The 56,677-nt window shown below is 70.4% G+C and carries 59 protein-coding genes and 1 pseudogene (1 of these 60 cut by a window edge); 42 read left to right on the top strand and 18 right to left on the bottom strand.

What is annotated here, in order from left to right; all coding sequences use genetic code 11:
- Positions 1–680 carry the 5' portion of a cytochrome P450 gene (locus QWI33_RS02290; RefSeq protein ID WP_289954452.1) on the bottom strand. The gene continues 445 nt to the left of window position 1, outside the view, so 680 of the gene's 1,125 nt are visible here — the first part of the coding sequence; its start codon is at positions 678–680; its stop codon lies beyond the left edge, outside the window.
- Positions 681–834: 154 nt separating this feature from the next.
- Between QWI33_RS02290 and QWI33_RS02285 the strand changes: the two genes are divergently transcribed.
- Together QWI33_RS02285 and QWI33_RS02280 are read left to right on the top strand one after the other, a co-directional pair.
- Entirely contained in the window at positions 835–2,184 is a 1,350-nt protein-coding gene (locus tag QWI33_RS02285; protein ID WP_289954449.1) for a flavin-containing monooxygenase, read from the top strand.
- A complete protein-coding gene (locus QWI33_RS02280; RefSeq protein ID WP_289954447.1) occupies positions 2,181–2,810 on the top strand; it encodes an alpha/beta fold hydrolase in 630 nt (209 codons plus the stop codon). The genes QWI33_RS02285 and QWI33_RS02280 overlap by 4 nt, the downstream gene beginning before the upstream one ends.
- A 298-nt stretch (positions 2,811–3,108) precedes the next feature.
- On the opposite strand, the gene QWI33_RS02275 is transcribed toward QWI33_RS02280, so the two are convergent.
- Positions 3,109–3,633, bottom strand: a complete 525-nt coding sequence (locus QWI33_RS02275; protein WP_289954445.1) for a hypothetical protein — start codon at positions 3,631–3,633, stop codon at positions 3,109–3,111.
- Complete coding sequence (locus QWI33_RS02270; protein ID WP_289954444.1) at positions 3,626–4,396, bottom strand: alpha/beta hydrolase; 771 nt, start codon at positions 4,394–4,396, stop codon at positions 3,626–3,628. Before QWI33_RS02270 ends, QWI33_RS02275 begins: the two co-directional genes overlap by 8 nt.
- Before the next feature lie 219 nt (positions 4,397–4,615).
- On the opposite strand from QWI33_RS02270, the gene QWI33_RS02265 reads away from it, so the two are divergent.
- Positions 4,616–5,287 (top strand): lysophospholipid acyltransferase family protein, encoded by a 672-nt coding sequence (locus QWI33_RS02265; RefSeq protein ID WP_289954442.1) that lies wholly within the window; start codon positions 4,616–4,618, stop codon positions 5,285–5,287.
- A 220-nt stretch (positions 5,288–5,507) separates the two neighbouring features.
- On the opposite strand, the gene QWI33_RS02260 is transcribed toward QWI33_RS02265, so the two are convergent.
- The gene (locus tag QWI33_RS02260; protein WP_030158415.1) at positions 5,508–6,197 is read right to left on the bottom strand and encodes a Crp/Fnr family transcriptional regulator; all 690 of its coding nucleotides are present in this window, start codon (positions 6,195–6,197) and stop codon (positions 5,508–5,510) included.
- A 329-nt stretch (positions 6,198–6,526) separates the two neighbouring features.
- Here QWI33_RS02260 and QWI33_RS02255 point away from each other — a divergent pair, with 329 nt between their 5' ends.
- Positions 6,527–7,081, top strand: a complete 555-nt coding sequence (locus QWI33_RS02255) for a polyadenylate-specific 3'-exoribonuclease AS (RefSeq protein WP_289954435.1) — start codon at positions 6,527–6,529, stop codon at positions 7,079–7,081.
- A 109-nt stretch (positions 7,082–7,190) separates the two neighbouring features.
- Positions 7,191–8,216 carry a 6-phosphofructokinase gene (locus QWI33_RS02250; RefSeq protein WP_270114282.1) on the top strand — a complete coding sequence of 342 codons (1,026 nt, stop codon included), beginning with the start codon at positions 7,191–7,193 and terminating at the stop codon, positions 8,214–8,216.
- Between the two features lie 167 nt (positions 8,217–8,383).
- Here the strand turns inward: QWI33_RS02250 and QWI33_RS02245 are convergent, their stop codons facing one another.
- Entirely contained in the window at positions 8,384–8,590 is a 207-nt protein-coding gene (locus tag QWI33_RS02245; protein ID WP_289954432.1) for a hypothetical protein, read from the bottom strand.
- Positions 8,591–8,707: 117 nt separating this feature from the next.
- Positions 8,708–9,103 carry a hypothetical protein gene (locus QWI33_RS02240; RefSeq protein WP_289954430.1) on the bottom strand — a complete coding sequence of 132 codons (396 nt, stop codon included), beginning with the start codon at positions 9,101–9,103 and terminating at the stop codon, positions 8,708–8,710.
- Between the two features lie 223 nt (positions 9,104–9,326).
- Between QWI33_RS02240 and QWI33_RS02235 the strand changes: the two genes are divergently transcribed.
- Positions 9,327–10,079 carry a hypothetical protein gene (locus QWI33_RS02235; protein ID WP_289954426.1) on the top strand — a complete coding sequence of 251 codons (753 nt, stop codon included), beginning with the start codon at positions 9,327–9,329 and terminating at the stop codon, positions 10,077–10,079.
- A 196-nt stretch (positions 10,080–10,275) separates the two neighbouring features.
- Here QWI33_RS02235 and QWI33_RS02230 read toward each other — a convergent pair whose 3' ends face one another.
- Both QWI33_RS02230 and QWI33_RS02225 read right to left on the bottom strand, forming a co-directional pair.
- Positions 10,276–11,124: a bifunctional 5,10-methylenetetrahydrofolate dehydrogenase/5,10-methenyltetrahydrofolate cyclohydrolase gene (locus tag QWI33_RS02230; RefSeq protein WP_289954424.1), complete on the bottom strand. Its 849-nt coding sequence runs from the start codon at positions 11,122–11,124 to the stop codon at positions 10,276–10,278.
- Positions 11,121–11,744, bottom strand: coding sequence for a cyclodeaminase/cyclohydrolase family protein (locus QWI33_RS02225; RefSeq protein WP_289954422.1), 624 nt, complete (start codon positions 11,742–11,744; stop codon positions 11,121–11,123). Before QWI33_RS02225 ends, QWI33_RS02230 begins: the two co-directional genes overlap by 4 nt.
- A 168-nt stretch (positions 11,745–11,912) precedes the next feature.
- Here QWI33_RS02225 and QWI33_RS02220 point away from each other — a divergent pair, with 168 nt between their 5' ends.
- Positions 11,913–13,274, top strand: coding sequence for a class II 3-deoxy-7-phosphoheptulonate synthase (locus tag QWI33_RS02220; RefSeq protein ID WP_353895378.1), 1,362 nt, complete (start codon positions 11,913–11,915; stop codon positions 13,272–13,274).
- Between the two features lie 38 nt (positions 13,275–13,312).
- Positions 13,313–14,344: an LLM class flavin-dependent oxidoreductase gene (locus QWI33_RS02215; protein ID WP_289954419.1), complete on the top strand. Its 1,032-nt coding sequence runs from the start codon at positions 13,313–13,315 to the stop codon at positions 14,342–14,344.
- Here QWI33_RS02215 and QWI33_RS02210 read toward each other — a convergent pair.
- The 4 genes from QWI33_RS02210 to QWI33_RS02195 all read right to left on the bottom strand — a co-directional run bounded on the left by QWI33_RS02210 (position 14,292) and on the right by QWI33_RS02195 (position 17,221).
- The gene (locus tag QWI33_RS02210; RefSeq protein ID WP_289954417.1) at positions 14,292–14,867 is read right to left on the bottom strand and encodes a hypothetical protein; all 576 of its coding nucleotides are present in this window, start codon (positions 14,865–14,867) and stop codon (positions 14,292–14,294) included. The genes QWI33_RS02215 and QWI33_RS02210 overlap by 53 nt on opposite strands.
- A 266-nt stretch (positions 14,868–15,133) precedes the next feature.
- Positions 15,134–15,688, bottom strand: coding sequence for a hypothetical protein (locus QWI33_RS02205; protein ID WP_289954416.1), 555 nt, complete (start codon positions 15,686–15,688; stop codon positions 15,134–15,136).
- 141 nt (positions 15,689–15,829) lie between these two features.
- Positions 15,830–16,723 (bottom strand): TIGR01777 family oxidoreductase, encoded by an 894-nt coding sequence (locus tag QWI33_RS02200; protein ID WP_289954414.1) that lies wholly within the window; start codon positions 16,721–16,723, stop codon positions 15,830–15,832.
- A 9-nt stretch (positions 16,724–16,732) separates the two neighbouring features.
- Positions 16,733–17,221: an RrF2 family transcriptional regulator gene (locus QWI33_RS02195; RefSeq protein ID WP_289954413.1), complete on the bottom strand. Its 489-nt coding sequence runs from the start codon at positions 17,219–17,221 to the stop codon at positions 16,733–16,735.
- A 165-nt stretch (positions 17,222–17,386) separates the two neighbouring features.
- Between QWI33_RS02195 and QWI33_RS02190 the strand changes: the two genes are divergently transcribed.
- Positions 17,387–17,881 (top strand): cupin domain-containing protein, encoded by a 495-nt coding sequence (locus QWI33_RS02190; RefSeq protein WP_289954411.1) that lies wholly within the window; start codon positions 17,387–17,389, stop codon positions 17,879–17,881.
- A gap of 51 nt (positions 17,882–17,932) precedes the next feature.
- Here the strand turns inward: QWI33_RS02190 and QWI33_RS02185 are convergent, their stop codons facing one another.
- Positions 17,933–18,841 (bottom strand): acyltransferase domain-containing protein, encoded by a 909-nt coding sequence (locus QWI33_RS02185; protein ID WP_289954409.1) that lies wholly within the window; start codon positions 18,839–18,841, stop codon positions 17,933–17,935.
- Positions 18,842–18,906: 65 nt separating this feature from the next.
- Here QWI33_RS02185 and QWI33_RS02180 point away from each other — a divergent pair, with 65 nt between their 5' ends.
- Both QWI33_RS02180 and QWI33_RS02175 read left to right on the top strand, forming a co-directional pair.
- Positions 18,907–19,272 carry a hypothetical protein gene (locus tag QWI33_RS02180; protein ID WP_289954408.1) on the top strand — a complete coding sequence of 122 codons (366 nt, stop codon included), beginning with the start codon at positions 18,907–18,909 and terminating at the stop codon, positions 19,270–19,272.
- Entirely contained in the window at positions 19,269–19,613 is a 345-nt protein-coding gene (locus QWI33_RS02175; RefSeq protein WP_289954407.1) for a DUF3817 domain-containing protein, read from the top strand. The genes QWI33_RS02180 and QWI33_RS02175 overlap by 4 nt, the downstream gene beginning before the upstream one ends.
- Positions 19,614–19,667: 54 nt before the next feature.
- Here the strand turns inward: QWI33_RS02175 and QWI33_RS02170 are convergent, their stop codons facing one another.
- Complete coding sequence (locus QWI33_RS02170) at positions 19,668–20,882, bottom strand: L,D-transpeptidase (protein WP_289954405.1); 1,215 nt, start codon at positions 20,880–20,882, stop codon at positions 19,668–19,670.
- A gap of 88 nt (positions 20,883–20,970) precedes the next feature.
- Positions 20,971–22,002, bottom strand: coding sequence for a VldE C-terminal domain-containing protein (locus QWI33_RS02165; protein WP_289954403.1), 1,032 nt, complete (start codon positions 22,000–22,002; stop codon positions 20,971–20,973).
- 251 nt (positions 22,003–22,253) lie between these two features.
- Between QWI33_RS02165 and QWI33_RS02160 the strand changes: the two genes are divergently transcribed.
- The 8 genes from QWI33_RS02160 to murC all read left to right on the top strand — a co-directional run bounded on the left by QWI33_RS02160 (position 22,254) and on the right by murC (position 32,101).
- On the top strand, positions 22,254–22,772 hold the full coding sequence (locus QWI33_RS02160) for a MarR family winged helix-turn-helix transcriptional regulator (RefSeq protein ID WP_289954402.1): 519 nt from the start codon (positions 22,254–22,256) through the stop codon (positions 22,770–22,772).
- Between the two features lie 65 nt (positions 22,773–22,837).
- Positions 22,838–24,340 carry a UDP-N-acetylmuramoyl-L-alanyl-D-glutamate--2,6-diaminopimelate ligase gene (locus tag QWI33_RS02155; RefSeq protein ID WP_289954400.1) on the top strand — a complete coding sequence of 501 codons (1,503 nt, stop codon included), beginning with the start codon at positions 22,838–22,840 and terminating at the stop codon, positions 24,338–24,340.
- Positions 24,341–24,385: 45 nt separating this feature from the next.
- A complete protein-coding gene (locus QWI33_RS02150; protein ID WP_353895341.1) occupies positions 24,386–25,756 on the top strand; it encodes a UDP-N-acetylmuramoyl-tripeptide--D-alanyl-D-alanine ligase in 1,371 nt (456 codons plus the stop codon).
- A complete protein-coding gene (gene mraY, locus QWI33_RS02145; protein ID WP_289954398.1) occupies positions 25,753–26,886 on the top strand; it encodes a phospho-N-acetylmuramoyl-pentapeptide-transferase in 1,134 nt (377 codons plus the stop codon). The genes QWI33_RS02150 and mraY overlap by 4 nt, the downstream gene beginning before the upstream one ends.
- Positions 26,887–26,890: 4 nt before the next feature.
- Positions 26,891–28,288, top strand: coding sequence for a UDP-N-acetylmuramoyl-L-alanine--D-glutamate ligase (murD, locus tag QWI33_RS02140; RefSeq protein ID WP_289954396.1), 1,398 nt, complete (start codon positions 26,891–26,893; stop codon positions 28,286–28,288).
- A complete protein-coding gene (gene ftsW, locus QWI33_RS02135) occupies positions 28,285–29,577 on the top strand; it encodes a putative lipid II flippase FtsW (RefSeq protein ID WP_289954394.1) in 1,293 nt (430 codons plus the stop codon). Before murD ends, ftsW begins: the two co-directional genes overlap by 4 nt.
- Before the next feature lie 2 nt (positions 29,578–29,579).
- A complete protein-coding gene (locus tag QWI33_RS02130; protein WP_353895340.1) occupies positions 29,580–30,692 on the top strand; it encodes a UDP-N-acetylglucosamine--N-acetylmuramyl-(pentapeptide) pyrophosphoryl-undecaprenol N-acetylglucosamine transferase in 1,113 nt (370 codons plus the stop codon).
- Positions 30,689–32,101 (top strand): UDP-N-acetylmuramate--L-alanine ligase, encoded by a 1,413-nt coding sequence (gene murC, locus QWI33_RS02125; RefSeq protein ID WP_289954391.1) that lies wholly within the window; start codon positions 30,689–30,691, stop codon positions 32,099–32,101. Before QWI33_RS02130 ends, murC begins: the two co-directional genes overlap by 4 nt.
- A 53-nt stretch (positions 32,102–32,154) precedes the next feature.
- On the opposite strand, the gene QWI33_RS02120 is transcribed toward murC, so the two are convergent.
- A complete protein-coding gene (locus QWI33_RS02120; protein WP_289954389.1) occupies positions 32,155–32,340 on the bottom strand; it encodes a hypothetical protein in 186 nt (61 codons plus the stop codon).
- 262 nt (positions 32,341–32,602) lie between these two features.
- Between QWI33_RS02120 and QWI33_RS02115 the strand changes: the two genes are divergently transcribed.
- Both QWI33_RS02115 and QWI33_RS02110 read left to right on the top strand, forming a co-directional pair.
- Complete coding sequence (locus QWI33_RS02115; protein WP_493351707.1) at positions 32,603–33,616, top strand: hypothetical protein; 1,014 nt, start codon at positions 32,603–32,605, stop codon at positions 33,614–33,616.
- A complete protein-coding gene (locus tag QWI33_RS02110; protein WP_289954384.1) occupies positions 33,613–36,066 on the top strand; it encodes a hypothetical protein in 2,454 nt (817 codons plus the stop codon). Before QWI33_RS02115 ends, QWI33_RS02110 begins: the two co-directional genes overlap by 4 nt.
- A 54-nt stretch (positions 36,067–36,120) precedes the next feature.
- Here QWI33_RS02110 and QWI33_RS02105 read toward each other — a convergent pair whose 3' ends face one another.
- Positions 36,121–37,071, bottom strand: coding sequence for a siderophore-interacting protein (locus QWI33_RS02105; RefSeq protein WP_289954383.1), 951 nt, complete (start codon positions 37,069–37,071; stop codon positions 36,121–36,123).
- 97 nt (positions 37,072–37,168) lie between these two features.
- Between QWI33_RS02105 and QWI33_RS02100 the strand changes: the two genes are divergently transcribed.
- The 21 genes and pseudogenes from QWI33_RS02100 to QWI33_RS02000 all read left to right on the top strand — a co-directional run bounded on the left by QWI33_RS02100 (position 37,169) and on the right by QWI33_RS02000 (position 55,727).
- Complete coding sequence (locus QWI33_RS02100; protein ID WP_289954380.1) at positions 37,169–37,903, top strand: cell division protein FtsQ/DivIB; 735 nt, start codon at positions 37,169–37,171, stop codon at positions 37,901–37,903.
- A 76-nt stretch (positions 37,904–37,979) separates the two neighbouring features.
- Positions 37,980–38,922: pseudogene (ftsZ, locus tag QWI33_RS02095) on the top strand (cell division protein FtsZ); the annotation flags it as partial.
- Positions 38,923–39,222: 300 nt separating this feature from the next.
- Positions 39,223–39,930: a YggS family pyridoxal phosphate-dependent enzyme gene (locus QWI33_RS02090; RefSeq protein WP_289954376.1), complete on the top strand. Its 708-nt coding sequence runs from the start codon at positions 39,223–39,225 to the stop codon at positions 39,928–39,930.
- Positions 39,931–40,070: 140 nt separating this feature from the next.
- Positions 40,071–40,706: a cell division protein SepF gene (locus QWI33_RS02085; protein ID WP_289954375.1), complete on the top strand. Its 636-nt coding sequence runs from the start codon at positions 40,071–40,073 to the stop codon at positions 40,704–40,706.
- 19 nt (positions 40,707–40,725) lie between these two features.
- Positions 40,726–41,022 (top strand): YggT family protein, encoded by a 297-nt coding sequence (locus QWI33_RS02080; RefSeq protein WP_353895376.1) that lies wholly within the window; start codon positions 40,726–40,728, stop codon positions 41,020–41,022.
- A gap of 82 nt (positions 41,023–41,104) precedes the next feature.
- Positions 41,105–42,088, top strand: a complete 984-nt coding sequence (locus QWI33_RS02075) for a DivIVA domain-containing protein (protein ID WP_289954372.1) — start codon at positions 41,105–41,107, stop codon at positions 42,086–42,088.
- A gap of 241 nt (positions 42,089–42,329) precedes the next feature.
- Positions 42,330–42,992: a hypothetical protein gene (locus QWI33_RS02070; RefSeq protein WP_289954371.1), complete on the top strand. Its 663-nt coding sequence runs from the start codon at positions 42,330–42,332 to the stop codon at positions 42,990–42,992.
- A 524-nt stretch (positions 42,993–43,516) separates the two neighbouring features.
- Positions 43,517–43,882, top strand: a complete 366-nt coding sequence (locus tag QWI33_RS29300) for a TraR/DksA family transcriptional regulator (RefSeq protein WP_353895375.1) — start codon at positions 43,517–43,519, stop codon at positions 43,880–43,882.
- The gene (lspA, locus tag QWI33_RS02060; RefSeq protein ID WP_289954365.1) at positions 43,855–44,496 is read left to right on the top strand and encodes a signal peptidase II; all 642 of its coding nucleotides are present in this window, start codon (positions 43,855–43,857) and stop codon (positions 44,494–44,496) included. The genes QWI33_RS29300 and lspA overlap by 28 nt, the downstream gene beginning before the upstream one ends.
- Positions 44,493–45,443: an RluA family pseudouridine synthase gene (locus tag QWI33_RS02055; RefSeq protein ID WP_289954363.1), complete on the top strand. Its 951-nt coding sequence runs from the start codon at positions 44,493–44,495 to the stop codon at positions 45,441–45,443. The genes lspA and QWI33_RS02055 overlap by 4 nt, the downstream gene beginning before the upstream one ends.
- Positions 45,444–45,679: 236 nt before the next feature.
- A complete protein-coding gene (locus QWI33_RS02050; protein WP_289954360.1) occupies positions 45,680–46,780 on the top strand; it encodes a MinD/ParA family ATP-binding protein in 1,101 nt (366 codons plus the stop codon).
- Between the two features lie 73 nt (positions 46,781–46,853).
- A complete protein-coding gene (locus tag QWI33_RS02045) occupies positions 46,854–47,591 on the top strand; it encodes a DUF2567 domain-containing protein (protein WP_289954359.1) in 738 nt (245 codons plus the stop codon).
- Positions 47,592–47,636: 45 nt separating this feature from the next.
- Entirely contained in the window at positions 47,637–48,947 is a 1,311-nt protein-coding gene (gene hisD, locus QWI33_RS02040) for a histidinol dehydrogenase (protein WP_289954358.1), read from the top strand.
- Positions 48,944–50,098 carry a histidinol-phosphate transaminase gene (locus QWI33_RS02035; protein WP_289954356.1) on the top strand — a complete coding sequence of 385 codons (1,155 nt, stop codon included), beginning with the start codon at positions 48,944–48,946 and terminating at the stop codon, positions 50,096–50,098. The genes hisD and QWI33_RS02035 overlap by 4 nt, the downstream gene beginning before the upstream one ends.
- Positions 50,095–50,703: an imidazoleglycerol-phosphate dehydratase HisB gene (gene hisB, locus QWI33_RS02030; RefSeq protein ID WP_289954354.1), complete on the top strand. Its 609-nt coding sequence runs from the start codon at positions 50,095–50,097 to the stop codon at positions 50,701–50,703. Before QWI33_RS02035 ends, hisB begins: the two co-directional genes overlap by 4 nt.
- Positions 50,700–50,858 carry a hypothetical protein gene (locus QWI33_RS02025; protein ID WP_289954351.1) on the top strand — a complete coding sequence of 53 codons (159 nt, stop codon included), beginning with the start codon at positions 50,700–50,702 and terminating at the stop codon, positions 50,856–50,858. The genes hisB and QWI33_RS02025 overlap by 4 nt, the downstream gene beginning before the upstream one ends.
- 9 nt (positions 50,859–50,867) lie before the next feature.
- Entirely contained in the window at positions 50,868–51,482 is a 615-nt protein-coding gene (gene hisH, locus QWI33_RS02020; protein WP_289954349.1) for an imidazole glycerol phosphate synthase subunit HisH, read from the top strand.
- The gene (priA, locus tag QWI33_RS02015) at positions 51,482–52,210 is read left to right on the top strand and encodes a bifunctional 1-(5-phosphoribosyl)-5-((5-phosphoribosylamino)methylideneamino)imidazole-4-carboxamide isomerase/phosphoribosylanthranilate isomerase PriA (RefSeq protein ID WP_289954348.1); all 729 of its coding nucleotides are present in this window, start codon (positions 51,482–51,484) and stop codon (positions 52,208–52,210) included. Before hisH ends, priA begins: the two co-directional genes overlap by 1 nt.
- Positions 52,211–52,227: 17 nt before the next feature.
- Positions 52,228–52,629 carry a Rid family hydrolase gene (locus QWI33_RS02010; protein WP_289954345.1) on the top strand — a complete coding sequence of 134 codons (402 nt, stop codon included), beginning with the start codon at positions 52,228–52,230 and terminating at the stop codon, positions 52,627–52,629.
- Positions 52,630–52,900: 271 nt separating this feature from the next.
- Complete coding sequence (gene icmA, locus QWI33_RS02005; RefSeq protein ID WP_289954343.1) at positions 52,901–54,655, top strand: coenzyme B12-dependent isobutyryl-CoA mutase large subunit; 1,755 nt, start codon at positions 52,901–52,903, stop codon at positions 54,653–54,655.
- A gap of 274 nt (positions 54,656–54,929) precedes the next feature.
- Positions 54,930–55,727, top strand: coding sequence for a SigB/SigF/SigG family RNA polymerase sigma factor (locus QWI33_RS02000; protein ID WP_289954341.1), 798 nt, complete (start codon positions 54,930–54,932; stop codon positions 55,725–55,727).
- A gap of 229 nt (positions 55,728–55,956) precedes the next feature.
- Here the strand turns inward: QWI33_RS02000 and QWI33_RS01995 are convergent, their stop codons facing one another.
- A complete protein-coding gene (locus QWI33_RS01995) occupies positions 55,957–56,523 on the bottom strand; it encodes a hemerythrin domain-containing protein (RefSeq protein WP_289954339.1) in 567 nt (188 codons plus the stop codon).
- Positions 56,524–56,677 lie beyond the last annotated feature (154 nt).

Below are 56,677 nucleotides of genomic sequence, written 5' to 3'. Positions count from 1 at the left end.
AACTGCGAAGTCGTCTCCTGGCCCGCCACCAGCAGAAAGAACAGCGCCGCGGTCGCCGCGTCCTCGCCGTACTCCTCCAGCAGCCGCCGCGTCGCACCCGACGACTCCCTCGTCCACCCCCGCAGCAGCGCATGGAACGGCCCCACCACCGCGGCCAGCTCCCGCTGCCGCTCCGGAGAGGGCTCGCCCCAGAACAGCTCGAGCGAGGCCCGGCTGAAACGCTTGACCTCCACGGCCGCTTCGACGTCCAGACCCAGGAGCCGCGCCAGCGCCGCGAGCGGGATCTCCGAGGACACCGCCGCGTCCACGTCCACCGCCTCGCCCTCCCGCAGCCGCCAAGCGACCCCGGCAGCCGTGCGGCGCGCCAGACCGTGGAGCCAGGGGCGCAGCGCCTCCACGTTCGCGGGCGCGAAGACCTCCCCGAACGCCGCCCGGATCTGCTCGTGCGACTCGGTGTCGTTGTTCGCCAGGGTCGCGGGGAGCCGGAACCGGTGGCGGGTCAGCTCCCGCAGCGCGCCCGCGGGGATCGGGGTGACCGCGTCGAGCGCGTTCGCGGCCGAGAACCGCTCGCGGTCGGCCAGCACCTGCTTGGCGAGACGGTGCGAGGACACCACCACCTGCCCGTCGCGGCGCAGCACCGGGGCATCGGGTCGGGGATGTTTCCACAGCTCGAAGAGCACGCGCGCAGCCTACCTCCCCCGAAAGTACGAGTCCCGTTCACGGTAATCTGCTCTCAGTCTTTCGGCGCCCCGCACCGTGATCCGCCCCCCGGCGGCCGACCTGCGGGAACGCCGTCCGGCACCTGACTGAATGCCCATCGAAGGAGACCGTCCCTTGCAGGAGTACTCCTCCCAGGCCGCCTACGACCGCGGCGAGGCCGTCTGCGTGATCGGCGCCGGAGCATCCGGCCTCATCGCGGTCAAGAACCTCCGCGAGAACGGCTTCGAAGTGGACTGCTACGAGCGCGACACCGTGCTCGGCGGCCTGTGGAACCCCCAGAACCAGCACAGCGCCCTCTACCCCAACACCCACCTCGTCACCTCCCGGTCCCAGACCGAGATCCCCGACTTCCCCATGCCCGACGACTGGCCGGACTACCCGTCCGCGACCCAGATGCTCGAGTACCTGACCTCGTACGCCAAGCACTTCGGGCTCTCCGAGCACATCTGGTACGGCTCCGAGATCTCCCACCTCGAACCGGTCGACGGCGCCCGCTTCGAAGTCGTCGTCAAACCCGCCGCGGGCAGCGCCGCCCGGCGCCTGCGCTACGGCGCCGTCATCATCGCGACCGGTCACCACTGGGCCCCGAACCTCCCGTCCTACCCCGGCCTCGACGAGTTCCGCGGCACCGTCCTCCACTCCTCGCAGCTCAAGGACCCGTCCCGTCTGCGCGGCAAGCACGTCCTCGTCATCGGCGGCGGCAACTCCGGCGTCGACATCGCCTGCGAAGCCGCCGTGAACGCCGCCGGCTGCGTCCACTCCGTACGCCGCGGCACCTGGCACCTGCCCAAGTACCTCGGCGGCGAACCCTCCGACTACGCGCTCGCCCGCCTCGCCTCCCGCCCGAAGTTCCTGCGCCGCTTCCTCGCCGACCGCACCCTCAAGGGCCCCAAGCGACTCGCCGAACGCATGGGCATCGAGACCCCCGCCCACGGCCCGGAGGACGAAGAGCCCGTGCGCAACGGCCGCTACCTCGAGCACGTGGGCGACGGCTCCATCAAGCGCCGCGGCGAGGTCGCCCGCTTCGACGGGTTCGACGTCGCGTTCGCCGACGGCACCGAGATCCGCCCCGACCTCGTCGTCCTCGCCACCGGCTACCAGCCCAAGATCGCCTGCGTCGCACCGGAACTCCTCGGCGGCACCCGCGAAGACCCCGCCCCGAAGCTGTTCGCCCGCATGTTCTCGCCCAAAGCCCAGACCCTGGCCGTCGCCGGCCTCGTCGAACCCGGCGTCGGCGTGCTGCCGATCGTCCACTGGCAGACCCACGCGATCGCGCGCTGGCTCCAGATCCGCAAGAGCGACCCCGAACGCGCCGAGAGCTTCAAGCAGCAGGTCAACGCCGAATCGAGCCAGCACGCGGTGGAGCACGTCGACCCGCGCCGCCGCCTCGTGGTCGATGCCGAGGAGTACCTGGCCAGCCTGGGCCGCATCATCGACACCCTCGAACAGGAGCCCGCCAAATGAGCCTCACCGCCTGGGTCCGGCGCGCCCGCACCCCCGAGCCGGTCCCGGTACGGCGCGAGATCGCCGTCTTCGAGCCCGCCGACCTCTTCGACATCGAGATCAAGGACAACCCCGAGACGAACCCGGTGCTCTGCTGCACCGGCGACCCGGCCGGAGCGGCGGCCTTCAACGCCTTGTGGCTCAAGCGGATCGCCGCAACGGGCCGGTACGCGGCAGCCGTGAGCGTGCGCGGCCAGGGCGGCACGCCCGCCGCCGACGGCGGCCTGGAGGCCCGCGCCCACGACGTCGTGCAGGCCGCGGTCACCGTGCCCCGCCAGACCGTCCTCATGGGACACGGCGAGGGGGCGGCGTGGGCCGCGCTGGCGGCCGGGCGCTACCCGGCGGCGGGCCTGGTGCTCGTGTCGCCGCGAGGCTTCCCGAAGCAGCTCCCGAAACCGGTGGGCGAGCCGCCGGTGCTGCTGGTGGTGGGCGAGTCCGAGACGCAGTCGAAGGAGGTCCAGACGGTCGCCGACGAGTACGGCATCACGCCGCTGACCTTCGCGGGCGCCCCCGACGACGTGTTCAAGGGCGGCGCCGCCGAAGGACTCCTCGACACGGTCCTGTCCTGGCTCGACGCACAGAAGTAGCGATCCCGGCGCACGCCGAAAGCACTGCGGCGGGCTGGGTTTGGTTCCCCGGTTTTCCACGGTACCGAGGCGAACCTGAAGCCGAGCTGAAGCGACCTGAAGCGAAGCTGAAGCCGGTCGTCGGGAGGAGGGCGCCCGCCGTTTCGGTGCACGCCGAGTGTCCGTGCAGGCGCAGGGAAAGGCCCCCGGTTTCGACGCTAACCAGGCGAACCTGAAGCCGAGCTGAAGCCGGATCGGGCCAGGCCCGCCGCTTCCGAAGATTCACCCGTTCGGGGCAGCGCCCGGAAGGCCGGGCGCCTTATACGACCGCGCCGTCGTCGGTGTCGTCCGGCTCCTTGTCCGGGCGCAGGCGGCTGATGAGCAGCCACACGCCGATCAGGAACCCCACGAACCCGACCAGGCGCCCCGGATTCGTCCCCAGCGGCGCGATGCCAGGATTCACCAGCAGCGTGATGCCGCCGATGATGAGCAGCAGGCCGCCGACCGCCGGCAGGCTCGGCCACGGCACCGGAGGCGGCTCCGGCGGTTCGTAGTCGTCCTCGTCGTCGTCGTCCGGCAGCTCCGCGTCCCACAGGTCCAGCAGCGTCGGCTCGTCGTCCGACGAAGACGACGCCACCGGAGGCGTCATCGGCACGACCTCGGTCGGATGCTCCTCGGCGTCGAGCCCCTTCACGAGCCCGCTCCCGGTGTCCCCCAAGCCCTTGATGAGCTCGTTGAAGCGCCGGTCGACGTCTTCGGGACGCAACTCCTCACGGCCGCTCCCGCCGCCCTGCTCACTGCTCTCGGGCTCGCCGTTGCCCTCCTGCTCACTGCGGTCAGTCATGGACACCTCGGGTCTTGACCACCTGCCGGCTCATGAACTCGACACTCCCGGAGAAGATCGTCTCAGCGTCGTAGTCGAGCGTCGCCACATGGAAGCTCCGCGGCAGCACCGTCGACTCGACATCCTTGGAACGCACGCCCGCCCGGATCACCGCACTGTTGCGCGGACTCACCACGTGGTCCTCCGCGCTCGTGAAGATCCGCAGCGGCACCGTCACCCGCGCCAGCTCCGGCCGCGTGACCTGCCACAACCGCCGCAGCGACGCATACGCCGCCACCGGCGTCCGCGACGTCGTCTTCTCCCGCACGTCCGGCTTGTTCACGTCGGACCCGATCGAAGCCACGCTCGGCATCACGTACCGCAGCACCGGCGCCAGGAACCCCTGCGGCTTGTCGTCGAAGATCGCCGGATTCACCAGCACCAGCCCCGACAGGTCGCCGCCGCGCTGCTCGGCCAGCCTCAGGCACAGCGAGCCGCCCATCGACAGGCCGCCCGCGAACACCGGCCGGCCCAGCGCCAGCGCCTCGTCCAGCGCCTGCTCGAGCCGGGCGTACCACTGCTGCCACGTCGCCTTCGCCAGCACCTGCCACGTGTCGCCGTGGCCCGGCAGCAGCGGAGAGATCACATTGAAGCCCTGGTCGCGCAGGTACTCGCCCCACGGGCGCATGCTCGCCGGATCGGAGGTGAACCCGTGGCACAGCACCATCGTGGCCTTGGCGTCGGCACCGAGGTCGAACGTGAACTCCTCGGAATCGTTCGTCACGTCGCCTCCCGGGTAGCTGAATGACGGGGCGCGGAAACCGCAAGGGCTCGTGCACGGCCCGCAGGCCGCACGGCCGGGCGGTCCCGTTTCGCGCCGCTTGCCCATTCTCGCACGCGTCCGCCGCCCATCGCCACCGCGCGGGACACCCCGCCGCACCGAACGGGCACCGGGGAGCGTTCGACGTCAGACGGATTGACCGGTACCGATACGCTTGAACGCGTGATCTACTGGGTGCTGAAGGCGACGCTGGGCTCGCTGCTGTGGGTCGTGTACCGGCCGCAGGTCGAAGGGCTCGAACACGTGCCCGAGGACGGCCCGGTGATCCTGGCCTCCAACCACCTCGCCGTCACCGACTCCTTCTTCATGCCCCTGGTCGTCAAACGCCGGGTCACGTTCATCGCGAAAGAGGAGTACTTCACCGGCACCGGCTTCAAAGGCTGGTTCGTGCGCACCTTCATGAAGGCCGTCGGCGCCATCCCCGTCGACCGGGCCGGCGGCGACGCCGCCAGCGCCTCGCTCGACACCGGCAAGCGCGTCCTCTCCGAAGGCCGCCTCTTCGGCATCTACCCCGAAGGCACCCGCTCGCCCGACGGCCGCCTCTACCGCGGCAAGACCGGCGTCGCGCGCCTCGCCCTCCAGACCGGCTCGCCGGTCGTCCCCGTCGCGATGCTCAACACCGGCGAACTGCAGCCCATCGGAAAGCGCATCCCCCGCATCGGCCGCGTCAAGATCAGGTTCGGGCCCTCGCTCGACTTCAACCGCTACCGCGAGCTCGTGGGCGACCGCTTCATCGAGCGCGCCGTCACCGACGAGGTCATGGACGCCCTCAGGGCGCTCTCAGGCCAGGACTACGTCGACGAGTACGCCGCGAAGTTCAAGGACAAGCAGTAGCCGTCGGGGTCGGGGTCGTCCGGCGCCTTATTCGGATCTGCCGCGGTGGTTTGCTCCGCCACCGTAATTCTTCTTCGAACCCACCGCTGTGCTTGCTGTTCGGCTCCGTCGCTGTGCCTTCTTCGGCTCCGCCACGGTGCTGCTTAATTCGGCTCCGCGACTGCGCCTTCTATTCGGCTCCGCCACCATGCTTCTTATTCGGCTCCGCCACCATACTTTTTTATTCGGCTCCGCCGAAGCCTGCCCGCCGCCGCAGCGCCGGGAGGTCCACCACGACGATCTTGCGGCCCTCCGTGCGCAGCCAGCCGCGGTTCGCGAAGATCCCGATCGCCTGGTTCACGCTCTGGCGCGAACCGCCGGCCATCTCCGCCAGCTGCGTCTGGTTCAACTCGATCGTCGTCATCGGCGACGAATGCTGCTCCGCCAGCCGCACCAGCGTCTTCGCCACCCGCCCCGGTAGATCCAGGAACACGTGGTCGGAGGACTGCTCGGTCAGCCGCCGCACGATCATGCCCATCGACCGCAGCACCGCGTCCAGCATCTTCGGGTTCCCGTGCACCAGTTCGAGGAACGACGACCGCGCCAGCGCCAGGGCCGACGTGTCCTCGAGCGCCTCCGCGCTGGCCGACCGGGGCGATCCGTCCAGCAGGGAGACCTCCCCGAGCACCTCGGGGGCGCGGGCGACGTGGAGCATCGCGCGCTCGCCGGTCGCGGCGGTGCGAAACACGCTCACCGCACCCGACCGGATCATGATGAGTGATTCGCCCGGCTCGCCTTCGAAGAACAGGAGGTGCCCACGCCGGTAGTGGCGCTGTACCGCCACCCCCGCGATCTGCCGCCGTGCCTGCGGGTCGAGGCCGGCGAACATGGCGACGCCTGCAAGCGGGTCTTCAGATGGGCTGACACCCATAGTTCTCCCCCTTCGGTGGGTCCCGGGTCCGCGGGTTCCCTCCGATGATCGCTGTCTTTTCCGTCGTTGTACAGAGCCCGGTGTCGGAAACTTCACGCTCCGTTGGGCCATGTGTCCAGACGGCGCACTTGTCGCTCGACCGAGTGTACGATCAAGTCTACGTGCTTTTGCGTCGATTGTCCGGTATCGCATCGCCCGCGTGCGGATCGCGAGGTCAGATTCCGGCTGCATGATCGTATGGCGTAGCGTCGACTCCAGTCCGGCGACATACGGGTGGGGTCCAAGAACGGCCGAAAAAGACCGCTCGAGATCATACGAAAGGCCGATGCGTGGCGTACCGATACTTCTACGACTGCGAGTTCATCGAGGACGGTCGCACGATCGAACTGGTCTCGATCGCCGTCGTCGACGAGCAGGGTCGCGAGTACTACGCCGTGTCGACCGAGTTCGACCCCTCCCGCGCCATCGACTGGGTGCGCCGCAACGTCCTCGACAAGCTCCCGCCCCCCGCGAGCTCGCTGTGGAAGAACCGCGCCACGATCCGCGACGAGCTCTACGAGTTCCTCGTCTCGCCCGTGCGCCGGAAGACCGGCTCCCACCCCGGCGAGCGGGTCGAGCTGTGGGCCTGGATCGGCGCCTACGACCACGTCGTGCTCGCGCAGCTGTGGGGCACGATGCCCGAGCTGCCGCGGGCGCTGCCGCGCATGACCAAGGACCTGCGCCAGCGCTGGGAGGACCTCGGCCGTCCCGAGCTGCCGACGACGCCCGACGCCGACATGCACGACGCGCTCACCGACGCCAGGCTCAACCTCGCCCGCTGGAAGGCCCTCGAGGGGTTCCGCGCCGAGCGCGCCGCGTACGGCCCGGTCGATACGCGCCGCTAGACGGACCTGCCGAACCCCTGGTCGCCGCCCCCGGTCGCCGATATAGGCTGGGCGTGTTTCGGCAATGGGGCCGCCCAGTTACCAGTCCTCACTCCAGGGAGTAAGACACATGCGCATTGGCGTGCTCACCGGCGGCGGTGACTGCCCCGGTCTCAACGCGGTCATCCGTGCCGCGGTCCGCAAGGGCAGCAAGGAATTCGGCCACGAGTTCGTGGGCTTCCGCTACGGCTGGAGGGGCCCCATCGAGGGCATCACCCAGCCCCTGGACTGGGACTCGGTCGAGAACATCCTCGACCAGGGCGGCACGATCCTCCACTCCTCGCGCACCAACCCTTACAAGATCGAGGGCGGCGTCGAGGCCATCAAGAAGAACATGGCCGCGCTGGGCGTCGACGCGCTCATCGCGATCGGCGGCGAGGACACCCTGGGTGTGGCCACGAAGCTGACCGCCGACGGCGTCAACTGCGTGGGCGTGCCGAAGACGATCGACAACGACCTCTCGGGCACCGACTACACCTTCGGCTTCGACACCGCGGTGAACATCGCGACCGAGGCCATCGACCGCCTGTGGACGACCGCCGACTCGCACGACCGCTGCATCGTCGTCGAGATCATGGGCCGCCACGCGGGCTGGATGACGCTGCACGCGGGCATCGCCGGCGGCGCGAACGTCACCCTCATCCCCGAGGTCGCGTTCGACATCGAGAAGGTCGCGAACTTCGTCAAGGAGCGCAAGGAGGCCGGCAAGGCCACCATCGTCGCCGTCTCCGAGGGCGCGCACGCCCAGGAGGGCATGGTCCTCAAGGACGGCGAGGTCGACGCGTTCGGCCACGTCAAGCTCGGCGGCGTCGGCGACTGGGTCGCCAAGGAGATCAAGGAGCGCGCGGAGATCGAGACCCGCGCGATCATCCTCGGCCACCTGCAGCGCGGCGGCACCCCGACCGCGTTCGACCGCGTGCTCGCGACCCGCCTGGGCCTCGAGGCCGCCGCGGCCGTGAACGAGGGCGACTTCGGCAAGATGATGGCGCTCCAGGGCACCAACGTCGTGCGCATCCCGATCAACGAAGGCACCGACGTGCTCAAGACCGTCCCGGTCGAGCGCTACGCCGACGCCGAGGTGTTCTTCGGCGTGTAGCCGACGGGCACACCGAAAGCATTGCCGGGCCCTGGGGAAGGCCCCCCGGTTTTCCACAGTAGTGGGGGGAACCTGAAGGGGAGCTGAAGCCGGACCGGCCATAAAGCACTGTCAGAGCGCAACCACGGGCACGCCCGGTCGTTAGACCAGGTGTGCCCGTGGCTTCTCTAGAGGAAATCGGCGAGATCCCGCATCTCGCCGATTTCACGTATCACAAGACCCTGCCGGACATCGACTTCGAGACGACTCCCGTGCCGGGTCTGGACGCCGACTTCTACCGGCGCCCGGTCGGCGACCGGACCCTCAGTGTCGGCGTCTACCGCTTCGGCGGGGCCGAGACGCACCGGGCCTGGGGCTGGGTCGGCGAGGCGCACTGCTCGTGGCACGCCTACCGCAACCCCGCGACCGGCGGTTTCGACGGTCCCTTCCAAGGCTGCCCGGTGTTCCGGCTGCTGCGCGACGGCGACCGGCTCACCGGTTTCGCCCTCGGCTCAGGCGGCCTCGCCCGGCAGTTCCTCCTGGGCGAGCCGAGCGGCCCGCTCCTGGCGGGTCACCCTGCGGGTGTACCAGATCGCGGCGGTCGTGAGCGCGAGGCCGAGGAACAGCCCGCTGCCGGCGAACAGTGCCGAGGCGCTCGGTGAGAAGCCGAGGACCGCGACCGGCAGCTGCACGAAGGCGATCAGGCCTGCCAGGAGCCACTTGCTGCGTCCCTTGCCCCAAAGCAGGGCCGTCCATATCGGAGCGACCACGATGGCGAGGATCGCGATGTCGAGTGCCCAGTGCACCACCGGGTTCTGGACCCTGTCGTGCTGGAACGCCATCGCCGGACTCGAGACCGAGACGATCATGGCGGCGACGGTCGCCACGAATGCGAGACGACGTGTCATACGCAACCTCCTCTGCGTGGGAAGCCTTAACGCTACGTCCGGCAATCGTGTGTGTCTGTCGGGTATCCGCCACTTGGAGTTATTTTCCGAGGCCACGGCACTCGTTCCGGAGGCCGGAGCGGCGGCGTGCCGGTGCCGGGCGCATGTCGGCGCGAATTGGGGGAGGACGGCCTTGCCCCGCCGCCATACAGTGCTCGTGAATCGACAGTGGGAGGAACCTGTGGTGGGTCAGGTCGGCCAGAGCGGCGCCGAACGGGCGGGAGCCGTGCTCGCGACCGAGACCGGGCTCGACCCGGCGGCCGAACGCGAGGCCCGCGCCGCGCTCGCGGGCTGGCAGCAGTTCGCCCGCAAGTACCGGCTCGCGTTCCGCGCCGAACTCCAGTCCGAGGATCTGGGCGGCGAGACCGCGGTGGTGCTGGATGACCTTGGGCGCCTTGGATTCCCGGTCGCGCATGTGCGCGGGTGGATGCACGGCGTGTGGGGCGGCCGCCCCGCCTTCGGGTTCAGCGCGCTCGACGCGACGGCCGCGGGCTCGATCTACCAGCTGCGGTGCAATGCCGTCCGGCTGCGGCGCGCCGGACCCGACATGGTGCAGCACCGGCTCCTCGACGGCGACGCCGCGATGGCCGGGAACTGGCATCCGCGCAGGGCGCGCTACCAGGCGATCGCGCTGCCGGACCTGCCCCGCCCGCAGCCGCGCCAGCGCGGCCGCATCGGGCGGTTCACCGCCGACGCCCTGGACCGGTTCTTCCGGCCGGTGCCCCGGCAGCTCCACACCGACGACCCGGTCCGCGCGATGAAGGTCGCCGCCGCGGCGGAGGCCGCGGGCCTGGACCTGTTCCGCTGGTCGTGGGCGGCGAAGGAGGGCTGGCTCGTGACCTGGAAGAGCGACGGCACCGGCGCCGACACCCACCAGCAGCGCGCCCGCTTCATGGACTTCCTCCCGGCCCTGGCCGACTGCCTCGACCGAGCATGAGACGGCAGGGGCCGTCAGATGCTTCAGCGCCCCTTCAGGTATGCCTCGCTAGCGTCGATACCGGGGGCCGGCCGCGGCGAACGCTTGCGGCGCCGTGCAGGTGCAGGGCCCTACGGCACCGACCGCGTTCGGCGTGCACGACAGAGGCCGACCTCCCTGTCCGGGTGGTCGGCCTCGATGCCTCTTGTGGTGCCGCCTAGCCGTGGGTCTTCGTCAGCTCCGCCGCCATCACCGTGTGGCGCAGCAGGAGCGCGGTGGTCACCGGGCCGACGCCGCGTGGGACCGGGGTGAGCCTGCCGGCGACCGGGGCGACCGAGTCGTAGTCGACGTCGCCGACCAGTCCGCCGTCCTCGGTCGGGTTGGTGCCCACGTCGATCACGGTGGCGCCCGGCTTCACGAAGTCCGCGCCGATCATCCCGGCGCGGCCCACGGCCGCTACGAGCACGTCCGCCTCACGGCAGACCGCGGCGAGGTCCTTCGTGCGCGAGTGGCACACGGTCACCGTCGCCGACTCGTTCAGCAGCAGCAGCGCCGCAGGCTTGCCGACCACGGTGGACCGACCGACCACGACCGCCTTGGCGCCCTCGAGGACCAGGTCCTCGCGCTTGAGCAGCTCCAGCACCGCCGCGGCCGTCGCCGGGGCGAACGTCCGCAGCCCGGCGGCCAGGCGGCCCAGGCTCTCCGAGTTCGCGCCGTCCACGTCCTTATAAGGGCTGATGTACCCGCCGACCTGCGACAGGGTCACGCCCTCCGGCAGCGGCGTCTGGCAGATGACGGCGTGCACGGACGGGTCCGCGGAGAGCTCCTGGAGCTTCGCGGTGATCTCGTCCTTGCCGGGGTCCTTGAGGTGCTCGACCCTGCAGTCGATGCCCTCCTTCTCCGCGGCCTTGCGGATCGAGCGCACGTACCAGGCCGTGCCCTCGTCGTCCGTCGGCACCACGACCGCCAGGGTCGGCACGATGCCCTCTTCGCGCAGCCGCGCCGCGTCGGCGGCGACCGCCGCGCGGATGTCCGACGCGACCGCGCGCCCGTCGATGTCACTCATGCCCGAATCCTCTTCGCCACGATCTGCATGATCGCCTCAGCCTGCACCTTCGCCTGAAGCGCCTCGTTGAGCGTGCTCGCGAGCCGCTCCCGCTCCGCCGGGTCCTTGATCGCGACCACGTTGATGTCCACGTTCAGCGCCGCCGACTCCAGCGCCGACTTCGCCGCCGAAGCCGCCACGGCCACATCCGACAGGACGTTCGGGTTGGACCCCTCCAGGACCCGCCCCGACAGCCTGATCACCTCGGCCGACACCTTCGCGACCGCGAGCGGCACCGCCGCGGCCTCGACCAGGCCCGCCTGGATCGCCGCGGTCCGCGCCGCCTTCTCCGCATCGGAGGACTTCGGCAGCTTGTAGGCGGCCACGACGCCCGAGAACGCCTCCGCGTCGTCCTCCGCGAGCTGCAGCGCCTCCCCGCGCAGCCGCTCGGCCTCGGCCAGGGCCTCCCGCATCACCGCCTCGTGTTCGGCGAACTTCGGTTTCCCGATCGTCAGGTTGCACACCATGGACACCAGGGCGGCGGCCATGGCCGCGCTCATCCCCGCCGCCGCGCCGCCGCCGGGAGCCGGAAGCTCCGAAGCGAGGTCGGTCAGCCAGTCATCAATAGTCGTCTCGCGCACCCGGCCAGCCTAGACGCGCCCCCAAAGGTGGGATGTCCTCACCGGTCCCGGTGTGTCGCGCCGCCCGCCCGCGCCTGTGAGGGTTCACCCATTGAGACACGCAAATCATCGTGGTGCCCCCGCGCCGCCGCCACGTACGATTACCGCGTGAACCGCCAATGGCATGATCTGCGAAACCCTGGCCTCGTTCCCGTCGTCGCCGACGCGGAGGAAGCCGAGCGCTATCAGCTCGACGCCTGGCGGAACCTGCCCCGCGAGCAGGTTCCCCCCTGGGACGACTACGCCGAGGTCGAAGACGTCGCCGGGGTCCTCGCCGGCGTCCCGCCGATCGTCGCCCCCTACGAGGTCGACCACCTCCGCGAGCTCCTCGCCGAGGTCTGCGAAGGCCGCGCCTTCCTCATGCAGGGCGGCGACTGCGCCGAGACCTTCATCGACAACACCGAGCACCACGTGCTCGCGAACATGCGCACGCTCCTGCAGATGGCGGTCGTGCTCACCTACGGCGCCTCGCTGCCCGTGGTCAAGGTCGGCCGCGTCGCCGGCCAGTACTCCAAGCCGCGCTCGGCCGCGCTCGACTCGCTCGGCCTGCCCGTCTACCGCGGCGACATGTTCAACTCGCTCGAAGCGACCGAAGAGGCCCGCGTCTGCGACCCGCAGCGCATGATCCGCGCCTACGCCAACTCCGCCGCCACCATGAACATGCTCCGCGCCTACCTCCGCGGCGGCCTCGCCGACCTCATGGCCGTGCACGACTGGAACAAGGACTTCGTGCGCACCTCCCCGGCCGGCGAGCGCTACGAGGCCATCGGCCGCGAGATCGACCGCGCCGTGCGCTTCATGGCCGCCTGCGGCGTCGAGGACGAGAACCTCCACACCGCCGAGGTCTTCGCCTCCCACGAGATGCTCGCCATCGAGTACGACCGGGCGCTCACCCGCATCTTCAACGGCAAGGCCTACGCCCTGTCCGGCCACATGCTGTGGAACGGCGAGCGGACCCGCCAGATCGGCGGCGCCCACATCGACTTCCTCTCCCGCGTCGCCAACCCGGTCGGCTGCAAGATCGGCCCGGGCGCCACGCCCGAAGGCGTCGTCGAGATGTGCCAGAAGCTCAACCCGGACAACATCCCCGGGAAGCTCGTCATCATCACCCGCATGGGCCACAAGAACGTCCGCACCGTCCTGCCCCCCATCGTGGAGAAGGTCCAGGCCGCCGGGTGCAAGGTCGTCTGGCAGTGCGACCCCATGCACGGCAACACCTACGAATCCGCCTCCGGCTACAAGACCCGCGCGTTCGACCAGGTCGTCGACGAGGTCCTCGGCTTCTTCGAAGTGCACCGCCAGACCGGCACCCACCCCGGCGGCATCCACATCGAACTCACCGGCGAGGACGTCACCGAATGCGTCGGCGGCGCCCAGGAGATCCGCGACGACCAGCTCTCCGACCGCTACGAGACCGCCTGCGACCCGCGGCTCAACACGCAGCAGTCGCTCGAGCTCGCGTTCCTCGTCGCGGAGATGCTGCGCCATTAAGGCTGTTCATCAAAAAGGACGGCCCATAGAGTGAGCGGATGACCGCACACGATCTCTTCCTCCTCGGCGGAGTGTTCCCCGGCATCGCACCGGCGGCGGCACTCCGCCGAGTCGTCTCCTATGCGCGGCAAGCGGAAACAGCCGGCCTCGACGGCGTGTGGACCGCCGAGCACCACTTCATCGAGTACGGTGCGAGCCCTTCCGCGACGCTCATGGCCGCCCACCTCCTCGCCGCCACCGAGCGCCTCCAGATCGGCACCGCCGTCGCGGTCCTCTCCAACCGCCACCCGGTCGCCCTCGGGGAGGAGGCCGCCACCCTCGACGCCCTCGCCCCCGGCCGTTTCCGCCTCGGCGTCGGACGCGGCGGCCCCTGGATCGACCTCGACGTCTTCGACTCCAGCCTCGACCGGTACGAACGCGGCTTCGAAGAGAGCCTGGGACTCCTGACACGCTGGCTCTCCGGCGACGCCGAAGTCGCCCACGCCGGCGAGTTCTTCGACGTCCTGCCCGTGCGCGTCATGCCCCCCGGCACCGGACGCCCCGTCTGGGTCGCCGCCACCGGCGAAGGCACCGCCCGTCTCGCCGGACGCCACGGCCTCCCGCTCCTGCTCGGGATGCACGCCCCCGACGACGACCACGTCGCCCTCCTCAACGCCTGGCGGCACGAAGCCGAAGCCGCCGGATTCGACCCCGACGCCGCCGAGCACGTCTCCACGCACCTCGCGCAGATCGCCGACACACCCGACACGGTGGGCCGCCTGCGGTCGTCCCTCACGGAACTCCTGACCAGGGGCGTCGGCCAGTACGTGAGCCTCAAACCGGGGCGCGGCGAACGCGACCACGCCGCCTACGTCGACTGGATGATCCAACGTCACGCCGTCGGACCGGCCGACCACGTGGCCGAACGGCTCGCCGCCTCCGCCGAGAAGACCGGCGTCCGCCGCCAGCTCCTCATGGTCGAGGGCATCGGCGACCCGGAAGCGATCGGCGACAACATCGCCGCCCTCGGCGAGGCGCTCAGTACGAGCGGTACGGACCTGCCGGAGGGCTCTGCGGCGGCAGCCCCCTGAGCGGTTCGCGCCCGCGCTGGCGGAACCACTGGTTCGCCGAGCCCGTGAACAGGCAGATCAGGGTCACGAGCGGCATCGCGAGGCTGAGGAGCGTCCAGATCAGGCGCGTGCCGTCGGCGGGCGCGCCCACGTCGCTGCTCGTCTCGAAACCGGTGTAGATCCCGATGAACCCGGACACGAAGGCCAGCAGCATGACCGCGATGGTCACGATCTGCGCCCAGCGGCGGCCCGCGCCGATCTTGACCGCGAGGATGCCGAAGAGGATCACCAGCGCGATGGTCGCCGCGATGACGAGGGTGACGAGCGCTGCGAGGTTCTCGAAGCCCTGCGAAAGGTCGTCCTCGAACCCGAAGTCGCTGAAGTTCAGCGCCTCGGACCAGAACATGGCGGTCAGCCCGCTGCCCGCCCCGCAGCAGATCAGGAACGAGAACTGCAGCCAGAGCATGACCTGGGCGGCGGTGACCGTCCCGGGCTTGCGGTGCAGGAGCTCCGGGGGCAGGGGTGTGGCGGGCGGCGTGTACATGGGCGGGTCCTTCGAAGGCGGGTCACCAAGTGTAAGACCGCGTCGCTACCAGCCCGGTCCGCGTACACAGCCGTGCGACCCACGCCGTACCGGAACCAGAGGTTCGCGCTGGGCGTGAACAGCCGCACGATGGTTGCGACCTGGTGCGTGAACCACGGGAATGCCAAGAACGTCATCGCGGGTCCCCCCGAATTGGAGGCGACCGTGGCGAGCACGACCAAGGCGACGACGGCTGCGGCCCTGGTCCGCCGCAGGCCCCTTGGGGTTCAGCCGTCCGTCCGCACCGCTTCGTCGTCGCCGAACCAGTCGCGGCCTTCCCCGCCGTAGACGCATCGCAGGACGACCGCCTGGAGGATGAGGGAGGGTGCGGCGGCAATGAGGACGAACTTGATCAATTGCGGATCCAACATGGTCACGAACCCGATGGTCAAGGCGGTGAATCCGACCAGCACCGCCGTTCCGATGATGATCGTGGTCCGCGCCCGGCGGTCCGCCCGGCCGGCCCAGCGATTGGTGAAGTAGGCGTAGGTGACGATCGCCGCGAAGCCGACGACCCAGGTCCAGAGAATCACGTAATCGTCGGCGTTCCCATGTTGGCTGAGTCGCTCGGTGACCCAGGCGATCGCGCCGAGGAGCGGAAGCCCGAAGGAGCAGTTTCCGCAGATCATGACCAGCGCGACCTGTATGCCGGTAAGCGACCGTGCGGTGCTGATGGCTTTGGGCCAGGGGTGAGGGGGCACGGGCCGGACCAGGATCGGTTCTTCGACATCGGGGGTGTCCGACTGCTGGCGGTCGGGTTCAGCCGGTTCTGGTGCGGGCATCGTCGATCCTTTACGAGGGGATTAGTTGAACATGTTCAGTTGAACATGTTCAACTTATCGGATCGCGCGGCGTTCGCAAAGGGCTCGAGACCGGCCCCACATCCGGGGACCGGTCTCGAGTGCGGCGCTGATGAGGACTTGTCAGTCGTTGAGGGCGTACCTCAGGGCTTCGAAGAGCGTCTGGTCCTGGTACTCGAATCCGTTGGCCTGCAAGACGCCCGGCTTGATCCGGGCACCGCGCAGGAGTTCGATCGCGGCCTCGCCCGCGACGACCTTGACCGCCCAGCCGGGGATGATCCACGGGGTCGGGCGATGGACCGCCGCGCCCAGGGCCTTGGCGAACTCGCGGTTCGTGATCGGGGTCGGGCCGACCATGTTGACCGGGCCACGGATTGATTCGTCCTCGATGGCGGTGACCGCCGCGCCGACCCAGTCGCGCAATGAGATCCAGGGCATGTACTGGCGTCCGCTGCCGAACCGCCCGCCCAGGAAGCACTTCCATGCCGGTACGAACCGGTCGAGCAGGACGCTCCCCGGGCCGAGCACGTGGCCGGTCCGCAGTCTGACCACCCGCGCGCCCGACTCCTCCGCCGCGGCCGCCGCCGACTCCCACTTCAGGCAGAGCCGCCCGAGGAAGTCGGCCGCCGCCGGGGTCGATTCGTCCACTTCGACGTCGGCGCGGTCGCCGTACCAGCCGGCCGCGGAGGCGTTCACCATCACCGGAACCTTCGCGGCGGCCACCGCATCGGCGAGGACCGTGGTCGGGACGACCCGGCTGGTCTCGATGCGCTTCTTGTACGCGGCGTTCCAGCGCCTGCCGCCCACGCTGGTCCCGCACAGGTTGACGACCGCGTCGACCCCGTCGAGGATCTGCGGGTCCAGCGGCCCTTGGTACGGGTCCCAGACGATCTCGTTCTCCTCGTCGGGGCGGTGGCGCACCAGCCGCACGAGGTCGTGGCCTTCGCCCAGGCCTTCAAGGGCATCCATCAGGGGCTTGCCGAGATAGCCGCTCGACCCGGCGATGACGATCCGCATACCGACAGCCTATGGCCTCGGCTCGCGGTACCACTCTTGAACCTGGGTGCGGAGGTTCGGGGCCTGCAGTTCGGCGTTCTGCTGGATCGCCGCGAGGGACTGCGCGGCGAGTGCGCGCCGCCATTCGAGTTCGGCACCGCGCATGGCGGTGTCGATCGCGCAGGGGGCGCGGAACGCCGAGGCGGGCTCGTCGCCCCAGACGCCGTGCTGCCGGATCTCGGCGCACTGGAACGCCTCGGCGGGCCCTTCGATGGCGGTCAGGACGTCCATGAGCGTGATGTCCTTGAGGCCCTTGGCAAGGCGGAAGCCGCCCTTCTTGCCCGCGGTGGAGGTGAGGATGCCGGCCTTGACGAGCGGTTGGAGCTGCTTGTTGAGGTAGGCGGGGGGCAGGCCGTACCCGGCGGCGAGCCGGGCGGTCGAGACGGGCGCGTCGACGCCCATCCAGTCCAGGAGCAGGCAGCAGTGCGCGGCCCATTCGACGCCTTCGCTGATCTTCATAACCTCGATCTTAGCTGTCCTGGTTTGCGAGCGACCCAGCCGACTTGTTCCGTCTCTGGGCATGAGGTTCGGCACGCACCCCTCCCTTGCGCAGCCTTATCTAGACATGTAATATCTAGATATGAGTTCCGGCGAGGGCCGGAACGACCACCAGAGGAGAACCCCATGAGCACCACCGTTCCCGCCCCCGTCATCGCCCGCGCCGCCACCGCCGAGCGCCTCGCCCACGCCCAGCAGTCGGTCATGACCCTGCTGGCCGACTCCTCGCAGACCGGCGGGGCCCTCTCGGTCCACCGCTCGACCTTCCCCAACGGCGGCGACGGCGCGCCCTCGCACTTCCACACCGGCACGAGCGAATCGCTGTTCGTCATCTCGGGCAGACTGCAGGTCCTCACCGGCGACGAGGTCATCGTCCTGGAGGCCGGGGACTTCATCACGATCCCCGCGGGCCTGCCCCACGCCTTCGGCGCCGCCGCCGGGCACGACGCCGACGTCCTCGCCGTGTTCACGCCGGCCGCCGACCGGTTCGACTACTACCGGCTGCTCGAACGCGTCGTCGCCGGCGAGGCCGACCCGAAGGAGATCCCGGCGTCCGGGGAGCGCTTCGACAACCACTACGTGGCGAGCGAGGCCTGGCAGCAGGCCCGCTCGGGGGAGTAGGACGCAAGAACGGCCGCAACATACTGGTGTTGCGGCCGTTGCCGTTCGGGTCTAGAGGCCGAGCTTGGCGAGGTTGAGGCGGCCGAGGCGCCCGCGCCACGGCACGCCGGCCTCGATCCCGGCCATGATCGAGCGCTGCAGGGTGTTGTCCTGCGGCAGCTCCTCGACCGGCGTGTTCTCGGTGCGCGCGAAGACGAAGCGCCACAGGTCGGTCCGGTTGCCCGCCACCCCGACGGCCGCTTCGATGTCGAAGAGCGCGGCGAAGCCGGTGATGTTCGAGCGCTCGGGCAGCCAGTCGCGCAGCTGCGGGTCGAGCAGCCAGGACTCGCACTTGAACACGAGGTCCTCGGGCCCGTCGAAGCGCTCGGGGAAGACGACCGGGAAGAACTCCAGCGCCCATTCGACCGAGTCGCTCACGGCGTCGAGCGTGAGCGGGCCGCCTTCGCCGCGGATGTGCATGCCCACGAACGGGTTCGCGTCGTCGCCCTCGACGCAGAACTGGAGCCGCCCGAGCTGGTAGAGCGCCCCGCGCAGGTGGCCGGTGAACCAGTGCGCGACGTCGAGTCCGGCCCTGCCGTAGATCCGGCGGTTGAGCCGCAGCTTCTCGCCCACGTCGAGCAGGAGCCGGCGCGAGAGCTCCTCGTCGACGCGGTGCTCGCGGTGGTAGGCGAGCATGTCGGGGATGGCCGCGAGCAGCGGGTACACGCCGAGCAGCGGGTGCGCCTCCGAGGGCTTCGGCCAGGTCAGCCATTTGCGACCGCCCATGTCGGCGACGATCGACTGGTAGAGCCGGTCGGCGGTCTCGCGCGCGCCGGGGTCGAGCGCGCCGAGGGCCTTCGCGGCGTCGTCGGCGTCCTCGGCCTCGGCTCCGCACCAGTCCAGGAGGAGGTCGCGGACGTCGGCGGCGTCGGGTTCGGGGTACGCCTTCACGGCGCCGGGCAGCGGCAGGTCCTGAGTCACCGGCCTATGTCACCACGCCCGGCCCCCCGGCGGCAACATCGGGTCGGTCACCCTAGTCTGGCCTTGTGCGACGGTTGCTGACGCCTCCCTGGATCGTCCTCCACTTCTTCGCGGTGGTGTTGACGGTCGCCTTCGGGCTGCTCGGCTGGTGGCAGCTCTCCCGCGCGCAGGGCGGCAACGCCATCAGCTGGGGCTACGCCTTCGAATGGCCGCTGTTCGCGCTCTTCACGCTCGCGCTGTGGATCCGGCAGATGCGCCTGGAACTGCGCAAGGACCGCCCCGTGGCGACGCGGCGCGGGAAGCCCGAGCCGCCGCCGATGACCTCGCCGTTCGAAGCCGCCATCGTCGCGGCCCGCCGCGACGAGCACGAGCCGCGCGCGGCCGCCGTCGAACCGTCACTTGACCAGAGAGCTCAGGGGAGCCACGCATGAACGCCGCTCTGAAACGCTTCCGGATCGTCGCCTGGATCGTGGGCACGTTCCTGATCCTGCTCATGTTCGTGGCGATGCCGCTCAAGTACCTCGCGCACGACGACACGATGGTCTCGGTCATCAGCCCGATCCACGGCCTCTGCTACATGGTCTACCTGGTGCTGGCCTTCCACCTCGCCCAGCAGGCGGGTTGGAAGTTCTGGCCGCAGACGGTGGGCCTCATGCTCGGCGGCACCGTGCCGATCGCCTCGTTCTTCGTGGAGCGCTGGGCGCACCGCCGCATCCTCGAGGAGCACCCGCAGGCCGCCGACCCGAAGGTCCGCACCGAAGAAGCCGTCTGAACCGAGCTGCGGAAAAGCCCGGCGAGCCGAAGCTCGCCGGGCTTTTCCCTTGCCTCACGACTGCAGTGCCGAGCCCGACTTGAACGTGTCCCAGTCGAGGGTCCAGGCGGTGAAGCCGTCGCCCTGCGGCACTTCGAGTCCGGTGTTCTTCACGATCACCGGGTCGCCCCAGCGCACGAAGTTGTAGACCCACTCGCCCATCTCGTCGGAGACGTTGAGGCAGCCGTGGGAGCCGTTGGCGACGCCGAGCCGGTCGGCGGCCCAAGGGGCGCCGTGGATGAACTGGCCGGAGAAGGTCAGGCGCATCGCCCACTTGACCGGGGTCTCGTAGTCGTACACCTCGGAGACGAAGGTCGACTCCTCCTCGCGGCTCATGATGGTCATGGTGCCGGAGAAGGAGCGCGCGTCGTGGCCGTCGATGGGCGTGTCCGAGCCGAGTGAGATCGGGATGGTCTGCACGATCGAGCCGTCGCGGTAGGCCTTCATCTGCTTGGTGTCGTTGTCCGCTTCCAGGTACCGCGACTCGGCGTCGATGTTGAAGGCGGTCTCGGCGTCGAACTCGCCGTAGCGGCCCTCGCCGATGTCGAGGCCGCCGATGGCGAGCCGCACGGAGACGGCGGTGTTCGGCTGCCAGTACTCCTTCGGCCGGTACTCCAGGGCCCGCCCGGTGATCCAGTGCCAGGAGCCTTCCTGCGCCGGCTCGGAGGTGACGAAGAGGCGCCGCTCGACCGAGGCCCGCAGGTCTTCGGGGACCTCGTGGTCGGTGAAGCGGAACGCGAGGATCGCGCCCATGCCGACCGTGGAGTCCTCGCCGGGCAGGTAGTTCTCGATGCCGACCCGGTCGCCGGGGGAGGCGATCGTGGTGAACGTCGAGGTCGCGGTGGCGGTGAGGCCCGCCGCGTCGTCGGCGGTGACCGTGGCGGTGTAGCTCGTCTCCCATGAGAGCGGGCTGGCGGGGACCCAGGTGGTCCCGTCGGGGTGCATGGCCCCTTCGACCGCGGTGCCTTCGGCGTCGGTGAGCGTGAACTCCTTGAACTCGCCGGCTTCGACGGTCCAGGAGACCTCGGTCGCGGCGGTGGCGTCGGCGGCGCCGTCAGCGGGTGTGATCTGCACTTTCGCGGCACTCTGCGGCGGTTCGGAGGACGCGTCGTCGCCCTCGCCGATCGTGCCCGAATCCTTCTTCGTGCAGGCCGCCGCGAGGCCGACGACGGCGAGGCCTCCGGCCGCGAGTGCGCCGCGGCGGGAGAGGGAGGACGGTCCGAAACTCATGGAACCACGGTACACAGCGGCGGCGACACGTCGTCTACTTCGCACCTGTGACCTATTCGGCCCCAGGTCATGGCAACCGGCGCGCCGATCAGCGAATGCTCAGGTGCACGTGGTTCGTGTGGTCGGTGTTCGGGTCGCCGTACGCGCCGGAGTAGGACTTCCAGCCGCTCGAGGGCATCCAGATCTGGCGGTACCAGATCACGTACTGCACGCCGAGCGCGTCGGCGTTCTCGACGAACCAGGCCGCGAGGTTCTGCCCGTACTCGAAGTCCTCGCCCTGGGCGTCGCCGCGGAAGCCGTCGGGCTCGGAGGAGAAGTCGCAGGCGCGGCCTTTGCCGTGCTCGCCGAAGGAGGACGGCCGGTAGCACGCCACGTACCGGGTGAACCCGACGATCTGGGCCTGCGACAGGGCGTGGAGCGTGCGCGGGCTCAGGCAGCCGTCCGTGGTCGGGTCGTCCTCGGAGCAGCCCTCGCCGGGCAGCGTCCCGTCGGAGTTGCGCGGGGCGGGTTCGGCGGGGGGCGCGTCCGAGGCGCTCGGCCCGACGGCGTCGTCGCCGCCGGAGGCCGCGAGTTCCAGTGCGGCCTCGTCGCGGGCCGCCTCCATCTCCTCGGCGGTGTCCTCCTGCTCCTCGATGTTGGCGGCGAGCGTCTCGCGGGTGGCCTCGATCTCTTGGAGGCGGGTCACCAGTTCGTTGAACCGGTCGGCGCGGGACTCGCCGAGGAACTGCAGCAGTTCCATTGCGGCGACGGCGTTCTGCGGATCGCCCGAGGCCATGAGCGCGGCGGTGGACTGGATCTCGGAGGTCATCGACGCCGTGTACGCGTACTCGTCCAGCTCGGCCTGGAGCGCCACCGACTCGGCCTCGGAGTCCTCGAGCTCCTGCTCGAGGTCCTCCTGCTGCTGCTTGAGCGCGTTGAGCTCGTCTTGCGCGTCGAGGTAGGCGGCGATGGCCGCGCTGAGCGCGTCCGAGGCGCCCTCCTCTTCCTGCGCGGAGGACTGCGAGGCGGGCGCGACCAGGAAGACCACGCCGGCGAGCGCCACGATGGGGAGCGAGAGCACGCGCTTGGCGTCGCTGAGGAGGGATCGCGGGCCGCGGGCGCGCGCGGGGGAGGCGTTCAAGGCTTGAGGGTCCTTCGGTTGCTCGGAGCCGATTGGACTGGATGGTCGGCGTACAGCCTAGAACGGGAGCATTCCTCTCATGCACCGGGTCTTTGCGCATAACCACTGGTAGTCGCAGAACTACCGGGTTTCGGCCCCGGCTATGGCGTGGCTAACTCACGAGCCGTTCATCTTCGTTCCGGCTGATAGGATTGTTCGAATTCGAACCAGCCGCGAGGGCCGGTGCCGAAGCCGAGGAAGGAGGGCCGCCGATGAGCGCGGGAGACTTCGAGAGCCGCTGGCTCGCCCCTGACGTGAACGCCGTGTGGACCCGCTTCCTCCACGTCACCCACCGCCTCGAGCACCACATCGACCGGCGGCTCCAGGAGCAGCACGGCATCACCCACACCCAGTACGAGATCCTGGTGCGCCTGGCCGACAGCGACGGGCGCGCGATGCGCATGAGCGAGCTCGCCGACCGCATCGTGACCGCCAAGAGCGCCGTCACCTACCAGGTCAACAAGCTCTCCGAGATGGGCCTGGTCGAGCGCCGCAAGTGCGGGCGCGACAACCGCGGCATCTGGGTGCAGCTGACCGACGCGGGCGCCGAGCGGCTGGAGCACGCCGCCCCCTGCATCCTCACGCTGGTGCGGGAGCTGTTCCTCGACTCGCTCAACTGCGACCAGGCCGCCGAGCTCGACAAGCTCCTCGGCACGTGGTCGGACAACCTCGACGACCACGACCGCAACCCCGTCGGCCACCCCGACCACCGGGGCCCGGAGCACGCGTAACCGCTTTCGGTGCGCCCCGCCGGTGTAAGGCTCGCAGACGGTGCGTGCCGGTGTAGGGTCAGGCCGTGCCGAGCTTTCCGCGTCCTGAGACGACCGTTCCCTACCGAATCGACGGCCTGGCCGACCTCCTCCCCGAAGCCGGGCGACTGGGCTTCGACATCACCGGTGTGAGTCTCGCCGCCGGTGCCGTGGAGCCCGGCGACCTCTTCGCGGCCCTGCCCGGCGCCAACCGCCACGGCGCCGAATTCTGCGCCCAGGCCGCCGAGCGCGGCGCGGTGGCCGTCCTCACCGACGAACGCGGCGCGACCCTCGCCGCCGGCGTGCTCCCGGTCCTCGTCGCCGCCGACCCCCGCATCCTCACCGGCGAGATCGCCGCCCGCGTCTGGGGCCGCCCCTCCGAGCGCCTCAACCTCCTCGGCATCACCGGCACCAACGGCAAGACCTCCACCGCCTACCTCGTGGAGGCCGGACTCGCCCACGCCGGGCGCACCACCGGCATCATCGGCACGGTCGAGACCCGCATCGCGGGCGAGCGCATCGAATCCGCCCGCACCACCCCCGAAGCCCCCGAACTCCAGGCCCTCCTCGCCGTCGCCCTCGAGAAGGGCGTCACCGACGTGGTCATGGAGGTCTCCAGCCACGCCCTCGTGCTCGGCCGCGTCGAAGGCTGCCGCTTCCGCGCCGCCGGGTTCACCATGTTCGGCACCGACCACCTCGACTTCCACGCCGACCTCGACGACTACTTCGAGGCCAAGGCCCGCCTCTTCGACGGCCGCGCCGCGATCGAGATCCTCAACGACGACGACAAGCGCGTCGCGACCCTCGCCAACGACGAGAACCTCGTCTTCTCCCTCACCGACTCCAGTGCCGACTACTACGCCTCCGACATCACCACCGACGGCTTCACGCAGCGATTCCACCTCGAGAGCCCGCACGGCGAAGGCGACGGCCTGGTCAACATGCCCGGCCGCCACAACGTCGCCAACGCCGCGCTCGCCGTCGCCCTCCTCGAAGCCGCCGGCGTCGACACCGCGACGGCCCTCGCCGGGGTCGCCTCCTGCACCGGCGTGCCCGGCCGCATGGAACTGGTCTCCGGCGACGCCCCGGTCCGCGGCGTCGTCGACTACGCCCACAAGCCCGAGGCCATCACCGCCGTCCTCGAAGCGCTCCGCGACTCCACCCCCGGCAAGGTCATCGCCGTCCTCGGCGCCGGCGGCGACCGCGACCGCTCCAAGCGCCCCCTCATGGGCGCGGCCGCCGCTCGCGCCGCCGACCTGGTCATCGTCACCGACGACAACCCCCGTACCGAGGACCCGGCGCGCATCCGCGACGAGGTGGCAGCCGCCGTGCAGGGCACGCCCTGCCGTAATATTCCGGGGCGGGAAACCGCCGTCCACGCGGCCGTCGCGCTCGCCGCGCCCGGTGACACCATCGCCCTCCTCGGCAAAGGCCACGAGACCGTCACCGAGACCGCCGACGGCCTCGTCGCCGGCGACGACCGGGAACTCCTGGCGCGTGCGATACGCGATGCCGCCAGGGTGAAACCGGCGCACGACGTTGAAGCGTGATAGTCCCGAACACCGCACGCACTCACAACAGGAGGAGACCGCCGCGTGATCCCCATGAGCCTGGCCCAGGTCGCCGCCGTCATGGACGGCAAGCTCAGCGAGACCGCCGATCCTGACGCGGTCGTCACCGGCGGCGTCGAGTTCGACTCCCGCAAGGCCGGGCCCGGCGGACTGTTCCTGGCGATCCCCGGCGACAAGGTCGACGGCCACGACTTCGCCGCGAAAGCCGCCGCCCAGGGCGCGCTGGCGACCATCGCGACCCGCCCGATCGAGACGCCCGCGATCTACGTGGACAACGGGATCGACGCCCTCACGAAGCTCGCCAAACACGTCGCCGCCGCCTCCAAGGCGCGGATCATCGGCGTCACCGGCTCCAACGGCAAGACCTCCACGAAGGACCTGATCGGCCAGCTCTGCGCCGACCTCGGCCCCACCGTGGCCACCGAAGGCAACTTCAACAACGAACTCGGGCACCCGTACACGGTCTGCCGCGTCGAACCCGAGACCGAGTACCTCGTGCTCGAACTCGCCGCCCGCGGCCTCGGCCACATCACCCAGCTGTGCGAGATCGCCCCGCCCACGATCGGCGTCGTGCTCAACGTCGGCATCTCCCACCTCGACGGCTTCGGCGACATCGAGACCACCGCGAAGGCCAAGAGCGAACTGCCGCAGTTCCTCGGCCTCGACGACACCCTCTTCGTGAACGCCGACGACCCCCGCGTCGCCCGCATGGCAGACCTGTCCCGCGCCACCGCCTGGCGCTTCGGCCTCCACAACGGCCCGGACATCCGCGCCCTCGACATCGACCCCGGCGACGGCCGCCACGCCTTCACCCTCGTCACGCCCGACGGCGAGGCCCGCGTCCAACTGGGCCTGTGGGGCGACCACCACGTCTACAACGCGCTGGCAGCCGCCGGCGTCCTCTGGAAGCTCGGCCAGACCACCGAGAAGATCGCCGAGGGCCTGTCCCGCGCCGGTCGGCTCTCCGAGCGCCGCATGGACGTCTTCACCCGACCCGACGGCACCACCGTCATCGACGACTCCTACAACGCCAACCCCGCCTCGATGGGCGCGGCCGTCCGCACCCTCGGGCAGCTCCCCACCGAGGGCCGCCGCATCGCGGTCCTCGGACTCATGGCCGACCTCGAAGAGCAGAGCGAGACCTGCCACCACCGCCTCGGCGAGCAGGCCCGCGATGCAGGGCTCGACGAGGTCATCGCCATCGGTGCAGGCACCGAACCCATCGTCGACGGTGCCGACGGCGTCACCGCGACCCACGTACCCGATCAAGCCGCAGCCATCGCGCTGCTGCGCAGCCGGCTGCGCCCCGGCGACGCCGTCCTGGTGAAAGGCTCCCGATACCGGACCTGGGACGTCGCCGACCACTTGCGCGCCAAGGAGGACACAGACCAGTGAGAGCCGTAATCGTCGCCGCGTTCGTGGCGTTCGCGCTCACCATGGCGCTCACGCCGCTCGCGGCGAAGCTCTTCCGCCGCTTGAAGGCGGGGCAGCCCATCCGCACCGACGGCCCCCAGACCCACCTCGCCAAGGCCGGCACCCCCACCATGGGCGGCGTCGTCTTCATCTTCACCACGGTGCTCGCGTACGTCGCCGGCCACCTCGTCCTCATGGCCCTCCCGGAAGAGGTCGACGGACTCGTCCTCACCCGCCCCACCGGCTTCACCGCCACCGGCATCGTCCTCATCGGACTCTTCGTCACCTGCGGCTTCGTCGGCTTCATCGACGACTGGCTCAAGATCCGCCGCAAGCACTCCGGCGGCATCTCCGGCCGCGCGAAGGTCCTCGGCCTCACCATCGCCGCCACGGTCTTCGGCATCCTCGCCGTCTACTACACCGGTTCCATCGACTCCGGGAAGATCTCCGAGACCGTCGCCACCCCGTACCTCTCCTTCACCCAGGACCTCCAGGAGATCCCCCTGACGAAGATCGGCATGGTCATCCTGATCGTGCTCCTCGTCAACGCCACCGCCAACGGCGTCAACCTCACCGACGGCCTCGACGGCCTCGCCACCGGCGCCTCCATGATGACGTTCGTCGCCTTCGTGATCATCGGCTTCTGGGAGTACCGCCACTGGTGCGGCGGCCCCCAGCCCGCCGACAACCTCTGCTACGACGTGCGCGACCCCCTCGAGATCGCCCTCATCGCCGGCGCCGCCGCCGGCGCCATGTTCGGCTTCCTGTGGTGGAACACCTCGCCCGCCCAGATCTTCATGGGCGACTCCGGCTCCCTCAGCCTCGGCGCTCTCATCGCCGGACTCGCCTTCGCCTCCAAGACGATCCTGCTCCTGCCGATCCTCGGCGCCCTCTTCGTCATCACCACCGCCAGCGTCATGATCCAGGTGACCAGCTTCAAACTCACCGGCAGACGCGTCTTCAGGATGTCGCCGATCCAGCACCACTTCGAACTCGGCGAGAACCGCTGGTCCGAAGTGACCATCGTGGTCCGCTTCTGGATCATCGCCGGCATCTGCACCGCCCTCGCCCTCGGCTTCTTCTTCGCCGACTTCCTGCGGATCGCGGGGTAGCACTGTGCCGACTGACGACTCGCAAGCTTCGCCGAAGGCGAGGATCGCCGGCAACGTGCTCGTCGCCGGGGCCCGCGTCGCCGGAGCCGCGTGCGCCGACATCCTCCTGGGCCGCGGCGCCGCCGTCACCGTGTACGACCGCGAGGACTCCGAGCGGATGCGGGCGCTCGCCGCCCGCGGCGCCACCTGCGTCGTCACCGACGACTTCGACCCCGCGCTCCTCGACGGCGTCGAGCAGGTCGTGCTCTCGCCCGGCTTCCCGCCCCACCACCCGATCGCCCGGGCCGCGGGCGAAGCCGGGATCGAGGCGTTCTCCGAGCCCGAACTCGCCTGGCGCCTGCGCGAACCCGGCGCCGCGCGCTGGCTCGCCGTCACCGGCACCAACGGCAAGACCACCACCACGACGATGCTCGCCGCGATGCTCGACCACGCCGGTCTCCGCACCGCCGCGGTCGGCAACATCGGCGTCCCCCTCGTCCACACCGCCAACGGCCCCTTCGACGTCCTCGCGGTCGAGCTCTCCAGCCACCAGCTCCACTGGTCCTCCGAGCTCGCCCCGACCGCCGGGGCCGTGCTCAACCTCGCCCCCGACCACCTCGACTGGCACGGCAGCTTCGACGCCTACGCCGAGGCCAAGGCCGCCGTCTGGCGCGGCGGCCGGGCCGTCGTCAACCTCGACGACCCGTCCGTGGTCGCCCTCGCCAAGCACGCCGACGCCGCGGTCACCGGGTTCACCCTCAACCACCCCGAGCGCGGCCAGTTCGGTGTGGCCCTGGGCTTCCTGGTCGACTACACCGGTCCCGAACCGGTCCAGATCTGCTCGGTCGACGACGTCCACCCCGCGGGCTGGCACAACGTCGCCAACGCCCTCGCCGCGGCCGCCCTCGCCCGCCAGGTCGGCGTCACCCACGCCGACATCGGCGAGGCCCTGCGCAAGTACGTGCCCGAACCGCACCGCAACGTCACCCTCCTCGAGCACGCCGGCGTCACCTGGGTCGACGACTCCAAGGCCACCAACCCGCACGCCGCCGCCGCGGCGCTCGCCTCCTACGACTCCATCGTGTGGGTCGCGGGCGGCCAGCTCAAAGGCGTCGACGTCGAGGGCCTCATCGCCCAGTACGCCCCGAAGATGCGCGGCGCCGTCCTCATCGGACAAGACCGCGCGCTCGTGGCCGACGCGCTGGCTCGACACGCCCCGGGCCTCCCCGTGGTCGTGCTCGACGGCCAGGACGATGCGGTGATGACCGAAGTCGCCTCGCACGCCGCGGCACTGGCCGAACCGGGGGACACCGTGCTCCTCTCCCCGGCAGGGGCCTCCTACGACATGTTCACCTCCTATGCGCACCGCGGCGACGCGTTCGCCGCCGCCGCGCGCGCCCTGATCGAGGGTGAGGCCGAGTGAGGAGCGGGTTCACCGAGTTGCTGCGCGGCCTGCTCGACCGGCCGCTCGCCTCGTACTACCTGCTGCTCTCCTCTTCGGCGCTCCTGCTCACCATCGGGCTCGTGATGGTCTTCTCGGCCACCATGGTCGAGTCCTACGAGGCCACCGGCGACCCGTTCGCGGTGATCCTCCAGCAGGTCGTGTGGGCCGTGGTCGGCCTCGTCTGCTTCTGGATCGCCCAGCGCCTGCCCTCGCGCACCTACCGGGCGGTGTCCCGGCCGCTCCTGGTGGTCGCGATCCTGCTCGGCCTCGTCCTGGTCGTCATGTCGATCCGGCAGAAGCAGCAGGAGGCCGCGGGCGGCGAGGGCACCGGCGGTCTCGCCACCGACCAGCTGTGGATCGACCTGGGGCCCTTCCAGTTCCAGCCCGCCGAGATCGCCAAGTTCGCGCTGCTCCTGTGGGCCGCGGACTCGCTGGTGCGCCTCGGCCCGCGCATCGCGTCCTGGCGCGAGCTCGCGATCCCGATGTTCCCGATCGCCGGCCTGCTGCTCATCATCATCGGCTACGCCGACCTCGGCACGATGCTCATCATCCTGGCGATGTTCCTCGGCCTCCTGTGGGCCTCGGGGGTGCCGCTGCGCATCCTCGGCGTGCTCGTGGCCATCGGCCTGCTCGGCTCGGCGGTCCTCATCGCGTTCGAGGGCTACCGGATGCAGCGCATCATCTCGTTCTCGCGGCCCGAGGACTTCGCGGACACCTGGGGCTACCAGGCCATCCAGGGCTACTACGCGATCGCGGACGGCGGCTGGTTCGGCCTCGGCCTCGGCGAGAGCCGCCAGAAGTGGGACTGGCTCCCCAACGGCCACAACGACTTCATCTTCGCGCTCATCGCCGAGGAGCTGGGCGTCGTCGGCTGCCTGGTGATCCTGGCGCTGTTCGCCGTGCTCGTCTACACGGGCTTTCGCATCGCGCGCCGCTCGGACGACCCGTTCCGGGCGCTCGTCGCCGCGGGCGTCACGATCTGGATCGCGGGCCAGGCCTTCATCAACATCGGCGGCGTGCTCGGGCTCATCCCCATGACCGGGGTGCCGCTGCCGTTCATCTCCGACGGCGGCACGGCGCTGGTCGTCATCCTCGCGGCCGTCGGCATGCTGGCCGGGTTCGCACGTGCCGAACCCGACGCCGCCACGGCGCTGCGGGCCCGCAACCCCTCTCGTCTCGTACGCTTGCTGTGGGCCCCCCTGCCGCCCGCACCCCGCTCCGAGTCCGACTCGGAGTCCACCCAGAAACCTACGACCAGAAAGACATGACGTTGCCTCAGCTTCGATCGGTCGTCCTCGCCGGCGGCGGCACCGGCGGCCACATCTACCCGCTCCTGGCCTACGCCGACTGCCTGCGCCGGCACGACCCGCACGTCCGCGTCACCTGCCTCGGCACCGAGAAGGGCCTGGAGAACGACCTCATCCCCAAGGCCGGCTACGACCTGCGCAACGTCCCGGCCCACCAGCTGCCGCGGAAGATCAACCTCGACCTGCTCCTCACCGCGCCGCGGATGCTCAAGGCCATGAAGGCCACCCGCGACGTCATGGACGACGTCCAGGCCGACGTGGTGGTCGGCTTCGGCGGCTATGTGGCCGTGCCCGCCTACCTGGCCGCGTGGCGGCGCAAGACCCCCATGGTCATCTTCGAGTTCAACGACCCGCCCGGGGTCGCCAACAAGATGGCGCTCAAGTTCAGCGACAACCTCGCACTGGGATTCCCGCACCTGCCGCAGGCCTCGCCGATCCTCGCCGAGGGCACCGTCACGGGCGTGCCGCTGCGCCCCGAGATCGCCCACCTCGACCGGCACGCGATGCGCGCCCAGGCCTGCCAGTACTTCGGGCTCGACCCGCGGCGCCCCGTCCTGTTCGTGTACGGCGGCTCGCAGGGCGCGGCCTCGATCAACAACGCGGTCTCCGGTGCGGCCCGGGCGCTCACGCACCGCGGCGTCCAGGTCCTGCACATCACCGGCGCGCGCCGCGACGAGCCGATCCACATCCCCGAGGGCCTGCCCGTCCCGTACCGGACGCTGCCGTACCTCGACCGCATGGACCTCGGCTACGCCGCCGCCGACATGGTGCTCGCCCGCGGCGGCTCCATGACCGTCGCCGAGGTGTCCGCCCTCGGCGTGCCCACCGTCTTCGTCCCGATGCCCTGGGGCAACAAGGAGCAGTACCGCAACGCCGGTCCCGTGGTGGACGCCGGCGGCGCGATGTTCTGCGACGACGAAGCGCTCAACCCCTCCTGGATCGAGGCGAACCTCATCCCGGTCATCACCGACCCGCACCGGGTCGCGGCGATGTCCCGGGCCTCGGCCGCGTTCGGCAGCCGCACCGGCGACGAGGCGCTGCGCAACTACACACTGAAAGTGCTGGAGCAGGCATGAGCGACGATCCCAACGACCTGACGAGCCCCATCGACGAGGGCGTCACGGCCGAGGACCTGGGCCGCACGCTGTTCATCGGCGTCGGCGGCGTGGGCATGAACGGCCTCACCCGGCTGTACGCGACCCGCGGGCTGCCCGTGTCCGGCTCCGAGCTGAAGGACTGGCCGAGCCTGCCCGAGCTCGAGCGGCTCGGCGTCACGCTCCACCGCGAGCACGTGGCGTCGAACCTCGACGGCATCGACACCGTGGTCCGCTCGACCGCGCACAACGACGAGCACCTCGAAGTGGCCGAGGCCCGCAGGCGCGGCATCCGGGTCTACCACCGCTCCGAGGCCCTGGCCGCGGCCATGACCGGCCGCCGCTCGATCGTCATCACCGGCACGCACGGCAAGACCACGACGACCGCGATCATCTCGCAGATGCTCGCGCACGCCGGCCTCGACCCGTCCTATGTGAACGGCGGCGAGAACATCGGCGCCCACACCGGCGCCCACGGCACCGGCGAGTACTTCGTGGCCGAGGCCGACGAGTCGGACCGCTCGTTCCTGCGGTTCCGCCCCGAGATCGGCATCATCACCAACATCGACGTCGACCACCTGAACACCTACGGCGACATGGACTCCCTCACCGAGGCCTTCGAGCGCTTCGGCAGGAACACGGACAAGGACGGCCTGCTCGTCCTGTGCGCGGACAACCCGGGGACGCTCGCGCTCGCCAGGAAGTTCCGCGCCGAGGGCCGCACCGTCGCCACGTACGGGTACTCGGACGGCGCCGACATCCAGCTCGGCGAGGTCGAGTCGGGCAAGGACGGCGTGGACTACACCGTGCTCGCCCACAACCAGCTGCTGGGCCGCTTCCACCTGCCGATGCCCGGCAAGCACATCGCGCTCAACTCGGCCGCCGCGATCGCCGTGGGCCTGTACATCGGCCTCGAGCCCGAGGCGGTCGCCGAGGGCATCGCCGCGTTCGGCGGCGTCAAGCGCCGCTTCGAGAAACGCGGCGAGATCGACGGGTACGCGGTCTTCGACGAGTACGCCTACCACCCGACCGCGATGACCGAGGCCATCAAGACCCTCAAGGAGGTCGCCGGCGACGGCCGCCTCGTCGTGGTCTTCCAGCCCTACCGCGTCTACCGCACCATCGCGATGCGCGAGGAGATCGCCGAGGCGCTCTCGCTCGCCGACCGCGTGGTCGTCATGGAGATCTTCGGTCCCGGCGAGGCCGTCCCCGAAGGCGAAGGCGGCCAGGCGCTCTGCGACGCCGTCGCCCTTCCCTCCGAGGACAAGGTCTTCGTGGCCGAATGGGAGGACGTGCCCGCCGCCGTGAAGGCCCTTGCGGCCGAAGGCGACGTGGTGGTCACCATGGGCGCACCGCCCGTCCAGCTCATGCCGGACGACCTCCTGCGCTGAGAACGCCCGACGGGGCGGTGCCGGATGGCACCGCCCCGTCGTCGTCTCCGCCGTCAGCCGCGGCGGCACTGGCGGGTGCAGTCCATGAGCCGCAGGCCGAGCCTGCCGATGATCCGCACGGACGCGACCGCCGCGATCGGGTCGGCGAGGACCGCGACCGCGACCACGGCGGCGATGGCGACGCCGGCGATGAGGATCCGGCCGATGTGGCCGATCCGCTTGGTGCGCTTGGGGGACATCCTGTTCCTCCTTCCTGTCGGTGTGCGCCAAGCGTGCGGACGCGGAGGCCTTGCACCGGCATGGAAACCGCCGACTGCGTCGTTACCGCCGAACCCGTGCAGCAGATGCGGTTACCGACCGGTACGAGTGCATCGAATAGCGCTCCGAGGGCCCGGAATTGGTACGATGACCAATACGGGGATGCAACTCCATATCGATTCCAAGATCATTTCCTCAGGCGCGTCCGAACCGGCCTCCCGAGGAGTGGAGAATTCGGTGGCAATGCTTGAATACCCCTCGTACCAGCTCACCCGCATGGACTCCCGGGATCCGGAGTCCATACTCGAACACATCGACGAATGGGTGCATTCGCTCCCGGTTCGCGATCTCCTCAAGGAGTTCGGGGGCGCATTCCCCACCGGCCGGCACGCGGATTCGCTCCGCTATCTGGAAGCGTTCTCCGCGGAGCATTGGGACTTCCGCAAAGGGCGCGAACGGTACCAATCCGAGCATCGCGCATTCGACCCCGGCACGAAGCGACTCGTGCACGCGGCGGCGTACGCGCTCGGACTCGGCACCACCACCTTTCCCTCGCACGACGAGTACCGGCACGTCCTGATCCTCGGCGGCAAGATGCTCACCTGCATGAAGCGCGCCGAGTTCGCCCTGGACCTCTTGCGCAGCGGCATGGTCGAGGCCCCCGAGATCTCCGGTCTCGGCAGCTTCCGCAAGGCCGACGACGGCGAGCGCGCGGCGTCCCCGGTGCAGCCCGCGGACGGCCTGGACTTCGAAGTGGACGCCATGGAGGCCGCCATGGTCCACGCCTTCACGCTCCGCGGCACCCCGTACGAGGAGTCGAAAGGCGACCCCTACGCCGAGCCCAACCGGTCCTGGAAGTTCCGCACCTACAGCCGGGTCGACGGTTTGTCCCCGCGGACCGAGGGGCGCCAGGCCCATGTGGTCGCGGCCGACGCCTCGAATCCCGAGGCCCTGCGCGCCAACACCGCCGACACGTGCCGCTTCTGGGCCGACCGGGTGGCCGTGCTCGAACCCGGCGACCGGGTCCTCGTCGTCACCACCGCGATCTTCGTGCCGTTCCAGCACTGCGACGCCGTCGCGACGCTGGGGCTGCCCTATCAGTGCGTGATCGACACCGTCGGCATCGACCTGGAAGGCCCCGAGTTCCGCACGGAGGCGACGGCGACCGGCAAGTACCTGCAGGAGATCCGCTCGGCGATCGTCTCCATGCTGGGCCTTCGCGAGGTCGCCCTCCAGCGCCGCAGGAGGCGGCCGTGATCCCCGACGACGACCCGAGCCTCGTCCTTCGCGCCTGGCAGGCGCTCCTGGCCGGGACCCCCGAGAAGATCGACAGGGGGCTCCGTGACGGCCGGTCGAACGACGCGGTCCTCGATGACGGGGCGTGGCAGCGCATCGGCGGCCACCTCGTCGACGAACGAGGCCGTTGGCGGCGCCTCGGCGACCTGCGCGGCCGACTCCTCGCCTGGGAGGTCCACGTCCCCGACCGCAATGCCTGGCTCGCGCTGGTGGCGGGAGAGGACCTGCTCGGACCCGAGGAGCGCGAAGCGCCCCAGGGCAATCGGCAGGTGCTGCGGAACCGGGCGCTCAAGCGGATCGCCGCCGAGCTCGAACCCGCGCCCGCGCCCCGCACTCCGCCGGGCTCGGACTACTACTGGCCGCGGGAGGTCAAGCGCGGCGAGGAGGCGCCGGGCCTGGCCCGCCAGGAGGGCTTCCCCCGTCACCGGTTCGAGGACCGGGTCATGCAGTTGATCGCGAAGGGCGAGTGGCGCATCGAGTTCTGCAGCGGGTTCGAGCGGTACCTCGTCAGGCAGCGGATCGGCCTGCACGGCTACGCCGAGTCCCGCGAGCGCGTGGCCTCGTTCTGCGCCGGGTTCCGGGTGCGGGAGCCCCGTCCGCTCGCCATGGTGTTCCGCGCCTACAAGAAGGCCGTGTACCAGCGGACCGCCCGCTACCTCGACCTCCACCACCCTGCATGGCGCCCGCGGGCGCGTGCCGAGACCGGCCTGCGCGTCATCGGCCTCGAGCCGGACTCCGGGGAAGGCCTCGCAGGGCACCCGCTCGCCCGGGAGTGGCTCTGGTACCACCCGCGGTGGGTCGAGCCCGTAGGCGTCGACCTGCACCAGAACGAGCACGAGCGCCGGGTCTCGGCCGCGATCCCCGATCAGCGCCAGCAGCCCCCGAAGCGGCGGCTCGGCGCCCTCCTCGAGCTGTCCTTCGCCGACCTGCTGACTCCCGGGCGGCGCATCGAGGTCTACGACCACCTCGTCGACCAGATCCTCACCGAGTCTCTTGAGGACACCATTGCGCCGCCGCCGGGATACGCCTCATACGGCCGAGTGCTCGTCAAGGCCCGCAAGGTGAACCAGGCGGCCCCCGTCGCCCCGGCGGTGCCCGCCGCCGCACCGGACTCGGCGCTGCGCGACCGGCACCGGACCGACGGGTTCCGGGACGATCTGGCGGTCTACCGGGCCTCGGGCGCCGACACGCCGCCCCCTTGGATGCTCGACCACCAGCACCTGCACGACACCGTGGCGGCGCTCGTGCGAACGCGCGACCTCGGCGACGAGAAGCGCGACCTCGCGCGGATGCTCCTCCAGCTCGCCGCCCAGGGAGCCCTCCACCCGCAGGACGTCAAGGGCGTCTTCGGGACCCTCAACTACCTGTCCGTCCACATGATCAGCACCGGCATCGCGTTCCCCGGCAACTTCACCGGGGCGCTGACGGCCCTCGCGCAGACCGGCAGCACGCCGTTCGTCGGCGCCCTGTACCGCTGCCTGGCCCTGCAGGAGTCGAAACGGCACCGGTACGGTCCGGCCAAGGCGTGGCTGGACACCGGCCGCGACTACCTCGACCGCTGGCGCGGCTCCTGGTCGGTCGCCGAGGCGGACGCCGTCGGCTTCGCCGAGGCGAACCAGCAGGTGTGGCTCGCCGCGGGCGGCACCGAACTGCGCCTGCTCGAATTCCACCTGGCCAACCCGTACTTCGGCACGTCGAGGCTCGCGCCCGACCGGTTGATCCCGCTGGCCCGCCAGGGCCGCCGGGCCCTCCATGCAGTGGGGGAGGGCGTGGGAACGCTGGAGAGCCTCACCCGCGAGCACGGCCTCCCCGCGAGCAAGCGGTACGACCGGGCCTCGACGGTCACCTGGAAGATCGCCGCGCAGATCATGTTCGTCCGCGCCCTCCTCCTCCAAGCCACCGTGGATGCGGTGCGCCTGGACGCCTACCGCGACGCCGGGGAGCGGACCGCCGACCACGAGGAGATGGAGCGCTCGGTCGACATGCTCGTCCGGGCGGCGAAGATCGAGTACCAGATGCTCACCGAGAACCGCCTGGCGCGCAGTCACATGCTGACGCTCACCCAGCTGGCCATGCACTATGCGTTCCTCAACGGCATGCGCTTCCTGAAACCGGGAGGGAACCCCGCCAATCTCGCGATCATGCCCTCGTTCCTCAAGAGGGCCGTCGAGAACGAGTTCGACGTCAACGCCGCCACCGGGTTCCTGATCGCCAAGGAATGGAACGCGGGGATCCTCGCGAGCCTCACCTCACCGCAGATCATCGAGACGCTGGGCCGCCGCAGCCTCCGAGGCGGACCCGACCCGCAGCGCGTCGACACGAGCCCGTACTGCATGTGGCGCAGGAACTACAGGGAGGAGCAGGCCCTCGCGCGCGACTTCACCATCGGGAGGACGCTGCGCCGCGCGTGACCGGAACGCCGAAGGGCGGCCACCGCGACCGGCGACCGCCCCTTGACGCGCCCGTTAATCCCAGGCGGCGCCGTTGCGCCAGTAGCCCATGAACGCCCCGCACTCCTTCGGCAGGCCCAGCTCCTTGCGGACGGTGAACCGGAGGGTCTTGACGACGCCGGTCTCTGCGGCGATCCACACGTAGGCCTCGCACTGGGCGACCTCCTGCGGCGCCTCCCAGATCATCTCGTCCTCGGCGCTGCCCAGGGGCTCGGCCTCGAACTGCTCGGTCCTGGCGAAGTCCATGCCGCGCGCCGCCTCCGTCACGGCCGGGACCAGCGCGGCGCCCCAGGCCGCGCCGTCGCGGGGGAGCCACACGACCTCGACGTCCTCGGGGGCGTCGATCACGAGGACGTCGGCCGCCTCGGGCACTTCGATGAACGCCTTGCCGCGCGCGGTGACCGGCAGGTCCTCGAGGATCGCCGCGATCGCCGGGGCCGCCGTCTCGTCGCCCGCGATGAGGAGCTCCGCGCCTTCGGGGGCGTGGAAGTCGAGGCCGCCGTGCGGGCCCTCCCAGCGCGCGTCAGGGCCGAGCAGCAGGATCTCGTCGCCCACCGCCGCGTCGCGGAGCCAGCGCAGCGCAGGGCCGCACTCGTCCTCGGCGTGCGCCTCGTGCACCACCATGTCGACGTCGACCTCGCCGGCGGCGCGGCGCACCGCGCGCACGGTGTAGGTGCGCACGCCGCACTGCTCCTCATCGGGGAGGGCGCGCAGCTCGGAGTACCACCGCTCGCTCGTGGGCATCTTCTCGAAACCGCAGGCCGGGGCCGGGAAGATGAGCTTGAAGCGCTGGTCGTAACCGTTGTCGGCGAAGTGCGCGAGCGTCGGGCCGGCGAAGGTCACCCGGATGAACGACGGGCTCAACCGCTGCAGCGCCCGCACTGTCACAGGGAACACCTCCCACGACCGGACCGCCCTGGTCTCCACGGCCTCGGACCCGGTCTGCTCCTCAGTCTGCGTCGCCACGCGGCACTCCCCTTCTTAGCTTAGGTTTGCCTTACCTTATCCGAGGGGTCGGGCGAGCCGCCACCGCCGAAAGGCCCGGACGTGGAATCATCGACCCATGCGCGGCCCAGAGAACACGCCCGAACCCGGGCCCTGGCGGCTCGTCCACGTGGTGCGCCGCAAGCTTCCCAAGCGAAGGCTGCGGTGGATCGCGACCGGCGTGCTCGCGGCGCTGGCGGCGGCCTTCGTGATCGTCTGGACCACACCGCTGTTCGCGGTCGAGCGGATCGAGGTCTCCGGCACCTCGGTGCTCACCCCCGACGAGGTCGCCGCGCTCGGGCGGGACGCGGTGGGCGGCTCCGTGCTCGCCGCCGACCTGGACGCGATCGCGACCGCCGTCGCGGCGCTCGCGCCCGTCAAATCCGTCGAGGTCACCCGCGCCTGGCCCGACGCGGTGAGCATCGCCGTCACCGAACGCGAGGCATATATGGCCGTTCCGGTGGGCGAAGAGACTTTTCTCATGGTCGATTCGGAAGGTGTGGTATTCGACGAGACCGCATCCGCACCCGGATCTATTTGGAGGGTCGAGCTCGCCGACCCCGGGCCTGACGACCTGGCGACGATCGAGACCCTGATAGTGCTGCATGCTCTCCCGCGCTCCCTCGCCGACGAGGTCGAACACGTGGCGGCGCCGTCCCCCGCGAGCGTCACCCTGTATCTCGAAGATGGACGGACGCTGCGGTGGGGCGACGGTTCCGAAAGCGAGCAGAAAGCCGAGGTCGCCGATCGATTGTTGGCCGGCGGGTACGAACATGTCGATGTCAGCGCACCAGATGCCCCCACTGTGAGTTAGCGTTAAGGGGGGAGCGGGTGTGCGCGCACATCCCGTTTGCCGTACCCAGGGCCGAAGGGGAAGGAAGGCAGCAGCGATGACACCACCGCACAACTACCTCGCCGTGATCAAAGTCGTTGGAGTCGGAGGCGGCGGCGTCAATGCTGTCAACCGGATGATCGAGGCGGGCCTCAAGGGCGTCGAGTTCATCGCCATCAACACTGATGCACAGGCGCTCTTGATGAGTGACGCCGACGTCAAGCTCGACGTCGGCCGCGAACTGACCCGCGGTCTCGGCGCGGGCGCCAACCCCGAAGTGGGGGCCAAGGCCTGCGAGGACCACCGCGACGAGATCGAGGAAGTCCTCAAGGGAGCGGACATGGTGTTCGTGACCTGCGGCGAAGGCGGCGGCACCGGCACCGGCGGCGCACCCGTCATCGCCAACATCGCCCGCAAGCTCGGCGCGCTCACGATCGGCGTGGTCACCCGGCCGTTCGCCTTCGAGGGCAAGCGCCGCCAGACCCAGGCGGTCTCGGGAATAGACGATCTGCGCAACGAGTGCGACACGCTCATCGTGATCCCGAACGACCGGCTGCTGCACCTGGGCGACCGCACCATCTCCATGATGGACGCCTTCCGCCTCGCCGACCAGGTGCTGCTCTCCGGAGTCCAGGGCATAACCGACCTCATCACCACGCCCGGCCTCATCAACCTCGACTTCGCGGACGTCAAGAGCGTCATGAGCGGAGCGGGGTCGGCGCTCATGGGCATAGGTTCGGCCCGCGGTGAGAACCGCGCCGTCGAAGCGGCCCGCGCCGCGATCGAGTCCCCGCTCCTGGAGCAGAGCATGGAAGGCGCCCGCGGCGTCCTCCTCTCCATCGCCGGCGGCTCGGACCTCGGCCTCTTCGAGATCAACGACGCGGCCGAACTCGTCTCCGACTGCGCCCACACCGACGCCAACATCATCTTCGGCGCGGTCATCGACGACGCCCTCGGCGAAGAGGCGCGCGTGACCGTGATCGCCGCCGGGTTCGACGTCGAGGACGAAGCCGAATTCGAACTGGCCCAACCGAGCCGGATCACCGCACTGCCCGAGCAGAAGCCCGAGCCGGTGCGCGAGGCCAAGCCCGAACCGGAGCGCGAGTCGAGCAACGGCAAAGTGCTGTTCGACGACGTCGACGTCCCGGCCTTCCTGAAAGACGGCTTCTAGCGGCGGCGGACCGTCGGGACCCAAGCAGTCTCGGCGGCCCGTCGGCCCTGGTGCGGCCCGAGCGCTGCGCCCCAAGCCCCGCACCCCCGCGCTCACCGAACGCTCCCGAGACCCGCTAGGACCTCCGCTCTTGACCACCCCATCGCGCCGAATCCAGTTGCGGGACAACCTCGACCGGACGCGCGAGGCCATCGCGGCCGCATGCGCCGACGCCGGCCGCCCCGCCGGCGCGGTCCGCCTCATCGCCGTCACCAAGACCTTCCCCGCCTCCGACGCCGCCGCGCTCGTCGAACTCGGCCAGTCCGACCTCGGCGAGAACCGCGACCAGGAGGCCGCTCCGAAGGCCGCCGAACTCGCCGCCGCCGGCCTCGAACCCGTGTGGCACTTCGTGGGACAGCTCCAGCGCAACAAGGCCCGCTCCGTCGCCGCGTACGCCGATTGGGTGCATTCGGTCGACCGCGCGCCGCTCGCGAACGCGCTCAGCGCCGCCGCCCACGCCAAGGGCCGCAACCTGAACGCGCTCATCCAGGTGAGCCTCGACGGCGACACCGCCCGCGGCGGCGTGCCCGTCACCGGCCTCGAAGCGCTCGCCGAAGCGATCAGCGCCGCACCCGCGCTCACCCTCAAAGGCGTCATGGCCGTCGCCCCGCTCGGCTGGGACCCCGCCAAAGCCTTTGCACTGCTTGCCGAATGCTCACAGACCGTGCAGCGCGTCGACCCCGGCGCGACCGAGGTCTCCGCCGGCATGAGCGGCGACTACCGGGCCGCGGTCCTCGCGGGGGCCACAATGGTCAGACTGGGCAGAAACGTGCTCGGCGAACGTGAACCGATGGCGTAAGGTGTGGGGCAGCAGAGGACAAATAGCCGCACGATGACGGTTGACTAGTCGGGCAAAATCACCTCCGTGTAAGGAGTCGGCGCTAGGATGAGACCGCGTACCTGACTCAACAGGGGCGGCCCGAGGAGGGAGCACGATCGATGGGCGCGATGCGGAAGGCAGGCATCTGGCTCGGCCTCATCGAGGACGAGGACGATCGCGGCTACGGCAACGGCTACGAGGAAAACGACGAGTTCGCCGAGGAGCAGCAGGCACCCCAGCGGGTGCGGGGCGCGCAGCGCACCACCGGCCGGGTCGGCCGGGCCGCGTCCGAGGACCGTCCCGTCCGCCAGCTCAACCGCGGATCGGGTTCGGTGACGCCGCTCTCCCGCGACTCGGGCCTCCGCGACTCCGGCGTTCGCGAGACCGGTGTCCGCGAGACCTTGACGCGCGACAACCTCGCGCTGGCCGAGCCCGCGACGGTGCGGCCGGTCCCGGCCGAGGAGGAGTCGCACGCGAACTACCGGATCACGACGCTGCACCCGACGACGTACAACGAGGCGCGGACGATCGGCGAGCGCTACCGCGACGGCACCCCGGTGATCATGAACCTGTCGGAGATGGAGGAGGCCGACGCGAAGCGCCTGGTCGACTTCGCGGCGGGGCTCATCTTCGGGACCCGCGGCTCGTTCGAGCGGGTGACCAACCGCGTGTTCTTGCTCTCGCCCCCCCATGTTCAGGTGACGGCGGAGGACAAGGCCAAGATCGCCGAGGGCGGGTTCTTCAACCAGCCCTGATCCGAGGGATACACTGCGAATCGTGAACCTGGCACTGCAGCTGATCTATCTGGCGCTCTTCGCGTTCTACCTCTTCCTCCTGGCCCGACTGGTGTGCAGCGTGGTGGTGCAGTTCGCCCGCCGCTGGGAGCCCGGACCGAAGTCCGCGGCGCTCCTGGAGACGGTCTACAGCGTGACCGACCCGCCCCTGAAGGGGTTGAGGAAGGTGATTCCGCCTCTCAGGCTTGGTAGTGTATCGATTGATCTGGCGTTCCTGGCGCTGCTCTTGGGTGTGTGGATCCTGATGGACATAGTCATCAGGAACCTCATCGTCTAGCGGCGCCGGGCGAGGGTGCGAAGCACGGTTATCGTGTTGAGTGGCCTTGTGCGCCAGGCGAACAGCTGAGAAGGAGTTTCGAATGCCGCTGACCCCAGCCGACGTTCACAACGTCACGTTCAAGAAACCCATGCTCGGGAAGCGCGGATACGACGAGGACGAGGTCGACGGTTTCCTCGATGAGGTGGAGCGAGAGCTCGCGCGCCTCAGCGATGAGAACGGCGAACTTCGCGCACAGCTCGAGAGTCTCCGCGCCGGCGCCCCCCCCGGGGCGGCCGACCACGCCGAGATGGCCGCCGCACTCGACCGAGTGCAGCGTGAGAAGCACGCCATGGAGCAGCAGCTCCAGGAGCTCGACGGCGAGCTGCACGAGATGCACCAGCAGATGGTCGCCGCTCAGCAGCAGGCGCAGCAGCTTCAGCAGGAACTGGCCCAGCGCGGTCCGGAGCAGCAGGCCTCCGCCCCCGCCGGCGGCGGCGAGCAGGAGGCCCTGCGCCTCCTCATGGTCGCCCAGCGCACCGCCGACGAGCACCTGGAGGACTCCCGCCGGGAGGCCGACACCGTGCTCGGCGAGGCGCAGCGCGAGGCCCAGTCGATGGTCACCGAGGCGCAGCGCGAAGCGCAGACGATGGTCTCGCAGGCCCAGCGCGAGTCGAAGACCATGATGGCCGAGGCGCAGCGCGAGTCGAAGGCCCTCCTGACCGACGCCCAGCGCGAGTCCGAGTCCCTGGTCACCGAGTCGCGTGCCGCGGCCGAGGACCTGGTGGGCCAGGCCCGCGACAAGGCCGAGCGCATGGAGATGGAAGCCGAGCAGGAGCGCCAGAAGGTCATCGGCCAGCTGGAGGACTCCCGTTCGTCGCTGCTCAAGAACATCGAGGAGCTGAAGACCTTCGAGCGCGAGTACCGCACTCGTCTGAAGCTCTACCTCGAGAGCCAGCTGCGCGACCTCAACGGCCAGCAGGGCCGTACCGAGGACGAGGGCTTCGAAGAGGCCCCGCAGCAGACGCCCCCGAGCGAGCGCACCGGCGCCCGGTCCGCGTTCGTGATGCAGGGCGGGCGCGGGTAACCCCACCCGTTCCACTCCCGGCACACCCTCCTCCGGCAGGGCTCTCGAGCGCCGCAGAATGGCCTCGCCAGGCCATAACCTGAACGGGGATCGCCTCGTTAATCATGGTTGAGCGGGTGAGGGCGCGGTTAGCGCCGCCGCCCTCACCGCCGCACCATGCTTCAACGATGCCGCGGTCCCCGCTGGGGGCTGCGAAGGACCGCGCGAGGGCCCCGCTACCTTGCGCAGGGGAGGAATCGACGTGATCGTCAGCAGCCTGCTGATCCTCGTCACCGGGGCGGTCTTGCTGGTCACTGGCATGATCACCGGGAACAACCATTTGCTGGTCTCGTCCATCGCGGCGAGCCTGGCCGCCGGCGTGGCCCTGTACGTCGGGATTCGCGGCCGAGGCGCCAAGCGCCCCCGCGTGGCCCCGCGCCGGGCCGAGTCGACGCGCGGCCCGCAGCGGTCGCCGAGGCGGCCTGACGACGACGACACCCAGCAGTTCCGCCGGATCGGCCTGGACGACACCCCGACCACGGAGATGCCGCTCCTCGAGGGCAAGGTCTTCGAACCCACGGACTACGCGGTGGACCGCGACCCCGAGCTCCGGTTCGAGGACGTGCCGCCCCGGCAGAGCCGCGGCGACGCCCTCAACCGCCACCGCGCCCCGGAATCGACCGCCGACGAGCCGACCGAGCAGCGCATGACGAGCGTCGAGTCGGCGGCCCTCATGCGGCTCGACACCGAGGTCGCCGTCGTCGACGGCCGCCCCCGCTTCCACCACACGGCGTGCTCGCACCTGACGGGTCGCGACCATGAGCCGCTGGCCGTGGCGGAGGCGCTCGAACTGGGCTTCACCCCGTGCGCGATGTGCGAGCCGGTCTCGCGGCTGCTCCTGGTGCCCACCGCGGGGAGCCGCTGACGGCGCCGCTTCCCGGCAAGGGATTGCCTTTCTCGGCCACCCGGTGATCACGCTCGCGGTGACGCGCAGTCCGGACGCAAGTTCCCGAAGTAATTGACCTACTTGCAGGACTTGCGTATCCTGTGTGCTTATTGCGCGGCAGGCCCCCGCCTCGGCGGGGCCTGGCGCGCATTGTCCTCGTTTCGACGAGGCCGTCACGAGTACGCGATTTCGGGAGCCGCCATGCCGAACACCCGATGCGGGCCGCAGCAGCGGCGCCGCCGTGCTCTGACGCCACCGGAACCCGAGCCGACATACCCCTCCAGAGGCGCGTCATGACTCCAGCGAAGAAGACTCAGAAGCAGGCCGTGAAGAAGGCGGTCAAGAAGGCTGCGGCGAAGAAGGCGGTGGTGAAGAAGGCCGTCGCGAAGGCGCCGACGGCGAGCGTCGCGAAGAAGGCCGCTGCCAAGAAGGCCGCGAAGCAGGCGCCGCCCGCGCCCGCCGTCGAGGCGGGCGCCGGCGAGGAGGAGACCGAGGCCCAGCAGTTGCGCTCCGAGAGCGAGCAGGCCGAGCTGCGCGCCGCCTTGAAGGAGCGGCTGGACGAGCTCGTGGAGGAGCAGCAGCGCTACACCGACTCGATCACCCTCGCCCAGCGCGAGCGCTTGAGCGACACCGCCGGGGACGACCAGATCGACTCCGGTTCCAAGACCGTCGAGCATGAGCACGAGGTCGCGGTCGCCGGTTCGCTCTCCGAGCGGATCAGGCAGGTCAGCCACGCACTCGAGCGCCTCGACGAGGGCGGCTACGGCTTCTGTGAGAAGTGCGGTAATCCCATCCCGGCGGCGCGGTTGGCCGCGTTCCCGTCGGCTACCCTCTGCGTCAGTTGCAAACAGCTGGAGGAGCGACGCTGAGCGAGGACACGCAGCCCGGGACCGAAGCAGGTTCGGGTCCCGACGAGACCACCACCCCTGAGAAGATGCCCCGCCGCAGGGTCGGGCTGACGATAGCGGCACTGCTGATAGCGGTGTTCGCGGTCGGTCTCGACCAGTGGACGAAGCACCTGGCCGAGGCGAACCTGGAGCCGAGCGATCCGGTGCGGATCCTGGGCGGTCTGGTGTACCTGGACCTGACGTGGAACTCGGGGGCGGCGTTCAGCCTCGGCACGGACTACACGTGGATCTTCACCATCATCGCCTCGGCGGTGGTGGTGTTCCTGATCGTGCTCTCGACCCGGATCGTGTACCCGGCGTGGGCGATCGCGATCGGCCTGGTCCTGGGCGGCGCCGCGGGCAACCTGTTCGACCGGTACTTCCGGGAGCCGGGCTTCGCGCACGGGCACGTCGTGGACTTCATCAGCGTGTTCAAGCCGGACGCGCAGGCGTTCCCGATCTTCAACATCGCCGACTCCGCGCTGTGCTGCGGCGTGGTGCTCATCGTGCTGCTGGAGCTGACCGGGCACGGCTTCTCGCCGGAGTCCCGCAAGGCGTCGCCGAGCAAGGGCGACAAGCAGAAGGAGACGGCATGAGCGACGTGGCCGCGCGCCAGACGCGCGCCATGCCTGTCCCCGAGGGCTTCGAGGGCCAGCGGGTCGACCAGGTCGTCTCGCGGCTGCTGGGCCTGTCCCGGACCGTGGCCGCCGAGCTGGTCGCGGCCGGCGACGTGACGATCGACGGGGCGCCGTGCCAGACCAAGTCCGAGCGCGTGAGCGCCGGGGCCTGGATGGAGGTGGTGCTCCCGCCGCCGCCCGAGGACGTGCTGGTGCGGCGCGCCGAGCCCGTCGAGGGCCTCGACATCGTGTTCGACGACGACGACATCGTGGTGGTCATGAAGCCCGTGGGCGTTGCGGCGCACCCGAGCCCGGGCTGGTCGGGTCCCACGGTCACCGGCGGCCTCGCCGCCGCCGGGTACCGGATCTCCAGCCACGGACCCGATGAGCGCCAAGGGATCGTGCACCGCCTGGACGTGGGCACCTCGGGCCTGATGGTGGTCGCCAAGAGCGAGGCCGCGTACTCGGAGCTCAAGCGCGCCTTCAAGGAGCGCCGGGTCTCGAAGCGGTACCGCGCGGTGGCCCAAGGGCATCCGGACCCGCTGTCGGGGACCGTGGACGCCCCGATCGGGCGGCACCCGCGCCACGACTACAAGTGGGCGGTCGTCGCGGACGGCAAGCCGAGCATCACGCACTACGACACGATCGAGGTCTTCCCTGGGGCGTCCCTCATGGACGTCGGCCTGGAGACCGGTCGGACGCACCAGATCCGGGTGCACTTCTCGGCCCTGGGGCACCCGCTGGTGGGCGATGCGACCTACGGCGCGGACCCGAAGATGGCCGAGCGGCTGGGGTTGACCCGCCAGTGGCTGCACGCGTACCGCCTGGAGTTCGCGCACCCGACGCGCGGTGCGACGGTCACCTTCACGAGTGATTACCCCGCCGACCTCGAATTGGCACTGGCGCGGTTGCGAGAGGACTCCTAGGGAGCCACTAGACTGGTTCTTGAAAGACGCTGTGTCAACGCCCGCGCATCGCCGCACCGGGCGTAACGCACGCCTCACCGTCGGGCCCGCAGGCCCGCGATTCGCAACGGGCCTTGAGGGATCGTCGTGATCTAATAGTCGCGGGTGGTAATGGTTTCCGGTCGGGGTGGCGACGCTTCAGTCGGCCGCAGCGCAGCTGCGAGCCGCGGATTGGTCCGCCCGAGAGGAGGTTGTGAGTGAACACGCCCGAAGCTTGGAACAACGACCGGTCAGACGGTTCCCGCTGGCAGAAGCTCCTGGGACGTCGCGGTCGTGCCGGAGGCGCGCAGCAGACCCCGACGCCCCCGCCGCGCGAGGCCTACCCGCCCTCACCGCCGGTCGGGCCGCCGCCCGGTCAGGCGCACTACTCCGTGCCCACCGCGGGCCGCCGCCCTCCCGTCGCCACGCAGACGCCGCCGAGCGCCGCGCAGCTCGCGGGCCAGGTGCGCGCGCCCCAGCAGGGCCTGCCGCCGCAGCCGCGCCGCCAGCAGCACACCGAGCCGAGCCCCGTCGCGCTGCAGCGCCTGCGCCGCGACCTGGGCCGCAGCCGGGTCATCGCCTTCATCAACCCCAAAGGCGGCGTGCACAAGACCACCGCCACCGTGCTCTCGGCCGCGGCCATGGGCACGGCCCGCAACGGCGGCGTGATCGCCTGGGACGACAACGAACTGCGCGGCACGCTGGGCCTGCGGGCCGGGTCCGCGCGGCACGGGCGCACCATCCGCCACCTCGTGGAGCACCTCGACCAGGTCGAGGCCGCCGGGGTGCACCTGCCCGAGCACCTCGACGAGTTCCTGCGCCACTCCTCCGACGGCTCCTTCGACGTCCTCGCCGGCGACGAGGACCCGAAGCTGCAGCGCCGCCTCGACCCGACCACGGTCCTGCGGGTGCTCGACATCCTCACCCGCACGCACGGCATCGTCTGCATCGACACGGGCAACAACGTGGAGTCCCCGAACTGGCGCACCGTGGTCTCCTCGGTGGACCGGCTCGTGGTCACGACCGTGCCCCGCGAGGACGCGGCGTTCTCGGCGGACTGGATGCTCGACCACCTGGAGGAGGGCGGCTACGGGAACCTCGTCAAGAACGCGGTCACCCTCCTGTCCATGCCGACCCCGAACCCCGGGCCGCTGCTGAACGACCTCCAGCGGCACTTCTCGCAGCGCACCCGCGCGTGCGCGGTGGTGCCGTACGACCCGTCGCTCGAGCCGGGCGCGAAGATCGAGTTCTCGGCGCTCAGGCCGGAGACGCGCGCGGCGTGGTTCGAGGCCGCCGCGACCATTGTCGACGGTTTGTAACCGACGCGTTCCGCACCGTCCGCCCCCGTACATCCCTGACGGGCGCGGGCACCGCTGTGGCAGGATTCCAGGCGTGACTGACGACGCCGAGCGCACCGTGAACCTTCGTCCGGACGACAGTGCGGGCAGGGAAGGGGCGGCGGTCGCCCCGGCGGACCCGGCCGAATCCCAGGGCGGCGCCCCCCGCGACGACGACCCCCACCTCTACGGCAGGGGCACCCGCTCGGAGCGGACGATCGGCCGCGACCTGCTCGCCGCCGGGTTCCTCGCCGTCGTCCTCACCGCGCTCGGCCTCCCGGCCGCGATGCTGTGGCAGCTGATCACCCCGCGCGTGGAGTTCGTGGTCCTCGACGGCGGCTGGGCCTCGACCGAGACCTATCCGAGCGGCTACGTCGAGGGCGACCTGGTGTTCGCCGGGATCGGCCTGGTCCTGGGCATCCTCGCGGCGGCCTTCGCGTGGGCCGCGATGCGCGAGCGGCGCGGTCCGCTGCTCCTGCTCGGCCTGGTCATCGGCTCGATCGGCTGCCAGGTGGTGGCGTGGAAGATCGGCGCGAAGGAATGGCAGCACTTCTGGGACGCGGTCGAGCGCGCCCCCGTCGGCGCCCACATGTGGCGCCCGCCGTCGGTCCTGTTCGTCGAGCTCGACCCCGCCGCGGCGTGGGCGGCGCTGAGGGTCGGCAACCTCACAGCGACTCTCGACTCCCTCCAGCTCGGGGCCCTGGCGGTCATGGCCCTCGCCGCGACCTTCACTTACACCGTCTGCGCGGGCTGGTCACGTCGGCCCAGTCTTCGAACGGACGCTCCCGAATAGCGGTATGCCTTTTGACCTGGAAAGCCGGGCAACTACGCTGGGACCGTGCTCAGACGCATCGACCTTTCAGGAGAAGTACCCGGCTACTCGGCCCGCGCCCTGCGCGAGCTGATGCCGCGCGCCGCATTCGACGTCAACGAGGCCCTGCGCTCGGTCCAGCCGCTGATCGACGACATCAGGCATCGCGGGACCGCCGCGGTCGTGGAGATCGTCGAGCGCTTCGACCATGTGCGCCTTGAGCACCTGCGCGTCCCCGACAGCGCGATCAAGACCGCCGTCGAGGAGCTCGACCCCGAGCTGCGCCGCGCCTACCAGACCTCGATCGACCGGGTGCGCGCCGCGCACGAGGCCCAGCGCCTCCCCGAGGTCGTCACCGAGGTCGCTCCCGGCGGCACCGTCACCGAGCGGTACCTGCCGGTCGGCCGCGTGGGCCTGTACGCGCCCGGCGGCCTCGCCGTGCTCGCCTCCTCCGTGATCATGAACGCCGTCCCGGCCCAGATCGCCGGGGTCGGCTCGATCGCGCTCGCGTCACCCGCCCAGAAGCACAACGGCGGCCTGCCCGACCAGGGCATCCTCGCCGTCGCCGGGATGCTCGGCCTCGACGAGGTCTACAGCGTGGGCGGCCCGGCCGCCATCGGCATGTTCGCGTACGGCACCGACGAGTGCGCGCCGGTCGACATGATCACGGGCCCGGGGAACATCTACGTCACCGCCGCGAAGCGGGCCGTGCGCGGCCTCGTGGGCATCGACGCCGAAGCCGGGACCACCGAGATCGCCGTCATCGCAGACGCGACCGCCGACCCGGTCCACGTGGCCGTCGACCTCATCAGCCAGGCCGAGCACGACCCGGCCGCCGCCTCGGTCCTCATCACCGACTCGGCCGACCTGGCCGACGCGGTGGACGACGAACTCGCACGCCGCGTACCGGACACCCGCCACGCCGGGCGCATCCAGACCGCGCTCGCGGGGGAGCAGTCCGGGACGATCCTCGTCGCCGACATCGACGAAGCGGTGGCCGTGGCCGACGCCTACGCCGCCGAGCACCTGGAGGTCCAGACCGCGGACGCCCGCGAGGTGGCCCTGCGCATCCGCAACGCCGGGGCGATCTTCGTCGGCGCCTACTCGCCGGTCTCCCTCGGCGACTACTGCGCCGGCTCCAACCACGTGCTCCCCACCGGCGGCTGCGCCCGCCACTCGGCCGGGCTGAGCGTCCACACGTTCCTGCGCGCGGTCCACCTCATCGACTACACGCGCGAGGCCCTCGAAGTCGTCGCCGACGACGTCGTGGCCTTCGCCAACTCCGAGGACCTTCCCTCGCACGGCGAAGCCGTGTCCGCGAGATTCGAGGGCAAATGAGTACAGGGTTCACTCCGGTTCAAGGCGCGGCGGGCGACGGGAGCGAGATCGAGAACCTGCTCCGCGAGGACCTTCGCGGGCAGTCGCCGTACGGTGCGCCGCAGCTCGACGTGCCGGTGCAGCTGAACACCAACGAGAACGCGTTCGCCATCCCCCACGAGGTGGCGGCCGTGATCGCCGAGTTCATCGGGCGCGAACTGCGCGGCCTCAACCGCTACCCCGACCGGGACGCGGTGGCGCTGCGCACCGACCTCGCCGACTACCTCGGGCACGGCCTCACCGCCGACCACGTGTGGGCCGCCAACGGCTCCAACGAGATCCTGCAGCAGCTGCTCCAGGCCTTCGGCGGGCCGGGCCGCACCGTGCTCGGCTTCATGCCCTCCTATTCGATGCACCCGCTGCTCGCCCGCGGCACCGGCACCGCCTTCGTGGACGCCGGACGCGAGGACGACTACACGCTCAGCCCCGCGTACGTGCGCGACGCGATCGCCGAGCACGACCCGGACCTGGTCTTCCTCGTGTCGCCGAACAACCCGACAGGGACCGCGCTCGAGCCCGACGTCATCGACGCCGCCTACGAGGCCGCCCGCGGCATCGTGGTCATCGACGAGGCCTACGCCGAGTTCGCCCGCGACCCGCGCTCGACCGCCCTGGGCCGCTTGGAAGGGCGCAAGCGCCTCGTCGTCACCCGCACCCTCAGCAAGGCGTTCGCGTTCGCCGGCGCCCGCGTCGGCTACCTCGCCGCCGACCCCGAACTCGTCGAGAAGCTGCTGCTGGTGCGCCTGCCGTACCACCTCTCGAGCATCACGCAGGCCGCCGCGCGCGGCGCGCTCGCGTGCGCCGCCCAGCTCCAGGCCGAAGTGGACGAGCTCAAGCACCAGCGCGACCGCATCGTCAAGAACCTGCGCGCCAAGGGACTCCCCGTCGCCGACTCCGACGCGAACTTCGTGCTCGTCGGGGGCCTGCGCGACGCCGGGGCCGCCTGGAAGCTGATCCTCGACCAGGGCGTGCTCATCCGCGACGTCGGCCTCCCCGGCCGCCTGCGGATCACCGCCGGCACCGAGGACGAGACCACCGCGCTGCTCGACGCCTTCGACCAGGCGCTGGAGCAACGACCCGATATGTTCGACCTGCAGGAGCAACAACCGTGAGCCGCACCGCGCACATCGTCCGCACCACCGGCGAGACCAGCGTCGACGTCTACGTCGACCTCGACGGCGCCGAGAAGACCGTCGACATCTCCACCGGCGTCGGCTTCTACGACCACATGCTCCACCAGCTCGGCAAGCACGGCGGCTTCGACCTCAAGATCGCCGTCAAGGGCGACCTCCACATCGACGCCCACCACACGATGGAGGACACCGCGATCGCCCTCGGCCAGGCCTTCGCCGAGGCCCTGGGCGACAAGGCCGGCGTCGTGCGCTTCGCCGACGCCTCCGTGCCCCTCGACGAGGTGCTCGCACGCGCCGTCGTGGACCTCTCGGGCCGCCCGTACATGGTCCACGAGGAGCCGATGGACATCGCCCCGATGATCAGCACGGACTACCCGACCTCGATGACCCGCCACATCCTCGAGTCCTTCGCCTACCACGCCCGGATCTGCCTGCACGTCACCGTGCTCCGCGCCTCCAACCCCGGCCAGAAGCCCGACGCGCACCACGTGATCGAGGCCCAGTTCAAGGCCCTCGCCCGGGCCCTGAAGTACGCCACCCGCATCGACGGCACCGACATCCCCTCCACCAAGGGCGTCCTGTGACCTACGCGGGGCCGATCCTGCTCATGGCGGTCGCCGGCATCCTCCTCGGCGGATCGCTGAGCCTGCGCAAGAACGAGAAGTACGCCGCCGCGATCATCGTCGCGGCCTGCGCCGTGGCCGCGTTCCTCGGCGGCGTCTACCTGATCTACGGCTAGGGGAGTCCCATGGCGAAACCCAGTGTGGCCCTGTTCGACTACGGCTCGGGCAACCTCCGCTCGGCGTTCCGCGCCTTGGAGCGCGCCGGAGCCGACGTCGAGCTCACCAGCGACCTCGACAAGGCCCGTCGCGCCGCAGGGCTGTTCGTGCCCGGCGTGGGCGCCTACGCGGCCTGCATGGAGGGCATCCTCAAACACGGCGTGGACGCGGTGATCCGCGAGCGCGCCGCCGCCGGAGCCCCGGTCCTCGGCGTCTGCGTCGGCGAGCAGGTCCTGTTCGAGGAGGGCGTCGAGCACGGGGTCCGGACCCGCGGCGTCGGCGTCTTCGAAGGCCGCGTGGAACTCCTTGCGGCCCAGCGCATCCCGCACATGGGCTGGAACACCGTCGACGCCGCCGAAGGCATGCGGCTCTTCGCCGGCATCGACCCCGGCGAGCGCTTCTACTTCGTGCACTCCTACGCCGCCAAGGCCGTGCCCCCGGGCGCGCTGGCCGCGATCTGCACGCACGACGAGCCGTTCGTGGCCGCCGTGGAGCGCGGCTCGGTGGCCGCCACCCAGTTCCACCCCGAGAAGTCCGGCGACGCCGGGTACGCGCTGCTGTCCAACTGGATCAAGGGATTGTGATGACCGAACTTCAGCTTCTTCCGGCCGTCGACGTGACCGGCGGCAAGGCCGTCCAGCTCGTGCAGGGCGTCGCCGGCTCCGGCAAGGCGTACGGCGACCCGATCGAGGCCGCCCTCGAGTGGCAGCGCCAGGGCGCCGAGTGGCTGCACCTGGTGGACCTCGACGCGGCCTTCGGGCGCGGTACGAACCACGGTCTGCTCGCCGAGGTCGTGTCGAAAGTGGACATGCAGGTGGAGATCTCCGGCGGCATCCGCGACGACGAGACCCTGAAGCGCGCCTTGGACTCCGGGGCCCGCCGCGTCAACATCGGCACCGCCGCGCTCGAGAACCCGGAGTGGTGCGACCGCATCTGCGGCGAGTACGGCGACCGGGTCGCCATCGGCCTCGACGTCAAGGGCGGGCGCCTGGCCGCGCGCGGCTGGACCCGCGAGGGCGGCGAGCTCTTCGAGACCCTGGAGCGGCTCGAGCGCGCCGGGTGCGAGCGGTACGTCGTCACCGACGTCAACAGCGACGGGATGCTCTCGGGCCCGAACCTGGACCTGCTGCGCTCGGTCTGTGAGGCCACCGACAAGCCCGTGATCGCCTCCGGCGGCGTCTCCTCGCTCGAGGACCTGCGGGCCCTCGCCGGCCTGACGGGCATCGGCGTCGAGGGTGCCATTGTCGGAACGGCGCTGTATGAGCGTAACTTCACGGTCGCTGAGGCGTTGAACCTGTTGAAGGGACTGTAACCACAGGGGAGGCGCGCATGGCATTGGTCGAACGGGTACCGGAGACCGGGCCGTGGGCGCAGCTCTACGGTTACTCGCGCGCAGTCGCGGTGGGGCCCTTGGTCCTCACCAGTGCGTGCACCGCCGATGTCGAAGCGCGCCCGCACCTGAAGGGCGACGCCGCCGGGCAGGCCCGCGAGGCCTTCCGCACCGCCCTGGACGCGATGGTCCACGCCGGTGCCGGCGTCTCCGACGTGGTGCGCTCCCGCCTCTATGTGACCGACCCGGCCCACGCCGACCCGGTGGGCCGGGTCCACGGCGAGTTCTTCGGCGTCGTCAAGCCCACCGCCACCGTGGTGATCGTGAGCGGCCTCTTCCACCCCGGCCAGATCGTGGCCGTCGAACTCGAGGCCTTCCGCGCCTGGAGGGACATCGACTGACGCGACGGCGCTTCGCATTGGGCGCCATGTCAGACCCGTCCGGCGGTATCGACATCGGGGGGTTCCCGGTGCCCGATTTGCGCAGACGACCCCGAACCGCATGCGATGATCCGAGGGCCCGCGAGCCTGTGCACCTGAACGAGCGTTCAGTAGTATGGGCCTTGAGCCTGACCGGGGCTCGCCGAAGCGGTCGCATCGGAGTCCGCGGGCCACGAGCCCGCGACCACGGCGGGGCCGGCGCGGCAGGAACGACCGAAAATGGGGTGTCACCGTGGACGCTGAGTCGATCGCCGAAGGCCGGGAGCGCTGGGCCAAGCGCTATGAGTCCGCCACTCGACGGGAGGCCGACTTCACCACCCTCTCGGGGCTCGAGACCGAACCGGTCTACGGCCCGCCCGAAGGCGTGGCCGACCCCCGCATGGACCGCATCGGCTGGCCCGGCGAGTTCCCCTTCACCCGCGGGCTCTACCCCACCGGCTACCGCGGCCGCCCCTGGACGATCCGCCAGTTCGCCGGCTTCGGCAACGCCGAGCAGACCAACGCCCGCTACAAGATGCTCCTCAAGGCGGGTGGCGGCGGCCTCTCCGTCGCGTTCGACATGCCCACCCTGATGGGCCGCGACTCCGACGAGGCCGCGTCCCTCGGCGAGGTCGGCCACTGCGGCGTCGCGATCGACTCCACCGCCGACATGGACCGCCTCTTCGCCGGCATCGACCTCGGCGGCGTCACCACCTCGATGACCATCTCCGGCCCCGCGATCCCCATCTTCTGCATGTACCTCGCCGCCGCCGAACGCCAGGGCGTCGACATCTCCATACTGGACGGCACGCTCCAGACGGACATCCACAAGGAGTACATCGCCCAGAAGGAGTGGCTGTTCCCGCCCGAGCCGCACCTGCGCCTCATCGGCGACCTCATGGCCTACTGCGCCGAGAACATCCCGCGCTACAAGCCGCTCTCGGTCTCCGGCTACCACATCCGCGAGGCCGGATCGACTGCAGCGCAAGAACTCGCCTTCACCCTCGCCGACGGCTTCTCCTATGTGGAACTCGGGCTCTCGCGCGGCCTCGACGTCGACCGCTTCGCCCCCGGCCTCTCGTTCTTCTTCGACGCGCACATCGACTTCTTCGAGGAGATCGCCAAGTTCCGCGCCGCCCGCCGCATCTGGGCCCGCTGGCTCCGGGACGTCTACGGCGCCAAGACCGACCGCGCCCAGTGGCTCCGCTTCCACACCCAGACCGCCGGCGTCTCCCTCACCGCGCAGCAGCCCTACAACAACGTCGTGCGCACCGCCGTCGAAGCCCTCGCCGCCATCATGGGCGGCACGAACTCCCTGCACACCAACGCGCTCGACGAGACCCTCGCCCTCCCCACCGACCAGTCCGCCGAGATCGCCCTCCGCACCCAGTCGGTCCTGCGCGACGAGACCGGCGTCCTCAACGTCGCCGACCCGCTCGGCGGCTCCTGGTACGTCGAGGCCCTCACCGACAAGATCGAGGCCGAAGCCGAGAAGATCTTCCTCCAGATCCTCGCCCTCGGCGGCGAGGCGGGGAAGGACCCCGCCGCGGTCGCCCTCGACGCCATGAAGGCCGATGCCGACAGCGAAGGCGCCGCGCGCCACGAGATCGGCCCCGTCACCTCCGGCATCCTGCAGGGCATCGAGGACGGCTGGTTCAACGCCGAGATCGCCGAGGCCGCCTTCACCTACCAGCAGCAGCTCGAGGACGGCACCAAGCACATCGTCGGCGTCACCGAACTCCACGACACCGTCACCCCCGACCTGGAGATCCTCCGCATCTCCGGCGACGTCGAACGCGAGCAGAACGACGTGCTCGCACGCCGCCGCGCCGAACGCGACAACGCCGCCGTCGACCGCGCGCTGAGCGAGATCGCCGTGGCCGCAAAAGGCACGGCGAACCTCATCGAGCCGATCCTGGCGGCGGCCCGCGCGGAGGCGACCCTGGGGGAGATCTGCGGGGTGCTGCGCGAGGAGTGGGGCGAGTACCGCGAGACCACCGGACTCTGACGGTTTCGGTGCCGCACCGGCCGTATTGCTGCTTCCGGTGACGATCGGCACATGAGGAGGTTTCGGATTATTGCCGACAGGGTACCCAACCCTGCAGTAACAACGAAATATGAGATGAGTGTCCCCCGAGATCCCCTATCTCCCTTATAATCCGAAATTTACCTCTTCTATTATTGCCCCAAGCTCGCACTGAGACTTACAATGAGAAGCGTCAGGCCCCCCGAGCGGGCAACATGCTTCAACCGATGTCCACAAGGACTGGAGGGCGAATCGCATGGCGGACAAACGCACAGAAGGCAAGCGCAAGGGTTCCGACGAGTACGGTCACCTGGCGCCGCTGTTCCGGGAGCTGGCCTCCCTCGACGAGAACGACCCGCGCCGGGCAGAGGTGCGGGACCGACTCGTCACCGGCCACCTTCCCCTGGCGGAGCACATCGCGCAGCGGTTCTCCGGCAAAGGCATCGCGAAGGACGACCTCGTGCAGGTCGCCTCCGTCGGCCTCATCCACGCCGTGGACCGCTTCGATCCCGACCAGGGGGCGGACTTCCTCTCGTACGCGGTGCCCACGGTCATGGGCGAGGTGCGACGGCACTTCCGCGACACCAGTTGGCCCATGCGCGTCCCGCGTCGGCTGCAGGAGCTGCGGATCGCGCTGAACCAGGCGGGCGGCGAGCTCTCGCAGCGACTCGGCCGGCCGCCGACGGACGAGGAAGTGGCCGAGCACCTCGAGATCACGGTCGCCGAGGTGCAGGAAGGCTACGAGGCGCGGCAGGCCTACCGGGCGGTCTCGCTCGACGAGCCGCCGTTCGCCGACGGGGAGCGCTCGACGCTCGCCGAGTCGGTGGGCGAGGAGGACGCCGCGCTCGAGCTCGTCGAGAACCACGAATCGCTCGTGCCGCTCATCCAGGAGCTTCCGCAGCGGGAGCGCAAGATCCTGGCATTGCGGTACTACGGCGACATGACCCAGACGCAGATCGCCGAAGAGGTGGGCATCTCGCAGATGCACGTCTCCCGGCTCCTCCACCGCACGTTGGAGGACCTGCGCGAAGGACTGGACCAGGCCGCCCGTTAGGGCGCCGTCCGAGAAGAGGAGCACCACGCCGGAGCGGCGGGCCGAGAGGCCCGCCGCTCCGGTCTTCGCTGTGGCTTCGCCTCGTTGCGGGCAGGGTGCCTTGCGGTGCAGGCCGATCGCACGCCGCTGCGGGATCGGGAGGTCGTGGCGGGACCGGCGGGGTGGCTCGGATGCCGGCGCTGAGAAGCCCTCAGGGGCCGTGCCACGGCACCTCGGAGGTCTGCGGCCTTCAGACGTCGCGATGGCTCAGCGCGTCGCGGATCTTGTCGATGAACCCGATGCCGGGGCCGAGGATGAGGTTGCCCGGCGGCGTGTCGGGCGCGTGGGGGTGCGGCCGGGTGGGCGCGAACTCCTTGGCGGCCAGCACCTTGAACCCGAGGTCCTGGAGCTCCTCTTCGTCGCAGGCCTCGCGCAGGCGGGGGAGGAGGTGGCGCTCCTCCTCGTCCAGGTGGTGGCGCACGTCCTCGATCATCGCCGCGAGGAGCTCCTCGAAGCGCGGGTCCTCCGGCCCGAGCCCTTCGAGCTCCTTCATGACCTTCTCGGCCTCCGCGTGCTCCTCGATCTCGTGCTCGACGATCTCGTCGCCGTCGGGGAGGACGGAGCGGGCGGCCGGGTACACGAACTGCTCCTCGGCGACGCCGTGGCGGACGATCTCCGCGATCACGTGGTCGGCGAGGTCCTTGCGGACGGCGTCGTCCCCGGTCGGGTCCTCGAGCTCGGCGAACACGGCCTGGAACCGGCGGTGGTCCTGGATGATGACATCGATCAGGTCGGTGTCTGCCTCGGTCTCCGGCATCGGTCCTCCATTGTGCAATCGCTCGGGCTCAGTGAGTACCCGTCCTTGCTCCGGCGAACCCCCCGACACGCGGCAAGGCGCCGCCGCGGCTCTCGCCGCGGCGGCGCCGCCACCCCCTGTGGCCGTGCGTCCCAGGTACTCCCGGTCAGGCCTT

It is taken from the genome of Glycomyces tritici (assembly GCF_030403505.1).
This window is presented reverse-complemented; position numbering and strand designations above follow the sequence as displayed.

Coding starts and splice junctions, on each gene's coding strand:
- QWI33_RS02240 (WP_289954430.1), bottom strand. CDS start 9,103: ATGACACGTCGTCTCGCATTCGTGGCGACCGTCGCCGCCATGATCGTC.
- QWI33_RS02115 (WP_493351707.1), top strand. CDS start 32,603: ATGCTTGAATACCCCTCGTACCAGCTCACCCGCATGGACTCCCGGGAT.
- QWI33_RS02010 (WP_289954345.1), top strand. CDS start 52,228: ATGGCATTGGTCGAACGGGTACCGGAGACCGGGCCGTGGGCGCAGCTC.
- QWI33_RS02160 (WP_289954402.1), top strand. CDS start 22,254: ATGAGCGCGGGAGACTTCGAGAGCCGCTGGCTCGCCCCTGACGTGAAC.
- QWI33_RS02120 (WP_289954389.1), bottom strand. CDS start 32,340: ATGTCCCCCAAGCGCACCAAGCGGATCGGCCACATCGGCCGGATCCTC.
- QWI33_RS02275 (WP_289954445.1), bottom strand. CDS start 3,633: ATGACTGACCGCAGTGAGCAGGAGGGCAACGGCGAGCCCGAGAGCAGT.
- QWI33_RS02210 (WP_289954417.1), bottom strand. CDS start 14,867: ATGTACACGCCGCCCGCCACACCCCTGCCCCCGGAGCTCCTGCACCGC.
- murC (WP_289954391.1), top strand. CDS start 30,689: ATGAGCGACGATCCCAACGACCTGACGAGCCCCATCGACGAGGGCGTC.
- QWI33_RS02000 (WP_289954341.1), top strand. CDS start 54,930: ATGGCGGACAAACGCACAGAAGGCAAGCGCAAGGGTTCCGACGAGTAC.
- priA (WP_289954348.1), top strand. CDS start 51,482: ATGACCGAACTTCAGCTTCTTCCGGCCGTCGACGTGACCGGCGGCAAG.
- QWI33_RS02205 (WP_289954416.1), bottom strand. CDS start 15,688: ATGCCCGCACCAGAACCGGCTGAACCCGACCGCCAGCAGTCGGACACC.
- QWI33_RS02075 (WP_289954372.1), top strand. CDS start 41,105: ATGCCGCTGACCCCAGCCGACGTTCACAACGTCACGTTCAAGAAACCC.
- QWI33_RS02250 (WP_270114282.1), top strand. CDS start 7,191: ATGCGCATTGGCGTGCTCACCGGCGGCGGTGACTGCCCCGGTCTCAAC.
- QWI33_RS02175 (WP_289954407.1), top strand. CDS start 19,269: ATGAACGCCGCTCTGAAACGCTTCCGGATCGTCGCCTGGATCGTGGGC.
- QWI33_RS02085 (WP_289954375.1), top strand. CDS start 40,071: ATGGGCGCGATGCGGAAGGCAGGCATCTGGCTCGGCCTCATCGAGGAC.
- QWI33_RS02200 (WP_289954414.1), bottom strand. CDS start 16,723: ATGCGGATCGTCATCGCCGGGTCGAGCGGCTATCTCGGCAAGCCCCTG.
- QWI33_RS02260 (WP_030158415.1), bottom strand. CDS start 6,197: ATGGGTGTCAGCCCATCTGAAGACCCGCTTGCAGGCGTCGCCATGTTC.
- QWI33_RS02035 (WP_289954356.1), top strand. CDS start 48,944: ATGAGTACAGGGTTCACTCCGGTTCAAGGCGCGGCGGGCGACGGGAGC.
- QWI33_RS02100 (WP_289954380.1), top strand. CDS start 37,169: ATGCGCGGCCCAGAGAACACGCCCGAACCCGGGCCCTGGCGGCTCGTC.
- QWI33_RS02170 (WP_289954405.1), bottom strand. CDS start 20,882: ATGAGTTTCGGACCGTCCTCCCTCTCCCGCCGCGGCGCACTCGCGGCC.
- QWI33_RS02055 (WP_289954363.1), top strand. CDS start 44,493: ATGAGCGACGTGGCCGCGCGCCAGACGCGCGCCATGCCTGTCCCCGAG.
- QWI33_RS02230 (WP_289954424.1), bottom strand. CDS start 11,124: ATGAGTGACATCGACGGGCGCGCGGTCGCGTCGGACATCCGCGCGGCG.
- QWI33_RS02190 (WP_289954411.1), top strand. CDS start 17,387: ATGAGCACCACCGTTCCCGCCCCCGTCATCGCCCGCGCCGCCACCGCC.
- QWI33_RS02215 (WP_289954419.1), top strand. CDS start 13,313: ATGACCGCACACGATCTCTTCCTCCTCGGCGGAGTGTTCCCCGGCATC.
- hisH (WP_289954349.1), top strand. CDS start 50,868: ATGGCGAAACCCAGTGTGGCCCTGTTCGACTACGGCTCGGGCAACCTC.
- QWI33_RS02280 (WP_289954447.1), top strand. CDS start 2,181: ATGAGCCTCACCGCCTGGGTCCGGCGCGCCCGCACCCCCGAGCCGGTC.
- QWI33_RS02195 (WP_289954413.1), bottom strand. CDS start 17,221: ATGAAGATCAGCGAAGGCGTCGAATGGGCCGCGCACTGCTGCCTGCTC.
- QWI33_RS01995 (WP_289954339.1), bottom strand. CDS start 56,523: ATGCCGGAGACCGAGGCAGACACCGACCTGATCGATGTCATCATCCAG.